The following is a 56,760-nucleotide window of genomic DNA, read 5'->3' on the forward strand; positions in this document are numbered from 1 at the left end:
CGTCAATCTGTGTCCTGTTCTTGGTTTTCCGGCGTGTGGTCTTCCTCTCCCCCCCGGCCCCCCCCGGGGGCGGCGGCCGCGGCCCCCCCGGGGCCCCCCCCCGTCCTGTTGCCCGGACGAACCCCATCGCCAACCACGTACAGGGGCGGCGAGGCCGTCGTGAAGCGCCGGGCGGGCGGGGCGGAGAGGGCCCCGGCCAGGCGCCCGTCCCGGCGGTCATCGCGACCCGGTCAGAAATGGGACGTCGCCCAGGACGCCAGTTCGGACTTCGCCGCGGCGAGGAGGCTCGCCGAGGGGGAGGTCGCGCCGTTGGTCACCAGGGCGTAGTGCGGGACGCCCGAGTCGGAGTCGGTGAGCAGCAGCCGGCGGCTGCCCGTGCCGCCCGGTTCGGGAGCCGCGGCGACCGGTGTCGACGTCGTGTAGGCCGGGGGGCCGTACACCGTGCCGAGGTCGGAGACCACGGTGGTCGTGGCGGTCGGGAAGGAGGCGGGGAGGTGCAGTTCGGTCGGCGCGGTTCCGGAGCCCGAACGCCATACGAGCAGCCCGTACTGGCCGGAGCCGACCAGCTGGGACACGTTCGGCAGTGAGCTCGGCACCGGATTCCAGGTGAGGGTCGTCGAGCCGTCGCGTGAGCGGTCCTCGTAGGTGAACGCGAGGGTGGTGCCGGCCGTGGCGCTCGGATAGACGCGGTCGAGGAGTCGGGCGTCCTGACGGAGCGTCACAGTCCCCGAGTCGTCGAGCCTGGCCACCGAGAGGTCCTCGTCGTTCCAGGCGTCGCCGGAGGTCTGCACCTTGTCCGGGTTGTCGTTCATCAGCTCGTGGTGGCGTCCGTTGTAGATGTCCCACTGCCACTGGTTGCCGGAGAGCACCGATCCGGAGGCGGCCGGGTTGCTCCACCAACTCGAGCCCGGCAGACGGGAGTCGAGGGCCTGGTACATCGCCTTGTCGACGGTCGGAGCCTTCCCGGAGACCGAGCCGGACAGCGGATGCCCGAACTCGCTGACCACGGCGGCCGTTCCGGCGGCCGAGGCACGGTCACGGACGGCGGCGAAGTCCGTCGCGTACTGGCCGTCGGACGCGTTGCCCCACATCAGGATCCCGGAGATGGCCTTCTGGTCGTAGAAGTGGGTGTTGAAGACGTACCGCGAACCGAGCGTGCCCGCGTCGAGAAGTCCGCCCTCCTGCTTCTGGGAGCTGATGTTGGAGTTCCAGAAGAGGTTCGGCTCGACGAAGGCGGGCTTGTCCTGCCAGCCGGCGGCGTCCATCCGGGCCCGGAACTTCTGGTAGAAGGGCCACAGCAGGTTCTGCTCCCAGGTGCGGCTGGTCTGGCCCGAGTCGTAGCTGCCCGCGTACGGCTCGTTGTACGGGTCGAAGCCGACGACTCCCGCGAACTCCGCGTCGTTCACGTGCTGTTGGACGTAGGCCATGGTCTTCTGCGCGGTGTCGAGGAAGGAGTCCTGCAGACCGTAGGCGTTGTGCCAGAAGTCGTACTGGGCCTTGGTCACGGCCTGGTTCTGGGTGATGTTCTGGCCCCAGAACAGGCAGATCCCGCAGGACTCCTGGGGGTAACCGCCCAGCGACACGGCCCACTTGGGGGCACCGTCACCGGTGTACCAGCTGCCGGAGTTGAACAGGTAGCGGGAGTAGAGGTCCTGGTGGAAGTCCGGGTAGACCCGGACGCCCGCGTCCAGGAAGGCCCGCATCTGGTCGGTGACGGCGGCCAGGTAGGTGGTGTCGACCGTGCCCCGGGTGGGCTCCGCATGAGCCCAGGACAGCAGGAAGCGGACCGAGTTGCCGCCGCCCAGCGCCCGCAGCGCCGTGGCCGACTTCTTCGCGTCGGCGACCGAGGCGAAGGGCAGGCCGCTGTTCTCCTCCAGCTTGGTCTCGCCGGAGACGTTGTAGCCGCGCAGGACGACCTCGCGGCCGTTGCCGTCGACGAACCTGCCGTTCTGCACGGTCAGGGTCGATCCGTCGAACCAGAGGGAGTCGGGGACGGTGGTGGCGGCGGAGGCGGACGGCACGCCCGCCATCGTCAGGGATCCGAAGAGGACAACCAGCACAACGAGCAGACGTGTCCGGATATTCGGCATGTCCACTACAGTCCGGGGATTTCCGGACACCGTCAATACTTCTGACTCTTGAGTAAGTTTCAGGATTTTCGGGTACGTCCCCCCTCTGCAGCCTCAACTCCCCACTCGACGCGTCACGTTCAACAAGTACTCCTTGCGGTCGAGGGGGTTGTGGTCGGTGCGCGGGCGTTCGGGAACGGTTCCCTGGGTGATCGGTGCGTAGTGGTCGAACGCGGTCTCCAACTCGCACTCGCCACGCGTGAGTCCGGGCAGCCGTCGCTCCAGCTCGTGCACCCGGCCGGCCGGGACCGCACCCTCCAGGACGCAGCCGGCGCCCCGCGTCACCGTCGTCCGCGGCACGGCCCGCAGCGCGGCCAGCACCGACAGCAGCGCGCCCAGCGCGTCGGCCGGAGCCTCGATCCGGAAGCGGTGCAGGGGCTCATACACCCGCGTCCCCGCCCGGCGCAGCGCCTCGATCAGCACGAGCGGGGTGACCCCGCGGAAGTCGGCGCCGGTGCTCGACATGCTCTTGTCAAAGCCCTGGTGGGCGTGACTCTGCCGGGGCGAGTAACCCGCATGGGTCATGGTCACGGTGCAGTCGGTGACCTGCCAGCCGTGCAGGCCCTGACCGAGGGTCTCGCGCACGGTGTCCTCGACCGCCTTGAAGAAGGCGTACGGCATGGAGCCGAGCTCCACCTCCAGGCGGAAGTCGACGCCCGCTCCGGTCGGCGCGGGATCGACGCGCAGGCCGACGGTGGCCAGGAACGGGTTCGGCTCCTTCTTGTTGAACTCCACCGCCGCGCCCGAGCCGACCGGCCGCTCGACGCAGATGGGAGTGGTCTCACGGAAGCAGACGTCGAGTCCGTACTCGTCGGCGAGGGTCGACTGGATGACCTCCTTCTGCACCTCACCGTAGAGGGACACGGAGATCTCCTGTCGCACCTCGTCGTGGCGCAGGTCGATGAGCGGGTCCTGCTCGGCGAGCTGCGTGAGCGCGACGTGCAGTGCGCGCCGGTCGGTGTCCGGGCCCGGGACGACCACCGTCTCCAGGGTCGGTGGCGCGAAGAAGCGCTCGTACGCCTTTCGGGGTTCGCCGATCGCGTCGCCGATCCGGATGTCCGCGAGACCCCACAGCCGGGCGATGCGTCCGGCGGGGACGGCGTCCGCTCGGGCGTCGGTGCCGTGGCCGAAGACGCTGATCGCGGTGATCCTGCCCTCATGGTGGGCCTCGCCGAAGGGGAGGCGGTCACGGGTGCGCAGGGTGCCGGAGAAGAGGCGGGCGTACGCCACCTTCTCCCCCGCCGGACCCCGCTCGACCTTGAACACGGTGGCGGAGAGCGGGCCGTCGGGGTCGCCGTCGGACGGGGGAAGGAGTTCCTTGATGCCGCTGACGAGGGCGTCGATACCGGCGCCGGTGATGGCGGAGCCGAAGTAGACGGGGTGGACGAGGGATTGGCGGGTCTGGGCGGTGAGGGCGGCGTGGAGGGTGGCATGTGACACAGCACTGAAATGCTCAGTGGCATGTGGCATAGCACGGGGACTTTCAGTGGCATGTGACATACCACTGCCCTCCACATACGCCGCCAGCAGCTCCTCATCATGCTCCGCCAGCACTTCGAGCGCCCCCGCCCCCATCCCCGCCACGACCCGTGCCCCGGCCGTACCGAGCCCCTCGACCGTCCCCATCGGCACGATCGCCGGCGTCAGCCGCTCCGCGATCACGCGCAGCACGCCGTCGTAGCGCGCCCCGCCGCGGTCGATCTTGTTGACGAACAGCAGGGTCGGGATGCGCAGCCGTCGCAGGGTCCGCATCAGGACCCGCGTCCGGGCCTGGACGCCCTCCACCGCGGAGACGACGAGGACGGCGCCGTCGAGCACGCCGAGGACGCGTTCCACCTCGGCGATGAAGTCCGGGTGACCGGGTGTGTCGATGAGGTTGACCGTGACGTCGTCGATCGGGAACGAGACGACGGCGGACCTGATGGTGATACCGCGCTGCCGTTCGAGCGCGAGGGTGTCGGTGCGGGTGCTGCCGGCGTCGACGCTGCCGATCTCGTCGATCACTCCGGCCGAGTGCAGCAGCCGCTCGGTCAGGCTGGTCTTACCGGCGTCGACATGGGCGAGGATTCCGAGGTTGAGCAGGTGCACGAAGCGTCATGTCCTTCGACGAGGGGGTCGTTCCTTCCTGGGCGGACATGAGCGGTGCGCGCATTGCTGCTCCTGGGACGTGCGGTGACAGGTACCCGAGAAGTGCAGCAGACGGCCGCCGCCGACAGCAATGGATTAACGCTCAACGAACCCGGGCGCAGCACTCGCCCACTCCCCCCGACGGCCCTAGAGTGACCTACATCACGCCCCGTCTCCTGGGAGGGCAGATGACCCGTATCTCGGTGAAAGTGGACGGCACGACATACCAGGACGAGGTGGAACCCCGTCTCCTGCTGATCCACTACCTGCGTGACCGCCTGGGCCTGACCGGCACCCCGATCGGCTGCGACACCTCGAATTGCGGGGCCTGCACGGTGGACCTGGACGGCGTGAGCGTGAAGAGCTGCTCGGTCCTCGCGGTGCAGGCGGACGGCGGCGAGGTCACCACCGTCCAGGGGCTGGCCCGCGACGGCGAGTTGACCGCGTTGCAGAAGGCGTTCCACGAGAAGCACGGGCTGCAGTGCGGCTACTGCACCCCGGGCATGCTGATGGCGGCCCGCGACCTGCTGCGGGAGAACCCCCACCCCTCGTCGGACGAGGTGCGGCACGCCCTGGAGGGCAATCTGTGCCGCTGCACCGGCTACCAGAACATCGTGCGGGCCGTGATGGCCGCCTCCGGTCAGGAGGTGACGGCATGACCGATCAGGCCGTCGAATCCGAGGTCGGCCGCGCCCGGCTCCGCAAGGAGGACGCCCGGCTGATCACCGGCCAGACCAACTGGACGGACAACATCAGCGTCAACGGACTGCTCCATCTGGCGATCCTGCGCAGCCCCATGGCCCACGCCCGCATCGAGCGGGTCGACGTCTCCCCCGCCCTCGAACGCCAGGGCGTCGTCGCCGCGTTCAGCGGACGCGACCTGGACGGACTCGGTTCCCTCCCCTGCGCCTGGCCCGTCACCGAGGACATCGTGCTGCCCGACCACCCGCCGATCGCGGTCGACGAGGTGCGCTACGCGGGCGACCCGGTGGCGGTCGTGGTGGCCCGCGACCGGTACGCGGCCGCCGACGCCCTGGAGGCGATCGAGGTCGACTACGAGCCGCTGGCGCCGGTGCTCGACCTGGAGGCCGCGCTCGCCGAGGGCTCCCCGCTGGTCCACTCCGACAAGGGCACCAACCGCTCCTACGTCTGGCCACTGAAGACCGGCGAGGACTTCGAGTCCGTACGGCAGCGCGCCGAGGTGACCGTCAAGCGCCGCTACGTCCACCAGCGGCTGATCCCCAACGCGATGGAGCCGCGCGCGGTCGTCGTCACCCCGCTCGCCGCGTCCGGCGAGTACACGCTGTACTCGTCCACCCAGATCCCGCACATCCTGCGGATCATGCTGGCGGTCGTCACCGGGATCCCCGAGCACAAGCTGCGGGTGATCGCCCCCGACGTGGGCGGCGGCTTCGGCTCGAAACTGCAGGTGTACGGCGAGGAGGCCATCGCGCTCGCCGTGGCGCGGCGCATCGGCCGCCCGGTGAAGTGGACGGAGTCCCGCTCCGAGGGCTACCTCGCCACCCACCACGGCCGCGGCATGATCCAGGACGTCGAGATCGCCGCGATGCGCGACGGCAGGCTCCTCGGCCTCAAGGTCGACCTGCTGACCGACATGGGCGCGTACTTGATGCTCGTCACCCCCGGCATCCCGATCCTGGGCGCGTTCATGTACCCGGCGATCTACAAGATGGACTCCTACGACTTCACCTGCACCGGCGTCTTCACCACCCGCACGCCCACCGACGCCTACCGCGGCGCAGGACGCCCCGAGGCGACGTACGCCATCGAACGGATCATGGACGAGCTGGCGGCCGAAGTCGGCCTGGATCCGGTGGAGTTGCGGCGGCGGAACTGGATCGGGCACGAGGAGTTCCCGTACACCACCGTCGCCGGTCTGACCTACGACAGCGGAAACTACGAGGCGGCCACCGGCAAGGCGCTCGCCCTGTTCGAGTACGACAAGCTGCGCGCCGAGCAGGCCGACCGCACGGCGCGCGGGGACGCGGTCCGGCTCGGGATCGGTGTCTCGACGTACACCGAGATGTGCGGGCTCGCCCCGAGCCGGGTGCTGCGCGATCTGCGGTACGCGGCCGGTGGCTGGGAGGCGGCGACCATCCGGATGCTGCCCACCGGCAAGGTCGAGGTGGTGACCGGCACCAGTCCGCACGGGCAGGGCCATGTCACCTCCTGGAGCCAGATCGCCGCGGACGTGCTCGGGGTGCCCTTCGAGGACGTCGAGGTCGTGCACGGCGACACCAGGGCGGCGCCGCAGGGCATGGACACCTACGGCTCGCGGTCCCTGGTCGTGGGCGGGGCGGCCGTGCACCACGCGGCGCAGAAGGTGGTGGCGAAGGCCCGGAAGATCGCCGCGCACCTGCTGGAGGCGAGCGAGCAGGACCTGGACTTCGCGGACGGTGTCTTCTCCGTGAAGGGCTCCCCGGAGGCACGTAAGACGATCCAGGAGGTCGCGTTCGAGACGTTCACCTCGCACGACCTGCCGGACGGCATGGAGCCCACCATCAACGCCGAACACCTGGTCGACCCGGACAACTTCTCCTACCCGCACGGCACCCATCTGTGCGCGGTCGAGGTCGACACGGAGACCGGGCAGACGAAGATCAGGTCGTACGTCTGCGTGGACGACGTCGGCCGGGTGGTCAACCCGATGATCGTCGAGGGCCAGGTGCACGGCGGGCTCGCGCAGGGCATCGCGCAGGCGCTGTTCGAGGAGGCCGTCTACGACGACGAGGGCAACCTGGTCACCGGCACGATGGCCGACTACCTGGTGCCCTCGGCGGCGGACCTGCCCGAGTTCGTGACCGAGCGGACGGAGACGCCGGCGACCTCGAATCCCCTGGGCGTCAAGGGAGTCGGCGAGGCGGGGACCATCGCGTCCACCCCGGCGGTCGTCAACGCGATCGTGGACGCCCTGCGGCCGCTGGGCGTCCACGACGTGCGGATGCCCTGTACACCCGAGCGGGTGTGGCGAGCGGTGAGGGAGGCCCGGTCATGATTCCTCCGGCGTTCGAGTACGCCCGTCCGGCCTCCGTCGACGAGGCGGTGCGCGCGCTCGCCGAGGCCGGCGAGGAGGCCAAGGTGCTGGCCGGCGGGCAGAGCCTGCTGCCGCTGCTGAGGCTGCGGCTGGCCTTCCCCGAGCTGGTCGTGGACGTGGGCCGCATCCCGGAGCTGCGCGGGGTGCGCGAGGACGGCGACACGCTGGTCATCGGCGCGATGACCACGCACCACGACGTGGTCACCGACCCGCTTGTCCGCCGCCACGCGGGCCTGCTGGCGGCGGCCACGGCGACGGTCGCGGACCCGGCCGTACGGCACCGGGGCACCCTGGGCGGTTCGCTGGCGCACGCCGACCCGGCCGGGGACCTGCCCGCGGTGATCCTGACCCTGGGCGGCGAACTGGTGGCCCAGGGCCCGCGCGGGCGGCGCACCGTCGCGGCCGGCGACTTCTTCGTCGACTATCTGCAGTCCGCCCTCGAACCCGACGAGCTCCTGGTGGAGGTGCGGCTGCCCAAAGCGGACGACTGGGGCTTCCACTACGAGAAGTTCCACCCGGTGGCTCAGTCCTGGGCGACCGTCGGCGTGGCCGCGCTGGTGCGGCGCGACGACGGGCACATCGCCGAGGCCCGCATCGGCCTGACCAACATGGGCGCGACCCCGCTGCGCGCCACGGCGGCCGAGGCGGCCCTGACCGGAGCCGGGGACACCGGGTCGGTGGCGCGGGCCGTGGAGTCGGCGGCGGAGGGCACTCATCCGGCGCAGGACACCGCGGCCTCGCCCGAGTACCGGGAGCATCTGGCCCGGGTGCTCACCCGGCGCGCGGTGCTGGCCGCCGCCGGAATGGGGTGAACGGCGATCGGTGAGATCAGCGGCCCGGACCAGGTGCGGGCCCGTCTGGAGGCGACGGGGTACCTCGTCGACGACGGACTGGCCCTCGCCTGTTTCCTGGCCCTGCGGCTGCACCGGCCGATCTTCTGCGAGGGCGACGCGGGCGTCGGCAAGACCGCGCTCGCCTCCGCCCTCGCCGAGGCGCTGGACGCCCCGCTGATCCGGCTGCAGTGCCACGAGGGCATCGACGCCTCGCAGGCCCTGTACGACTGGGACTTCCCCCGTCAGCTGCTGCATCTGCGGGCCGCCGAGGCGGCGGGGGTGCGGGACGCGGACCGGCTGGAGAGCGAGCTGTACGACCGTCGCTTCCTGGTCGCCCGGCCGCTGCTCAAGGCGCTGGAGACGAATCCGTCGGTGCTGCTGGTGGACGAGATCGACCGGGCGGACGACGAGTTCGAGGCGTTCCTGCTCGAGCTGCTGTCGGAGTTCTCGGTGACCATCCCGGAGCTGGGGACGCTGCGCGCCGAGGTCCCTCCGGTGGTCGTCCTGACCTCCAACCGCACCCGCGAGGTGCACGACGCGCTCAAGCGGCGCTGTCTGTACCACTGGTTCGACCATCCCGGCTTCGCCCGCGAGCTCGCCATCGTGCGGCGGCGGTTGCCGGGGGTCTCGGCCCGGCTGGCGGAACAGGTGACCGCCCTGGTGCAGGCGCTGCGCTCGCAGGACCTGCTCAAGCCCCCGGGCGTCGCGGAGACCATCGACTGGGCGCAGGCCCTGGACGCCCTGGGCGCGACGGAGGTGGACGCGGAGCTGGCGGTGGCGACGCTGGGCTCGGTGCTGAAGTACCGGGAGGACGCGGAGCGGGCGCGGGGCCTGGACCTGGCGGCGGTGCTCGCGGCCCGGGGGGCGTGAGGGTCGTGGACGGCACGGGCTCGGGCGGCGCGGGGCGGGTGACGGGCGGCGGGCTCGGTGGGCCGGCCCGCGCCCCGCGGCCCCGGGACGCCCCCGCGCGTCCCGGGGCCGACGCCGCTCTGCTCGGCTTCGCCCGTGCCCTGCGCGCCGCCGGTGTCGACGCGAGCGCCGAGCGCGTGCACACCTTCCTGCGCGCGGTGGACGAGCTGCGGCCCGGGATGCGGGCGGACGTGTACTGGGCGGGACGGCTGACGCTGTGCGGCGGCCACGACGACCTGGAGCGTTACGAGCGGGTGTTCGCCGCCTACTTCGGTGAGGCTCCGCGCGCCCGGCGGACCGCGCCCGCCACACCCCCACCCCGGCTGCGGCTCGTCGTACGGGAGGGTCCCGTGCCGGGCACCGCCGCGCGCGACGAGCGCGACGACGCCCCGCCCGCCGCGGCCCTCGCCAGCTCCACCGAGGTCCTGCGTCACCGCGACGTCGCCGAGCTGGGCTCCGCCGAGCGTGAGCAGCTGCGCCGGCTGCTCGCCGCGTTCACCCTGCCCGGCGAGGCGCGGCGCAGCGCGCGGCGACGGCCCGCCCGGCGCGGTGAGGTCGATCCCCACCGGACCGTGCGGGAGCTGCTGCGGCGCGGGGGCGAGCCGGCCCGGCTGCGGCGGCACAGCCGGGCGGAGCGGCCCCGGCGGGTGGTGCTGCTCGTGGACGTCAGCGGTTCGATGGCGCCGTACGCGGACGCCCTGCTGCGCTTCGCGCACGCGGCCGCCCGAGGCAGCCGCACGGAGGTCTTCACCATCGGCACGCGGCTGACCCGGGTGACGCGCGAGCTGTCCCACCGTGACCCCGACCTGGCGATGAGCGCGCTCGCCGAGGCGGTGCCCGACTGGCGCGGGGGTACCCGGCTCGGGGAGCTGTTGCGGGAGTTCCTCGACCGCTGGGGGCAGCGGGGCATGGCGCGCGGCGCGGTCGTGGTGCTGCTGTCGGACGGGTGGGAGCGGGGCGACCCGGAGCTGCTGGGCGCCCAGATGCGCCGACTGCACCGGCTGGCGCACCGGGTGGTCTGGGCCAACCCGCGCAAGGCTCGGCCCGGTTACGCGCCGCTCGCGGCGGGGATGGCGGCGGCGCTGCCGAGCGTGGACGCGTTCGTCGAGGGGCACAGCCTGGCGGCCCTGGAACGACTCGCGGCGGTGGTACGAGGGGCCGAGCATGCCCCGAGGAAAGGAGCGGAGCGTGCGTGAGATCCTGCCGACACTCAGCGAGTGGTACGCGGCGCGGGTCCCCTTCGGGCTCGCCACGGTCGTCGGCGTCAGCCGCAGCGCGCCCCGCGATCCCGGCGCCGCCATGGCGGTCGGGCCCGGGGACGAGGTCGTGGGCAGTGTCTCCGGGGGCTGTGTCGAAGGAGCGGTGTTCGAGCTCGCCAAGGAGGTCGTGGAGAGCGGCGAGGCGCGTCTTGAGACGTTCGGCTACAGCGACGAGGACGCGTTCGCCGTCGGACTGACCTGCGGCGGTGAGATCACCCTGCTGGTCCGGCCGGTGACGCGGGAGACCGACCCGGCCTTCGCGGCCGTCGCCGAGTCCGTCGAGGCGGGCCGTCCGGTGACGCTGGCGACGGTGACGGACGGGCCCGCCGCCGTCGGCGCGACGCTCGCCGTCTGGCCGCAGGAGGTCTCCGGCACGCTGGGCTCGACCGGTCTGGACGTGGCCGTCACCGCCGACGCGCGCGGCGAACTCGCCCTCGGCGCCACGGGGTTGCGTCACTACGGCCCGCACGGCGAACGCCGCGAGGACACCGTCAGCGTGTTCCTGCACTCCTTCGCGCCGCCCCCGCGCATGCTGGTCTTCGGCGCGATCGACTACGCGGCCGCGGTCGCCCGCATCGGCAGCTTCCTCGGCTACCGGGTCACCGTCTGCGACGCCCGTCCGGTGTTCGCCACACCCAAGCGCTTCCCGGACGCCGTGGAGGTGGTCGTCGACTGGCCGCACCGCTATCTGCGCGGCACCGACACCGACGAGCGCACGGTGATCTGCGTGCTCACCCACGACCCCAAGTTCGACGTGCCCCTGCTGGAGGAGGCACTGCGCCGGCCGGCCGCGTACATCGGGGCGATGGGCAGCCGCCGTACCCACGACGACCGCATGAAACGCCTGGTCGACGCCGGGCTCACCGAGGCCGAGCTGGCCCGGCTGCGCTCACCGGTCGGCCTCGACCTCGGAGCCCGGACACCCGAGGAGGTCGCGGTGTCCGTCGCCGCGGAGATCGTCGCCCTGCGCTGGGGCGGCACCGGGGCTCCGCTGGCGGCCACCGGAGGGGCCATCCATCCGTCGACGTAACGCCCGTTGGAGGAAGTCATGGAACTGCACCACGAGTTCAGCGTGCCGGTCCCGGTCGACGACGCCTGGCGGACGCTCCTCGACATCGAGCGGGTCGCGCCCTGTATGCCAGGGGCGACCGTCGAGGAGTACGACGGCAAGACCGTCACCGGGGCGGTGAAGGTGAAGGTCGGTCCGATCACGGTGACCTACAAGGGCACCGCCGTCTTCGAGGAACAGGACGAGGCGGCGCATCGCATGGTGCTGATCGCCAGCGGCCGCGAGACCCGCGGTCAGGGCACCGCCCGCGCGACCGTGACCGGCACGCTGAGCGAGCGAGACGGCGGCACGGCCGTGTCGGTGCGCACCGACCTGACGGTGACCGGGCGGCCGGCGCAGTTCGGACGTGGGGTGCTGGCGGAGGTGGGCGACCGGCTCGTCGGCCAGTTCGCCCAGTGCCTGTCGGAGAAGATCACCGGGCCCGCCGCCCCGGCGGCGGTCGAGGAGCCGGCGGGAGCGGAGGCGGAGCCGGCGGAGCCCGAACCCCTCGACCTGCTCCGCACGGCCGGGGTACCGGTGGCCAAGCGGGCAGCGGCCGGGGCGGCGGCGGTAGGGCTGGCCGTCCTGGCGTTCCTGGGGCTGCGGCGGCTACGGCGCCACTGAAGCCCGGCGTCGGCCGGCGTCGCGCCGGTGGTCGGCGATGATCTGCTCCACATGGCGGACGGCCGCCGTGACGCGGGCCGGGTGGTCCCGGAAGTAGGGGTCGTCGGGGACCGGGAGGGATCCCGCGAGGGCCCACCCGCGGCCACGTGCCCAGGTCGCGTCGTCGGCGCCGACTGCCTCGCGGAAGACGTCCCGGGCCCGCGCGGGCAGGAACTTCCACGCGGGCACCAGGTCGACCGCGGGGTCGGCCACCGCCAGCGTGCCGAAGTCGATGACGGCGCTGAGTCTGCCGTCGTTCATCAGGATGTTCCCGGCGTCGAGGTCACCGTGGATCCACACCGGCGGCTTGTGCCAGGCGGGTGCGGCGAGGGCCGCCTCCCACACCTCGGTGACCGCGTCCGCGTCGACCAGGCCCGTGTTCCGCAGCGCCTCGATCTTGGGTCGGACGCGGGCCTCCGCCGCGATGGAGTCACGGCCGTCGCCCAGGGGCACTCCCCGGAAGGCGTTGCTCTGCTCGGGGCCGGGTCCGCCGGTGGCGTCGGCGGCCTGGAGCGCGGTGAGGAATCCGGCGAGGACGTGGGCGGCGCCGATCGGGTCGTCGACGGCTTCGGGTGTCGCGGTCGTGCCGTCCAGCCAGCGGTGGACCGACCAGGGGTAGGGGTAGCCCTCGCCCGGTGCGCCCTTGGCGAGGGGCTCGGAGACGGGCAGCGGCAGGTGCGGTGCCAGGCGTGGCAGCCAGCGGTGCTCGCGGTCGACCTGTCCGGCCCAGTGGGCGTAGCGGGGCAGTCGTACGGAGAGGTCGTCGCCGAGCCGGAAGGTCGCGTTGTCCATGCCGGACTGCGGCACCGGTACGACGGTGAGGTGGGCCCATTGCGGGAACTGGGCGGTGAGCAGACGGCGTACGAGTGTCTCGTCGATCAGCACGCGGACCAGTTCACCGGGGCGACGGATGGGATTCCACCGAATTTCCATGTGTGAGCCGCGCCTGGATGGGTAGGCGCCGCGCAACGGAGGCTTTGTCGCCTCCCATGGCACAGCACCTCTGCGGGAAGGAGGTCCGTGACAGCGCACACTCGCAGCGCCCGGGCCGCTTCCCAACGCCTGAAGCGGCCCGGACCCTTGTCGGGACACGCCTCGCGGATCACCGTTCCCGGCCCGGGACCAGCGCCCCGGGAAGCATGAGCAGCGCCACCAGCGCGGCGGCCGCGTACATACCGGCGGCTCCGAGCGCGACGGTGTGGAATCCCCGTACGAACCGCTGTCCGTCACCTCGGTGGCAGACGGTGCAGTTCCACGTCCGTGAGCCGCCCGTCGGCCGCCTCCGCCGTCAGGTACGTGCAGTGGGGCTGGCGGCGGCGATCGGTCGGGGAGCCCGGGTTGAGCAGGCGCAGGCCGCCGGGGGCGGTGGTGTCCCACGGGATGTGGCTGTGCCCGAAGACCAGCACGTCCAGGTCCGGGAAGCGGGCGGCGCAGCGCGTCTCGCGGCCCTGGGCGGCTCCCGTCTCGTGCACGACGCCGAAACGCAGGCCGCCGATCCCTGCGTACGCCACCTCGGGCAGCCGGGCGCGCAGTTCGGGCCCGTCGTTGTTGCCGTACACGGCCACGAGACGTCGGCTGCGGCTCTCCAGTAGGTCGAGGGTGGCGGTGTCGACCCAGTCCCCGGCGTGGAAGACGACGTCCGCGCGCGGGAGTTCCGCGAGGAGCGGGGCGGGGAGTTCCTTGGCGCGCTTCGGGAGGTGGGTGTCGGACATCAGCAGAAGACGCACGCGACCAGCCTAGTTCTAAGGTGAGGGCATGGATGCACAGCCCACCGGCGCTCCCGAGGGCATCTCCGAGTCCGCCGCGCGTGCCGCGCGGGATCTGCGGGTCGTCTTCAGCCGCCTGCGGCGGCGTCTGAGGGAGGTCGCGGAGGACGACCAGCTCACTCCCCCGCAGGTCTCCGCGCTCACCCTCGTCGCCAAGCACGGTGCGGCCACGGCCAGCGCGCTCGCCGCCGCCGAGGGCGTGCGGCCGCAGTCGATGGCGACCACGCTCGCCGCGCTGGACCGGCAGGACCTGATCCGGCGCAGTCCCGACCCGGATGACGGCCGCCGCCAGCTCGTCACCCTGACCGAGGCCGGGCGTCTGCGGGTGGAGGGCGACCGCCAGGCGCGCGAGGAGTGGCTGGCCCGTGCTCTGCAGGACCGGTACACCGAGGACGAACGGCGCACGGTCCTCGACGGGCTGACCCTGCTGGAACGGCTCGCCAAGCCGTAAACGCCCTCGTCGTGATCGACCTCCAGGCCGGCGCAACCGGGGCGCTCCCCGCCTGGGCGAGACCGGCGCCACGGACGAGGTCCTGGAACGCCTTGCCAAGACTTGCAGTTGAGCCGATCCGGCGAAACGATCAGCGGGCGGGGCGCTGTGGGACGGGGCCCTCGATCGGGTTAGCATCTGGCCACCGCACCACACACGGCGAACGACCCGAGGGGGCTCGGAAGCCCGATGCAGGTCAAGGTCAGTGTCATCGTCCCGGTCCACGATCCCGGGCCCCGCTTCGAGAACTGCGTCGCCTCGCTGCTCGGCCAGTCCCTCCCCCCGGACGAGTACGAAGTGGTCCTCGTCGACGACGGTTCCGCCGACCCGACCCCGGCCCGGCTCGACGCCCTCGCCGCCGCGGAGCCGCGGGTCCGGGTGCTCCATCAGGAGAACTCCGGCTGGTCGGGCAAGCCACGCAACGTCGGCATCGCGGCCGCCCGGGGCGAGTACCTGATGTTCGTCGACACCCACGACTCCCTCGGCGCCGAGGCCCTGGAGCGGATGTACGACTACGGGGTGGCCAACGGCGCCGACGTGGTCGTCGGCAAGATGGCGGGACGGGGCCGCTCGGTGCCGGTGGAGCTGTTCCGCCGCAACCGGCCGCGCGCCTCGGTCGCCGACGCCCCGCTCATCGACAGCCTCAGCGCGCACAAGATGTTCCGGAAGGCGTTCGTCGACGAGACCGGTCTGCGCTTCCCCGAGGGCCGCAGGCGCCTGGAGGACCACGTCTTCGTGGTGGAGGCTTATCTGCGCGCCGCCAACGTCTCGGTGCTCGGCGACTACGTCTGCTACTACGTGCACCGCGATCCGGTGGCCGACGACAGCGCCGGGCGGATCGACCCCGCCGGCTACTTCAAGGACCTGCGGGACGCCCTCGACGTCGTCGAGCGGTACACCGGAGCGGGCCGGGTCCGGGACTCACTGCACCGGCGGTGGCTGCGTGTGGAGATGGTGGAGCGGCTGCGCGGCCGTCGCTTCCTCGCCCAGCCGGACGACCACCGGCGCAGGCTGTTCGAGGAGATCCACGACATCACCACCGAGCGCTTCGGCCCGGGGGTCGCCGCGGGCCTGCCGCCGACCCAGCAGGTGGTCGCCGCGTTGATCGCCGCCGACCGGTACGACGATGTCGTGGCCTTCGCCGAGTGGGAGGCGCGTCTGGCCCTGACGGCAGCGCCCGCCGGCCTCGACTGGCACGCAGGTGTGCTGCGCGTCGAGGTCGCCGCCGAGCTCACCGCGGACGGTGCGCCGCTGGTGTTCCCCGGTGGCGGGGGCCGCGCCCCGCTGGAGGGACCCCCTCCGGACGTGCCCTCGGCGGTGGGCTGGGTGGGTGCCGCCGCCGTCGGACGGTTCGGCAGGGCCTCCTTCGACCTGCTGGTGCGCGAGCGCTCCAGCGGTGCCCAGTACTTCCAGCCGGTCGAGGTCACCCGGGAGATCGTGCCGGTCGAGGACAGCCGGAACGTCCGGCTGGTGCTGCGGGCCACGGCCGCCGTCGACCCGGCCCGCGCGGTGGCCGGCGGCCCGCTGCACGCCGGGCTGTGGGACACCTACGCCCGGGTCAGGCTGGGCGGCTGGACCATGGAGGCCCGGATCGGCCCGGGTCCGCGCAAGGCCCGTGCCGCCACGTCGGCCGCGGTGACCGGCGGGCACGTGGTGCTGCCGTACTGGACGGACCAGCACGGCAACCTGTCCCTGGACGTCGACCGCGCCAGCAGGCGGCTCGGCCTGGACCGGCTCGCCCCCGAGACCGTCACCGTCTCCGGGGGCCGACTGCGCGCCCCGCTGCCGCTGTACGTCCCCGGCGACACCGGGGCGGTGCTGCGGCTCACCTCGGCGCACCGGTCGCTGGACACGCCGGCCCTGCTCTCCCCGGCCACGGACGGTGCCCTGCTGGAGGCCGACCTGCCGACCGGCGAGCTGAGCGGCGCGCTCTGGCGTACCGCCCTGTGCGCGACCCCCGGGGCAGCCGACCCACGCTTCCTGCCGCTGCCGCTCGCGCTGCACGCGGACGCGCACACGGTCAGGGCGGTCCGCACCCCACGCGCCTCGCCCCTGCGCCGACTGGTCCGCAGGGCGAAGCGCGCACTCGCCGCGATCCTGGGGCGCGGCGCGGAGCGGACACCCGACCGGGTCAGCGGCTGACGGCGAACGGCTCGAGGGCCTTGCGCAGCGCCTCCAGGCCGCGCTTGCGGCTCAGGCCGAGGTTGCGGGCCCGCGCCAGCGGGGCCCAGAAGTCCGCCTCCAGCAGCGTCTCCGGCTTGACCGCCTTCACCCGCTCCAGGATCGCCTCGGGCACCTTCTGCGGGTCCGGGACGTTGAACTCGGCCATGATCTCGTCGTACTTGTCCTTGAGCACCGTGTTCTCGTGGTCGGCGCCGAAGACGACCAGCTGACCGGTGGGCTGGGTGTCGACGAGCACCATCGTGAGGTCGGGACGGTAGCGGCCCAGGATCTCGATGACCTTGTAGACGTCGCCGGTCCAGTACTGGGTGTGCCGGTCGCGGGCCGCCTCGTCGACGCTGCGCGGCAGCATGTCGTCGAAGGCGATCACGCTGGCCCAGTCGGAGTGCTTCTCGACGTTCATGAAGTCGCGCAGCGCGTACTCGAACAGGTGCATGCCGTCGATGAACGACAGGTCGAGGGTGGTGCGCCGCCAGTAGCCGAGCGGGCTGCGGCCACGGCGGAGGTTGCGCACGGGGTGGCGGCCGCTGCGGAGGTGGGCGAGCGGGTTCTCACGGGCGAAGAAGTCGTCGCTGGTCGCCCGCACCAGGTGCACGTCGACCTTGAGCTCGGTGACCACCTTGAACGCGGGGTCGATCGCGATGCTGGGGACGCGCGACAGCTTCAGACTGCGGCCGTCGTTGACTCCGATCTCCAGGTAGTTGCGGTTGGCTGTGGCCTTGTGCAGCTCCCGCAGGAACTCATGGCGATTCACGAAGGGACTCCTTGCGGATCCGGGAAAGTGCTTGGTGCAACAGGGGCACCGGCGCCGCTCCAGGCCGGCTGCCCGCGCAGGTCATCGACGACACCCCCGGGGCTCGCGGCGGGGCTCCAGGGCGATCATCGTGCCGACGAACCTACCTCTGTACGCGCTGTGAGCCAAGCCGTTCCGCCCAATCATGCCTTCTTCGTGAAACTCGTCGGCCACCTCGTGTCGAGCCCCCCTTCACCGACGGATCTGCACCTTGCTGTGGTCGCCGAGCACGAGCCGGTGGGCGCTGGGCACGCTCGGCGCCGGTGTCACCTCGACGTGCCTGCCGATGAGGGAACTCTCGATCCGGCCCACTCCGACGATCGACGAATCCCGCAGGACGATGGAGAACTCCAGCTCACTGTGGGTGATCCGGCAGTTCTCCGCGACCGAGGTGAAGGGGCCGACGTAGGAGTCCTCGACGACGCTGCCCGCGCCGATCACCGCGGGCCCGACGATCCGTGAGCGAAGAACCCGCGCGCCCTCCTCCACCACGACCCGGCCGATCGTCTCGGACTCGACGTCCACCTCGCCGTCGATCCTGGGCTCGACGCCCTCCAGGACGGTCCGGTTCACCTCGAGCATGTCGACGACGTTGCCGGTGTCCTTCCAGTAGCCCTCGATGACCGTGCAGCGCACGTCGGCACGGGTGTCGATGAGGTGCTGGATGGCGTGGGTGATCTCCAGTTCGCCGCGCCAGGAGGGCCGGACGGCGCGTACCGCCTCGTGGATGAGCGGGGTGAACAGGTACACGCCGACGAGCGCCAGGTCGCTCTTGGGGTGCTCCGGTTTCTCCTCCAGACCGACCACCTGGCCGGCCGCGTCGAGTTCGGCGACACCGAAGGAGCGGGGATCGGCCACCCGGGTGAGCAGGATCCGGGCGTCGGGCCGGCTGCCGCGGAACTCCTCGACGAGAGCGGTGATGCCGCCGACGACGAAGTTGTCGCCCAGGTACATCACGAAGTCGTCGTCCCCGAGCCAGTCGCGGGCGATCAGCACCGCGTGGGCCAGTCCGAGGGGCCGTTCCTGGGGGATGTAGGTGATCTCCAGGCCGAACTTGGAGCCGTCGCCGACCGCTTCCTCGATCTCCGCGGCCGTGTCGCCCACGACGACACCGACCTCGGTGATCCCGGCGGCGGCGATGGACTCCAGGCCGTAGAAGAGCACGGGCTTGTTGGCCACGGGGACCAGTTGCTTGGCCGAGGTGTGGGTGATCGGCCTGAGGCGGGTACCGGCACCGCCGGACAGCACGAGAGCCTTCATCTGTCCGAGGCTAGTGTCGGCCGCTGTACGGCGATCGTCGGCAAGGTGGCCGGTTTCCCCCGTCGTGCCGCTCGTCGGCGCTGTGCGACGGGCCGCTCAGTCCTCGCCCCGCACGATGTTCCCCTCCGGCCCGCACTGGTCCGTTCGGGTGGTCCCGGCGTCGAGGACGGCCGGGACGCAGGTACGCAGGACGGCCTTACCGCGCAGTCGCCGGGCCTTCGACCAGCCGGTCTCGGGACGGCGGGTTACGGCCTTCTCACTCGTCTGGGTCGTCACGACGGTTCATCTTCCTTCTGACTCGTTCCTGCCGGACCGGGTCCCCGGCGGCAGGGGCCCCAAACGCCACGCTGACGGCCCACAGCAAGGCGTGGCGCGAAGGTGCCGCAGCGCCACGGCGGTAGCGTCGCCGGGGCCGCCGGAGGAGGACAATGACTCACCTGTCGGAACATTCCGCTTCTTGATGGCGGCGCTGATCTCGTTCTTCACGGCGGTGCAGTACCGGCGCGGGGGGCGGCGGCCCCAGGACCGCACCGGTGCCGAAGTCGCCGAGGGCACCTGGCCGTTGGAGTCCGGTCCGCGGGAGTGAGGGGGGCTCGCGGGGCGCCGGGCCGGAAGTCCGTGACCGGGTGGTGGTCGCTCTCGTAGCCGCCGCCCTCGACGCTCTGGCGCACCTCGCCGCTCTCCACGCCGTGCACGAGCCGTTGCTGTTCGGCGTCGGTGAGGACGTGGCACAGCCGCCGGGTCACCAGGAAGGCGGCGACGGGCGCCAGGACGAGGGCGGTAGGGGCCGTAGGCCCACACGGGGGTGATCTGGGCGAGGCCCACGGGGTTGATCTGGGCGAGGCCGCCGAGCAGGGCGAGGACACCGAGGACGATCAGGGACAGCCGCCGGAGGAGGCGCTGAACTGCGGGTACAGGTTTGCCGACGGCGTTGCCGTTGGTGCGGCCCGGGCCACGCCACTGGGTGTGCTTGAGGTGGAACACCAGGATCAGGTGCACGGTGACGAGACCGACCAGCGCGCCCGGCAGCAGCAGGGCCACGTAGGTGCCGACGACGGGGATCGACAGCATGATGCCCGGGGCGATGCGCAGTCCCGTGCCGGACAGCAGATCGCCGGGAAGCGAGCACGAACAGGGTGAGGCCGATGATCCAGTTGGCCTCGCGGGGCCTGCGGAAGGCGCCGGCGAAGAAGATCCACAGCAGGTGCAGCCCGATCGCGGCGACGAAGACGAGGGCCGCCCCGTGGTGTGTCTGCCGCATCAGCAGGCCGCCGCGGATGTCGAAGCTGATGTGCAGGGTGGAGTCGAAGGCCTCCGACACGCGCACGCCCCGCACCGGGACGTACGAGCCGGCGTAGACCACCTCACGCATCCCCGGATGGAAGTTCGGGTGTTGCTCAGTCGTTGGGCTTCGCCACGCTGATGTCCCCGAGGGCCGACTGGGGGTCACGTTCCATGGCCGCGTCGCCGAGGGAGACGATGCCGACGGGGCGGCCGTGGTCGACGACCGGGACCCGGCGTACGGCGTGTTCGCGCATCAGGCGGATGGCGCGGTCGAGGTCGTCGTCGGGGGCGACGGTGACCAGGTCGTCGCTGCAGGCGCCGGCCACGGTGGTCTGCTCGGGGTCGCCGCCCTCGGCGAGCGCGCGCACCACGAGGTCGCGGTCGGTGACCAGGCCGCGCAGCCGGTCGCCGTCGGTGACCAGGACGGCGCCGAGATCCCGGTCGCGCATGAGGCGGGCCACCGCGGTCACGGAGGTCTGCGGCTCCACCGTGACCGGGTCGGCGGTCATGATGTCGCTGACGTGCTGGGGCATGGGGTACCTCTCCTTCGCCCTGGGATCGATGTCCGGACAGCGACGCCGGTCGTCGCCGTCCGGGCCCCGGGTACCCCGGCGCGGCGGTGGTCAGGCGGTGTGGAGGGCCGCGCGCAGGGTGGCGACGGCCTGGTTGATGGCGGCCTCGGCGGCGTGGGTCTCGCGCAGGGCGTTGAGCATCACGAAGTCGTGGATGATGCCCTGGTAGCGCACGGCGGTCACGGCGACTCCTGCCTCGCGGAGCTTGTTGGCGTAGGCCTCGCCCTCGTCCCGCAGGACGTCCGCCTCACCGGTGATGACCAGGGCCGGCGGCAGCCCGGCCAGCTGCTCGGTGGACGCCCTGAGCGGCGACGCGGTGATCTGCGCCCGCTCGGCCTCGTCGGTCGTGTACTGGTCCCAGAACCACTGCATGGCGTCCCGGCGCAGGAAGTAGCCCTCGGCGAACTGGTGGTAGGAGGGGGTGTCGAAGCTGGCGTCGGTCACCGGGTAGAACAGCACCTGCTGGACGAGGGGGACGTCACCGCGCTGCTTGGCCATGAGAGTCAGCGCCGCCGTCATGTTGCCGCCCACGGAGTCGCCGGCCACGGCGATGCGGGAGGCGTCCAGTCCCTTGGTCGAGCCCTGTTCGACGACCCAGCGGGCGACGGAGTAGTTCTGCTCGATGGCGACCGGGTAGCGCACCTCGGGCGAGAGGTCGTACTCGGGGAAGACCACGGCCGCACCCGCGCCGACGGCGAGTTCGCGCACCAGCCGGTCATGGGTGTGGGCGTTGCCGAAGACCCAGCCCGCGCCATGGATGTAGATGATCACCGGCAGGGCGCCGGTGGCCCCGGCGGGCCTCACGATGCGCGTGCGGACCCGACCGGTTGGGCCGCCGGAGACCGTGATCCACTCCTCGTCGACCGGGGGCTTGGCGATCTCGCCGGACTGCACCTCGTCGACGGTCTTACGGCCGTCGACCGGGCCGAGGTCGAAGAGGTATGGCGGGTTGGCGGTGGCCTCGACGAAGGCCTGGGCGGCCGGTTCGAGGACGGGACGGGGTGCGGTGGTGCCGGTCATGGCGGCCTCCTCGGTCGAGTGCCGCGGGCAGGCTCCGGCAGGGTCACCGGGCCGATGCGGCACAGCAAGGAGAGTAGAGGTCAATTAAGTCGTGCGCAACTTATTTGTGCTCGCTTGATATGTGCACTACTTATTAGTGAGCGATACAATCGGACGAACCCGAACGTTAGAGTGGTGATCGCCATCATCAGGACCGCACCCGGGAGCCGTGCCGTGAGCCGAACCGCAGCGGAGCCGAGCGAGGGATCGCTGCTCCTGGACGATCAGCTCTGCTTCGCGCTGTACGCCGCCTCCCGCGCCGTCACCGCGCGCTACCGCCCCCTGCTGGACGAACTGGGTCTGACCTACCCGCAGTACCTGGTGATGCTCGTGCTGTGGGAGCAGGACTCGATCTCCGTGCGCGAGCTGGGCGCCTCGCTCCAGCTGGAGTCCAGCACCCTGTCACCGCTGTTGAAGCGGCTGGAGGCGAACGGTCTGCTGCGCCGGGAGCGGCGCGCCGAGGACGAGCGATCCGTCGCCATCCGGCTCACCCGCGAGGGCGCGGCCCTGCGGGAGCGGGCGCGCTCGGTCCCCGTGGCCATCGGTGACGCCATGGGTCTGACACCCGAGCAGGACGCCCTGGCCAAGCAGCTGCTCCGGCTGATCACGGCCAACGTCACGGACTGCTGACCTGCAGCTCGGCCCAGACCTGCTTGCCGCCGCTGACCGGCACCGCCCCCCATGTCTCCGACATCGCCTCGACCAGCAGGATGCCCCGGCCGCCGGTGGCCTCCCAGCCGATGTTGGTCGGCTTGACCGGCGTACGGGGCGAGGTGTCGGCGACCGACACGCGCAGCCGGTTTTCGAGGAGGGTGAGGTCCAGGCGGACCTGGCCGTCGGTGTGCACGAGGGCGTTGGTGACGAGTTCGGAGACGATGAGCAGGATGGTGTCCATGTCGTCCCGGGGCACGCCCCAGGCACGCATGGTGCGGCGGGTGAAGCGGCGGGCGTGTCCGACGGCCTCGGGGACGCGCCAGATCGTCCAGCTCTCGCGCAGCGGGCGCAGCGTCATGCCGTCGTAGCGCAGCAGGAGCAGGGCGATGTCGTCGTTGCGCTGGGCGTTGTCGAGCAGGGCGTCGGCGACCAGGCCGAGGTGGGCGGGGTCGGACACGGACAGTTCGTGGGCCAGCCGGCCGATGCCGGCGTCGATGTCGGCGTCGGCGGACTCGACGAGGCCGTCCGTGGTCAGGGCGATCACCGTGCCGGGCCGCAGGCGCAGCACGCTGAGCGGGAAGTCGGCCTGGCTGACGACGCCGAGCGGTGGGCCGACGTCCGTGTCGGGCACCTCGGTGGTGCCGTCGGGATGGCGCACCACGGGCGGCAGATGGCCTGCGCGGACGTACCAGGCGGAGCCCTCCTCCATGTCGACGTCGACATAGCAGCAGGTCGCGAAGAGGTCGGTCTCCATGTCGGTGAGCAGCCGGTTGGCGTGGGAGACCACGACGTCCGGCGGGTGTCCCTCGACGGCGTAGGCGCGCAGGGCGGTGCGCATCTGGCCCATGAGGGTCGCGGCGGCGGTGCTGTGGCCCTGTACGTCGCCGATGATCAGGGCGACGTGGTTGTCCGGCAGCGGGATCACGTCGTACCAGTCGCCGCCGACCTCCAGGCCGGCCGTGGCGGGCAGATAGCGGGCGACGGCGACCGCGCCGGGCAGCGTGGGCAGGCGGCGCGGGAGCAGCTGGCGCTGGAGCATGCTGACCAGTTCGTGCTCGGCGTCGAAGGCGTGGGCGCGCATCAGGGCCTGTCCGGCAAGGCCGGCGGAGGCGGTGAGCAGGGCACGTTCGTCGGGGCCGAAGTCGTGCGGGGAGTCCCAGCCGATCAGACAGGCGCCGGCCATGCGGTTGCCGGCGGGCAGCGGGAGCACGGCCAGGCCGCCCGGGCCGACCTCGGCGAGCGCGGGCTCCAGGACCGTGCCCACGGGCCAGATCTGGGCGCGGCCCTCCCGCAGGGCGGAGGCGAGGGTGGGCATGGCCCGCACCGGCGCGTCGGGCCACTCGCTGCGCCACTCCAGGCGCCACAGCTCGGGCCAGGACTCCGGCTCGGGCGGGTCCAGGACGGTCACGATGAGCCGCTCGCCCTCCAGCTCGGCGAGCGCGATCCGGTCGGCCCGCAGCGGCTTGCGCAGCGCGGAGACCACGGCCTGGCTGACGTCACGGACCGTGCCGGCGGTGGCGAGGGCGGCGGCCAGCCGCTGGACGCGGGCCACGTCGGTGACGTCGGAGCGCAGCTTGGAGGCGTCGGCGACGGTCCCGACGAGCCGGGCGGCCCGGCCCTCGCCGCCGGGCAGCAGCCGTCCGCGCAGCCGCAGCCACTTCGGCGGCCCCGAGGGCTGCAGCACCCGGAACTCCAGCTCCCGCTCGCCGATGGACATGTGGTCGGCCTCCACCACCGACATCAGCGAGGGCAGGTCCTCGGGCACCGTCAGGCCCAGCAGGGTCTCGACCTTGCCGTCGAACTCACCGCGGGTGAGGGCGAACAGCTCCAGGATGTCGTCGCCGACCTCGACCCGGCCGGAGTCCATGGCGAGGCTGAAGGAGCCCGTGGGCAGCTCGCCGCTCTCGGCGGCGCGGGGCGGGGCGGGCGGGGCGACGGCGTCGGCGATCAGCTCCAGACACTTGCGGTCCTCGGTGTCGAACCCGTCGGGCCGCTCGCTCACGGCCAGCAGACAGCCGCCGCCGTCGCCCCCGCGCGCGGGCAGCACCGCGAGGGAGAAGTCGCCGGCCGGTGTCCGCCGCGCCTGGGCGCCCTCGGCGAGTTCCTTGGGCCCCAGCCACACCGCACCGCCCGAGCGATGGACGTCCGCGACCGGGGAGTGCCCGGCACGGGGGTAGCTGTCGCGCAGCCCGAACAGTGTCCTGGGCACGCCCGCCGACTCCAGCAGGCACAGGGCGTCGCCGTCCTCGGCGGGCGTGTACAGCGCGGCGAAGGCCGCACCCGCGAAGACGAGCGCCTGTTCCAGGATCCGGTGCAGCCGCTCCTGCGGGCCCGGACCGGAGGCGAGCGCTTTCAGAGCACCTTCGGCACGCAGCGTCCTCGTTCTGCGTCCGTCGCCGCCCTCAGTGACCACGTCCGCAATTACAGCGCGTATGAGAGTGGCGCGCAGCCCCTGTGAGCGTTCCGTGGAGGTCACAAGGCGTGTCGAGTCGAAAGAGGCCGAACATGTCTTGACGCATGCGTACCGCACGGTGACCTCGTGACACGGGTGACTGTCCACGGCCGTGCCCCGGCTGGAAGTCTCGATGCGGGGCCACGGAAGGGGATCCATGGACAAGCGGTACGAGGTGTACGCCCTCGCGGACAGACACTTCTACGACACGCCGGACCGGCTCGCCGCGGCCGGTGAGCAGGGCACCGCCCTGTTCGCGACGGCCCGCCGCGAGGTTCCCGAGGGCTGGGACGCGGCGCGGATCGGGGACTGGCTGACGCTGACGCCGCTTCAGGCGGACGGCAGTCCGGTGGCCGGGCCGGCGCAGGGCTGGAAGATCCACGCCTCGGCCACCCGGGAGAACGCCGAACGGATCGCCGCGACCGTGTGGGACTACTGCGTACCGCGCCGGATCCCCTTCAAGTTCGTCCCCGGACCGCATCTGCTGCATCTGCGCAACACCAAGTACGCGGGCCGCGACACCAGCGGCAAGTTCGTGACCGTCTACCCGGCCGACGAGGAGCGGCTGCACCGGGTGCTGTGCGAGCTCGGCGCCCTGCTCAAGGGCTGCGAGGGGCCGTACATCCTCACCGATCTGCGCTGGGACGACGGCCCGCTCTACGTCCGCTACGGCGCCTTCGCGCGCGCCTTCACCGTCGACGAGCGGGGCTCGCTCGTGCCGGCCGTGCGGGACGGCGAGGGCCGACTGGTGCCGGACCGGCGGGCGCCCTCCTTCCAGGTGCCGGAGTGGGTGACGCTGCCGGACTTCCTCGGACCGCATCTGGCGGCGCGCGATGCCACGACGGTGGGCGATCTGCCGTACCGCATCGAGAAGGCGCTGCACTTCTCCAACGGCGGCGGGGTCTACGCGGGCACCGACACCCGGGACGGGCGCAGGGTCGTGCTGAAGGAGGGGCGGCCGCACGCGGGTCTCGCCTCCGACGGGGCGGACGCGATCGCCCGCCTGGAGCGGGAGAAGGCGGCGCTGGAGCAGGTCGCGGGGACCGGTGTGGTGCCCGAGGTGCGGGACTGGTTCACCCTGGGCGACCACCGGTTCCTGGTCATGGACTTCGTCGAGGGGCGCCCGCTCAACTCCTTCTTCGCCGAGCGTCATCCGCTGCTCACCGCGGATCCCGACCCGCAGGCCGTCGCCCGTTACACCGAGTGGGCGGTGCGCGTCCACGGGGCGGTGGAGCGGGCGGTGGAGGCCGTGCACGCGCGCGGGATCGTCTTCAACGACCTGCACGTCTTCAACATCATGGTCGCGCCGGACGAGGAGTCGGTCTTCCTCATCGACTTCGAGGCGGCGGCCCCGGCGTCGGCGAACGGCCGGCAGGTCGTCGCCCACCCGGGCTTCTTCGCCCCGCCGGACCGCACGGGGGCCGACGTCGACCGGTACGCACTGGCGTGCTTACGGCTCGCGCTGTTCCTGCCGGTGACCACCCTGTTCGTGGTCGACCGGGGCAAGGCCGCCCATCTCGCCGAGGTCGTCGCGGAGCAGTTCCCGGACGTACCGCGCGAGTTCCTCGACGAGGCGGTCGAGGAGATCACGCGCGGCGCGGGCAGCGCGGCACCGGCCTTCGTACGGCCCGGGGACTGGCCGTACAGCCGGGACTCGATGGTCAAGGCGATCCTCGCCTCCGCCACCCCGCAGCGCGACGACCGGCTCTTCCCCGGCGACATCGCCCAGTTCTCCGACGGCGGCGGACTCGGGCTCGCCCACGGTGCGGCCGGGGTGCTGTACACGCTGGCCGAAACCGGCGCCGAGCGCTACGAGGAGGGCGAGCGCTGGCTGCTCGCCCACTGCGACCCGCCACCGGCCGGCACCCCGCTCGGTCTCTACGACGGTCTCGCGGGCGTCGCCCATGTCCTGGACCGGCTCGGTCACCGACAGCGGGCGCTGGACCTGGTCGAGGGCATCCTCGCGGAGAAGTGGCAGAACCTCGCCTCCGACCTGCAGGGCGGACTGGCCGGTCTCGGCCTGGTCCTCGGCGAACTGGCCGACCGCACGGGCGAGTCGGCGCTGGGCGAGCGGGCCGCCGAGGCCGCGGACATCCTTCTGCGGCGGCTCGCCGAACCGCTGCCGGAGCAGCGCCGGCGCCGGGCCGGGCTGCTGCGGGGCGCGACCGGGCCCGCGCTGTTCCTGCTGCGGCAGTACGAACGCACCGGTGACGAACGGCTGTTGGAGGGCGCCGGTGTGGCACTGCGCCGGGACCTGGACTGCTGTGTCGTGCAGAAGAGCGGCGGCGGACTGGAGGTCGACGAGGGCTGGCGGACCCTGCCCTACCTCGGCGACGGCAGCGCCGGGCTCGGCATGGTCCTCGACGACCATCTCGCGCACGCCTTCGACGCCGGGTTCGACAAGGCGCGCGCCGGCATCCTGACCGCCGCCACCTCACGCTTCTACGCGCAGCCCGGCCTCTTCCAGGGCCGCGCCGGAATGATCCTGCACCTCAGCCGCACCACGGCACCGGGCGCGAACGAGCGACGGCTCGCCGAGCAGATCGCCGGGCTGGGCTGGTACGCGATGGCCTACGAGGGCCAACTGGCCTTCCCCGGGCACCAGATGATGCGGCTGTCCATGGACCTCGCCACCGGAACGGCGGGCTGTCTCCTCGCGCTCGACGCCGCGAGCGGAGGCCGTGCCCACCTGCCGTTCCTGCCGCCCCCGAGGCGGCCCTCATGACGCGGCTCCGCAACCGGACGGAGTCGTGACCCAACCCCCGTCCCCACGGGTGGACACCGAAGGAAGGACACGAAATGGCACTGCTCGACCTGCAGACGATGGAGTCCGACGAGCACACCGGCGGCGGTGGCGCCAGCACGGCCAGCCTCCTCTCCTGCATCAGCGCCGCGAGCGTTCTGCTCTGTCTCTGACACACCTCGCGTGTTCACGGCTCCGGGCGGTCACTCCCTCCGAGGGAAGGGCCGCCCGGGGTCCTGCGCACCCCTACGACCCCGGGGCGGTATGACGACGACGTCGACGTGTGCGGACGCTGGACAGCCCATGCCGCTGACCGGCCTCGCGACCCGGCACAGCGCGGCCCGCTGCGTGGCCCTGTGCCTGGTCGGCGTGGCCTCGACCGGCGCCGGCCTGCTGCTGCCGGCCGCGCTCGGCCGCACCCTGGACCTGCTGCTGGCCCACGCCCCCGTGACCCGCTGGGTGCTCACCTGTGCCGGGCTCGTCCTGGCGGCGGCCCTCCTCGACGCCGCCGAGACGGTGCTCAGCGGCACCCTCGACGCCCGTACCACCGCATGGCTGCGGCGCCGGCTGACCGGACACGTCCTGGCCCTCGGTCCGCGCGCCACCGCCCGCTTCGGCCCCGGTGACCTCGTCGCCCGGCTGGTGGGCAACGCGGCGCAGGCCGGGACGGCGCCCGCCGCCCGCGCGGCACTGCTCGCCGCGTTCGCCGGGCCCGCCGGCGGCATGGTGGCCCTCGGCCTGATCGACCCCTGGCTGGTGGCGGTGTTCCTCGTCGGGGCGCCGGTGCTGACCCTGCTGCTGCGCGCGTTCGCCCGGGACACCACTCGCTGTGTGGCGGAGTACCAGCGGGTGCAGGGCAGGATCGCGACGGCCCTCGCGGAGGCGGTGGAGGGGCATCGCACGGTCCGGGCGGCCGGTACGGCGGACAGGGAGGCGGCACGGATCCTGCGCCCGCTGCCCGAGCTGTCCCGCGTGGGGCGGCTGATGTGGCGGGTCCAGGGACGGGCCGCCGGTCGGGCGAGCGCCGTGGCACCGCTGCTGCAACTCGGCGTCGTCGCGGTCGCCGGAGTCCTGCTGGTCCGGCACCGGCTGACCGTCGGCGAAGTGCTCGCGGCCTCCCGGTACGCGGTCCTCGCGGCCGGCGTCGGCGTCCTGGTCGGCCAGTTCGCGAGCCTGGCCCGCGCGCGGGGGGCCGCCGAACGCGTCGACGAGGTCATGGCGCAGCCCGCTCCCGTCCACGGTGAGCGTCGGCTGCCGCCGGGGCCCGGCCGGCTGGAGCTGCGCGGAGTGACGGCCCGGCGCGGTGGACGGACCGTGCTCGACGGCGTCGACCTCGTCGTACCCGGCGGCAGCACGCTGGCCGTGGTCGGCCGCTCCGGCACCGGCAAGTCCCTGCTCGCCGCGCTCGCCGGACGCCTGGCCGACCCCGACGCCGGGGAGATCCTGCTGGACGGCGTCCCGCTGCGCGAGCTGTCCCACGACACGCTGCGCCGAGCCGTCGGCTACGCCTTCGAACGTCCCGCCCTGCTCGGGGCGACCATCGAGGACGCGATCGCCCTCGGCCTGCCCTCCCCCTCCCCCGCCCGCGTGCGCGAGGCGGCCCGGACGGCCCACGCGGACGACTTCGTGCGCCGGCTGCCGCAGGGCTACGCCACCCTCTGCGCGGACGCCCCGCGCTCCGGGGGCGAGTCCCAACGCCTGGGCCTGGCACGGGCGTTCGCCCACGGCGGGCGCCTGCTCGTCCTCGACGACGCCCTCTCCAGCCTCGACACGGTGACCGAGTCCCGTATCACCGAGGCCCTCGTGCCGCCCGGCTCGGGCGGCACCCGGCTGCTCATCGCCCACCGCGCGGCGACCGCGGCACGTGCCGACGCGGTGGCCTGGCTGGCGGACGGCCGGGTGCGCGCGGTGGGGCCGCACGCGCGGCTGTGGCGCGATCCGGAGTACCGGGCGGTGTTCGGGGATGGCTGACGGCGTCGTGCGGAGCGGACTGCGCTTCCTCCGGGGCCGGTGGCGGGTCCTCGTGGGGCTCGCGGCCTGGTCGGTGCTGGAGACGGGGCAGACGTTCCTCACCGGGTACGCGCCCGCGCGGGCGCTGGACGAGGGGTTTCTGGCCGGGCGCACGGACGTGGGGCTGGCCTGGCTCGCGGTCGCCGGGCTGGGCGTGGTCGTGGGCGCGTACGGCACGGCGCGCGTCTACGGGGCCGTCGCCGCGCTGGTCGAGCCTCTGCGGGACCGGCTGGTGGAGCGGGTGGTCGGGCGCGGGGTGCGGGAGGCCGACGGCGGGGCGCTGTCACGGCTGACCCAGCAGGTGGAGATCGCCCGGGACACCTTCGCCGGGCTGGTCATGGTGTCGCGGTCGTTCATGTTCACCGCGGTGGGCGCGCTGGCCGGGCTGTTCTCCCTCGACCCGCTCCTCCTGCTGGTCGTCGGGCCGCCGCTGCTGGCCGGTGTGGCCCTGTTCGCGGCGACGCTACGGCCGCTGGCGCGCCGGCAGGAGGCGTTCCTGACCGCCGACGAGGAGCTGGCGAACCGTCTGGGCGCGGTGTGCCCGGGGCTGCGGGACGTCACGGCGACCGGCGCCGAGCAGACGATCGCCGCCGACACCGCGGAACGGGTGGACGCCGAGTTCCGCGCTGCCCGTTCCCTCGCCCGCTGGGGCGTCCTGCGGGTCGCCGCGCTCGCGCTCGGCGGCCGGCTTCCCGTCGTACTGCTCCTGGCGTCCGCCCCCTGGCTCCTGGCCCACGGCGTCAGCACCGGCGCCCTGGTCGGCGCCCTCGCCTACACCACCCAGTCCCTCCTGCCGGCCCTCCACAGCCTCGTGCACGGCCTCGGCACGAGCGGCTCCCGCCTGACGGTGGTGCTGCGCCGGCTGGTCTCGGCCGGCAAGGGCGAGATGCCCGACACACCCCGCCGTACTCCCGCCGCCGACGACGCGTCCCCCGCCCACGAGTCCCCCGCCCTGTCCCTGGCCTCCGTCACCTTCGCCTACGGCCCCACCTCCGCCCCCGTCATCCAGGACCTCGACCTCACCCTGCCCCCCGGCGCCCACCTGGCCGTCGTGGGGCCGAGCGGGATCGGGAAGTCGACGCTCACCGCGCTGGTCGCCGGGCTGCTGGAGCCGAGGTCCGGCTCCGTCCGGGTCTGCGGGGAGCCGGTGCCCTCGGCCGGGGCCGCCGCGCGCCGGGTGCTGATCCCGCAGGAGGCGTACGTGTTCACCGGGACGCTCGCCGAGAACCTCGGGTACCTGCGGCCCGAGCCCGTGCCCGAGGCGGAGCTGCTCGCCGCCGCCGAGGCGGTGGGGCTCGCCCCGCTGCTCGACCGGCTCGGCGGGCCCGGCGCCCAGGTCGATCCGGCCGCGCTGTCCGCGGGGGAACGGCAGCTGATCGCGCTGACCAGGGCCTACCTGTCGTACGCCCCGCTCGCCCTGCTCGACGAGGCCACCTGTCATCTGGACCCGCGGGCGGAGGAGCGCGCGGAGCGGGCCTTCGCGCAGCGCCCCGGCGGCACGCTGGTCGTCGTGGCCCATCGCATCAGCTCGGCCCGGCGCGCGGGGCGGGTCCTGGTGCTGGACGGGCGGGGCACCGCCTGCGGATCCCACGACGAACTGGTGCGGTCCTCGCCCGTGTACCGGGACCTGGTCGGCAGCTGGGCGCCCGTGCCGGCGTCAGAGCCAGCCCTCCCCCTGCGAGATGCGGATCGCGTCGATGCGGTTGCGGGCGCCGGTCTTGCGGGTGATGGCCGCCATGTAGTTGCGCACCGTCCCGTTGGACAGGTGCAGGCTCCCGGCGATCTCCGCGACGGAGGCCCCCTCGGCGGCCAGGGATAACACACTCAGCTCCCGCCGGGTCAGCGGCATCTCCGCTGCCTTGAGGAAGCCGAACCCCAGCGAGTCGTCGACGAAACGTTCCCCCTCGGCGACCCGGCGGATCGCGCGCACCAGGCGGTCCGGCGAGCCCTCCTTGTCGACATAGCCGAGCGCCCCCGCCTCCGCCGCCTGTTTCAGCAGCCCCGGCCTGCTCGCGCTGGCCAGGACCAGGAGTCTCGGCGGGATCCCGTCCCGGTCCCGACGGCTGAGTTCACCGGGAAACGGGACACCGCATCCGCCCGAACTCTCCAGGTCCACCGCGCAGATGTCGGGCCGCAGGGCGCGCAGCCGGGCGGGCGCCCCCCGCCATGTCGTGTCCTCCACCCTCAGATCCGGTTCCCGGCACAGCCACTCCGCCAGGACCGAACGCATCAGACACTCGTCGTGCACCAGAAGTACGCGGATCACTGCCCGTCCCTCAGATTCGTCCGACTCATCCATGGTGTTGAGCGCGTGCCCATTGTTGGCGGCCCGCATCATCCGTGGGCGCGAAGAACCGGCCATCAGGGTGCGCGGGGGCGCGCACGGGGCGCCCGCACGCCACCGCGCGCAACGACTGGGGTGGCATGGGTCGGGCCCGAGCGGGTACGCGGGTGTTCTTCACCGAGTCGCGGTTTCGCCTGCCCATCTTCGGGCCGATCGGACGCGGCCGCGCCCCGCTCGCCGTGCGCGTCCGGTCCGCAGGGGGCAGATTTGATCCCTGGGACCCGCCGCCGAGCCGTGCGAGGAGGTGGTCGGCGTGTCCGACGGGCAGGGGGCCGCCCAGACGCCGGCGACCGTGCGGACGCGGGTGGGTCGACCGCTGCTGTCGCTGGCGCTCGCCTCGATGATGGACGAGGTGCACGCGCACTCCGGCGCGGTGTATCTGCTGGCGGCCGGCGAGCCGGTGCTGGAGATGGCCGTGATGGCGGGATTGCCGCGCGCGTTCGCGGCGCCGTGGGAACGGGTGGGGCTGAGCGCGCCGATCCCTGTCGCCGACGCGCTGCGCGAGCGGCAGCTGGTGTGGGTGGGCGGCGAGGAGGACATGGCGGCCCGCTACCCCCGGATCGCCATGGTGCTGCCGTACCCCTTCGCGCTGGCCGCCGTGCCGGTGGCGACCGAGTCGACGGCCTACGGCGCCGTCTTCGTGACCTGGCCCGGCTCCCATCCCCCGGAGTTGTCGGACCGGGAGCGGGACCATCTCACGGCGGCCTGCGACCGGCTGGCCCTGCGGCTGGAGCGTGCCCTCCAGGAGAGCCGTCCGCCGCTGCCGGAGCCCGATCTGCTCGCCACGCCGGTGGTGGCCGGGGCAGCGGGCACGCTGGGCACCGTGGAGGCGGCGCGGATGGTGGCCAGGCTGCCGTACGGGCTGTGCTCCCTCGACCTGCACGGCCGGGTGGGCTTCGCCAACGCGGCCGCGGCCGAGCTGATCGGCGTCCCGGTCAGCAGACTGCTGGGCAACCAGCTCTGGGCCGCGGTGCCCTGGCTCAACGACCCGGTCTACGAGGACCGTTACCGCGCGGCGCTGCTCAGCCAGCACACGACGTCGTTCGTGGCGCTGCGGCCGCCCGGGGACTGGCTGTCGTTCCGGATGTATCCGAGTACGTCCGGGCTGAGCGTGCGGGTGACCCGGGCGCGGGCGGTCACGGAGATGAACAGAGCAGGTCCGCAGCCCGGCGACGCCCCGTCCCGGCTGGTCACCATCTCGCAGATGCTGACGCTGGCGGGGGCGCTCACCGAGGCGGTGGGGGTGCAGGACGTGGTGCAGCTGGTCGCGGACGAGATCGCGCCGGCCGTCGGCAGTCAGGCGCTGGTCGTCCTCGGTTCCCGGGCGGGGCGGCTGCACGTGCTGGGGCATCGCGGGTATCCGGACGAGCGGATCGTGGAACGGTTCGACGGGATGCCGCTGGCCCGGCCGACTCCGGGCACGCACGCGCTGGCCACCGGAGTGCCGGCGTTCTTCGCCTCCCGCGAGGAGCTGGAGCGGCTGTACCCCTCCGTACAGCCACCCCCGGGCGGCTTCGAGGCCTGGGCCTATCTTCCGCTGATCGCGTCCGGCAGGCCGGTGGGCACCTGTCTGCTGGCCTATGCCGAGCCGCGCCCGTTCCCCGCGGACGAGCGGGCGGTGCTCACCAGCCTGGGCGGTCTGATCGCACAGGCCCTGGAGCGAGCCCTGCTGTACGACGCCAAACACCAGCTGGCACACGGCCTGCAACAGGCCCTGCTGCCGCACTCGCTGCCCTCGCTGCCCGGCGTCGAGGCGGCCTCGCGCTATCTGCCCGCCACCCAGGGCATGGAGATCGGCGGCGACTTCTACGACCTGGTGCCCACGCAGGGCGTGGCGGCCGCGGTGATCGGGGACGTGCAGGGGCACAACGTGACCGCGGCCGGGCTGATGGGCCAGATCCGCACCGCCGTGCGGGCGTACACGACCGTGGGGCAGGCTCCGGAGGAGGTCATGCGCAGCACCAACCGGCTGCTGATCGATCTGGGCGCCGACCTGTTCGCCAGTTGTCTGTATCTGCGGCTGGATCCGGCGCGCGGGCGGGCCGTGATGGCCCGGGCCGGTCATCCGCCGCCGCTGCTGCGGCGTCCGGACGGGCGGGTACGGGTGCTCGATCTGGCCGGCGGTCCGCTGCTCGGCATCGACGGCGCCGCCGCGTACCCGACGACGGAGGTGGGCCTGGCACCCGGCTCGGTGCTCGTGCTGTACACCGACGGGCTGATCGAGTCGCCGGGCGTCGACATCGAGGACGCGCTGGCGCACCTCGGGGAGCGGCTCGGGGAGGCCGGGGAGCTGCCGCTGGAGGAGCTGGCCGACCATCTGCTGCGGCACGACGACGGAACCCGCGAACGGCTGGACGACGTCGCGCTGTTGCTGCTGAGGGCGTGCTGAGCCCGCGGACGCGGTGCGGGACGACGTCCCGTCGCGTGGGGCGGCCGGTCAAGCGGACCCGACTCCCAGGTCGCGGCCCGAACCGCCCTCGCCGGAGGCTGTGTTGAGGCCTGTCGGGCCGGGACCGGCGGTGATCGCACGACGGTCGGCGACAGCACGTGCCGGACGGCTCCACGGCGGAAGCGAGGGACCGCGATCGGCGGCACCCCGCCCGGGGACACAAGCCGGTGCGGCCCGGCCCTCCCGCCGGAGGGCCGGGCCGTCCACTGTCGACCGGAACCGCTGGTTGGGCCGATCAGCGGGTCTGGGTGAGCGACGAGCCGTCGTTCGCACCGGTCCCGGACTGGTCACCGGTGCCGGACTGGTCGCCCGTGCCGGCTCCCGACTGGTCACCGGTACCCGACTGGTCGCCGATCCCGGACTGGTCGCCCGTGCCGGACTGGTCGCCCGTGCCGGACTGGTCGCCGGTGCCGTCGGTGGCCGTCGCGGACGGGTCGGCCGAGCCGCCCACCGCGTCGCCGCCGCCCGCCTGGTCGCCGGCGCCGGTGCCGTCGGTCGCGGAGGCGGAGGGGTCGGCCGAGCCGCCCTGGTCGCCGGCGCCCGCGCCCGCGCCGCCGTTGCCCAGCGTGGCGCCCGTGGCCTGCAGGGCCGTGGTCACCGGCTGGAAGAAGGTCTCGCCGCCGGCGGTGCAGTCGCCGCTGCCGCCGGAGGTCATGCCGACCGCGCTGCCGTCCTGGGTGAACAGCGAGCCGCCGCTGTCGCCGGCCTCGGCGCAGACGTTGGTCTGGATGAGTCCGGTGACGGTGTCCACGCCGCCCGGGTTGGTCTCGCTCTGGAAGTTGACCGTGGCGTCGAGGCCGGTGACCTGGCCGTCGTGCAGGCCCGTGGTGCTGCCCATGCGGAAGACCTGCTCGCCGACGGTGGCGTCCGCGGCCTGCGTGATCTGGACGGTCTGGCCGTTGCCGACGTTGACCTCGCTGGCGGCCTGGGTGTTGGGGTCGTCGTACTTGACCAGGGAGAAGTCACCGTCGCCGGGGAAGGTGGCCTGGTCCACGGTGGCGATGGGCTGACCCGTCTCGGAGTCGGACCACTGCTTGGCGGCCACTCCGCAGTGACCGGCGGTCAGGAAGGCCGGACTGCCGTCGCTCGCGGTGACGTTGAAGCCGAGGGAGCAGCGGACCGTGCCGCCCTCCGCCTGGGCGAAGATGGCGTCACCGCCCGACACCAGGGTCTTGAAGGTGCCGGAGCTCTTCTTCACCGACGCCATGTCGGCGCCGAGGCTCTTGACCGTCGACGTCAGTCTGTCCCACTTGGCGCCGGTGACCGTGCTGTCGGCCGTGACGGCGAGCTTGTTGGTCTTCGGGTCGATCGCCCACGCCGTGCCCGGGATGGTCGCCTTGGCCTTGAGGGTCTGCGCCCCGGCCTTCAGCGCGGCGAGGCTGTTCTTGACCTCGCGGACCTTCGCGCCGGCCTTCTCCGCCTGCACCACCACGTTGCTGTCGCCGGATATGACGTTCACGACGAGCTGCTGGCTGCCCGAGTCGTAGTACGAACCGGCGAAGGCCTGACCAAGCAGCTGCTGGAGCTGCGCGGCGAGATCCGAGGCGTCCGTCGCCTTCAGGGTCTTGGGTGCGACGGCGGCGCCGTTCGACGATCCGTCCTGTGAGGCCATGGCGTTCGGCAGAAGGATTGCGGCCGCGCCGAGCGCCACGACGCTGCCCGCCGCGATCGCGGCCTTACGCTTCGGAATTCGCTTGTGACTCAAACTTCTCGACCTCCTGGGGGGACCGGAGTCTTTGCCGCCGTTCGGCAGCTGTTCTGTTCTGGCGCCTGGATGGCTGTTGGTACGCAGGGGCCGCGTGGTGCGTTCAATTCCGTTTGCCAACTCTCTTTGCCGGATGCCGAATCGGCCATGACCCGCGTCTGACGCGGCGGCACGGGGAACAATCGCCCATATGACGATGACGACCGCCGAAGCCGACAAGATCCTCTCCGCCAACTTCGCCCCGTGGGTGCTCGAGTTGGGCCTGCGCGTCGAGGCGGTGGGAGACGACCGGGCGATCCTGCGTCTGCCCTGGTCGGACCGCTTGTCACGGGAGGGCGGAGGGCTGTCGGGGCAGGCGCTGATGGCCGCCGCGGACACGGCGACGGTGATCGCGGTGTCCGCGGCGCGCGGGGCGTACGGACCCATGACGACGGTTCAGCAGTCGACGTCGTTCCAGCGCGCGGTGTCCGGTTCGGATGTCCTGATCGAGTCGGTCCTGAGCAAACTTGGCCGGCGCATGGCGTTTGCAGACATCACGATGACCGACGGGGACTCGGGCGAGATCGCCGCCCGCGCGAGCACGGTCTACGCGCTTCTGGGCTGACACGGTCCGCAGTCGGCCGGTGACGAACCGTCGTGAACGGCGCGTCGAATCCCGGCTCCAGAGAATCTGCACATTGAATACTCAACGAAGTCATGGCGAGCGAAGGTTCTGCACAAGCGCGCCCACCCCCCACGCCATTACGACGGGAGTGTCGGATTCACCTGACGATCAGCAAGACCCGGGACGAGCCGATGCGGTGACGCATGTGAAGAACCTGCCACCGAGCCGTGCGCACTCCTGCACGGATCGGGCGTCCGGGGACTCAAGTTGCCTGGTGAGACGGTTGGTTGATTGGAAGCCCTGACCCGCGGCGTGCTTTGATCCATCGCACCGCGGGAGCCGCGAAGGGCTCCGGAGACGGACGCCCGGCACCCGCGGTCCGCGGTCGTCGCTCTGTCCCCAGAGGGGTGCCGCTCCCCCCTTGTGAGATATCCATATGAAGGGAAGTTCCATCATGAACTCCACCCCCCAGGTTGAGACCGTCGAGATCTCCGACGCCGAGCTCGACAACGTCTCCGGCGGCCTGTCCGTGAACGCCCTCGGCACCGTCACCGGCCTGGTGGACGGCATCGCCCCGGTTTCCGGCCTGGTCGACACCGCTGTCGGCACCGTCGAGGGTGTCACCGGCCTGAACACCGCCCCGGTCACCAACCTGGTCGCCGGTCTCTGATCACACCTCTTGTGATCGTGAGTCCCGGAGCCGTTCGCCGGCTCCGGGGCTTGTCGTTGTCGTGAACCAGCCGGCTCGCCGAGCCGGTCCTTCCTCGTTTTCAGGTGAGGGAAAGTCCCGTGCAGTTCCGCCAACAGGCCCTCGCCAAGCTCCAGTCGCCGGAGGAGCTCGACCTCCCCGTGCGCTTCGCCCGGCCGCAGGGCTGGCTCGCGCTGTCCGTGACGGTGGTCGCGGTGGCGGCCGCCTCGGTGTGGGCGGTGACCGGCTCGGTGGCCTCCACGGTCAGCGCGCCCGCCATCCTCACCCACGGTCAGGGCAGTTACATCCTGCAGAGCCCGGTCGCGGGCCAGGTCACCGCCGTGCTGGCCGAGCAGGGCGAGCGACTGCCCGCCGGCTCCCCCGTCCTCAAGGTCAGGACGGCACAGGGCGACACCGTCGTCCGCACGGTCGCCGCGGGCCGGATCACCGGACTCGCCGCCACCATCGGGCAGATCATCCAGACCGGCGCGAACGTGGCCGCCGTGGAGAAGGTCGCCCACGCCTCCGACCCGCTGTACGCCACGGTGTACGTGCCCGCCGAGAACGCCGCCTCCATCCCCGCGGACGCCGAGGTCGACCTGACCGTCTCCTCGGTGCCCACCCAGACGTACGGCGTGCTGCGCGGCCAGGTGAAGTCGGTGGACCGCTCCGCGGAGTCGGCCCAGCAGATCGCCGCGTTCCTCGGGGACAGCCAGTTGGGCGAGCAGTTCACCAAGAAGGGCCGCCCGGTGGCCGTACTCGTGAAGCTGGACAAGTCCGCGGCGACGAAGAGCGGTTACCGGTGGTCGTCCAAGGACGGCCCGCCGTTCGGCCTCACCTCCATGACCATGGCCTCGGGCTCGATCCGGCTGGCCGACCAGCGTCCCGTCGATTGGCTGCTGCCGTGAGCACCGCACAGGAGACCCGGAGCAGGCGCCGCTCCGCTCCGCCCAAGCGCCCGGTCCCCAAGGCAAGGGCGAAGACCGTCCGCACACCGACGGTCCTGCAGATGGAGGCCGTGGAGTGCGGCGCCGCCTCCCTCGCCATGGTGCTCGGCCACTACGGCAGGCACGTCCCGCTGGAGGAGCTGCGCATCGCCTGCGGTGTCTCCCGGGACGGCTCACGGGCCAGCAACCTGCTGAAGGCGGCGCGCAGTTACGGCCTGACGGCCAAGGGCATGCAGATGGACACGGCCGCCCTCGCCGAGGTGAGGACCCCGGCCGTGCTGTTCTGGGAGTTCAACCACTACGTCGTCTACGACGGCATGGGACGTCGCTTCGGCCGGCGCGGTGTCTTCATCAACGACCCCGGCAAGGGCCGCCGTTTCGTGCCGATGGAGGACTTCGACGGCAGCTTCACCGGTGTCGTGCTGGTGATGGAGCCCGGCGAGGGCTTCACCAGGGGCGGCCGCAGGCCCGGCGTCCTCGGCGCGATGCCCGCCCGGCTGCGCGGCACGGCGGGCACCATGCCGGCCGCGGTGCTGGCGAGCCTGCTGCTCGTCCTGGTCGGGGCGGCGGTGCCGGCGCTCAGCCGTACCTATATCGACATGTTCCTGATCGGCGGGCAGACCTCGCTGCTGGGGGTGCTGTTCGCGTCGATGGGCGCGTGCGTGCTGTTCACCGTCCTGCTGACCTGGCTGCAGCAGGCCAACCTGCTGCACGGCCGCATCATCTCCTCCACCCTCTCCAGCGCCCGTTTCCTGCGCCATCTGCTGCGGCTGCCGGTGACGTTCTTCGCCCAGCGCAGCCCGGCCGACCTGGTGCAGCGGCTGCAGTCCAACGACCAGGTGGCCGAGACCCTGGCCCGCGACCTCGCGGCGGCGGGCGTGGACGCGGTGGTCGTCGTCCTCTACGCCGTCCTGCTCTACACCTACGATCCGCAGCTGACCTTCGTCGGCATCGGCGTCGCGCTGCTGAACATCGTCGCGATGCGGGTCGTCATCCGGCTGCGGGCCACCCGTACGGCGAAGCTGCGCGCGGACAGTGCCCGGCTCACCAACACGGCGTACACGGGCCTGCAGTTGATCGAGACGATGAAGGCGACCGGCGGCGAGGACGGCTACTTCCGCAAGTGGGCCGGACAGCATGCCACGACGCTGGAGGAGCAGCAGCGGCTCGGGGTGCCGAGCGCCTGGCTGGGCGTGGTCGCGCCGACGCTGGCCTCTCTCAACAGCGCGGTGATCCTGTGGGTCGGCGGTATGCGCGCGGTCGAGGGCGGCATCTCGGTGGGTCTGCTGGTCGCCTTCCAGTCGCTGGTCACCCGCTTCACCGCCCCCATCACCCGGCTCAACGGAGTCGCGGGCCGCATCCAGGACTTCGCCGCCGACGTGGCCCGCCTGAAGGACGTCGAGAACTTCCAGGCCGATCCCCTCTACGGTCGCCCCGACGCCGGTGACTCCACGCGCCGGCTGCACGGACATGTCGAGCTGCAGAACATCACCTTCGGCTACAACCCGCTCGACAAGCCGCTGCTGACGGGCTTCGACCTCACGGTCGGCCCGGGCCAGCAGGTGGCCCTGGTCGGTGGCTCGGGCAGCGGCAAGTCGACCGTCTCCCGCCTGATCTCGGGTCTGTACTCCCCCTGGGAGGGCGTGATCCGCATCGACGGGCAGCGCCTGGACGACATCCCGCGCGGGGCGCTGGCCGCCTCCGTGTCCTTCGTCGACCAGGAGGTCTTCCTCTTCGAGGGCTCGGTCCGCGACAACGTGGCGCTGTGGGACCCCTCGATCCCGGACGACGCCGTGATCGACGCGCTGCGGGACGCGGCCCTGTACGACGTGGTGACGCGCCGGCCCGGCGGCATCCACAGCAAGGTCGCGCAGGACGGCCGCAACTTCTCCGGCGGTCAGCGTCAACGCCTGGAGATCGCGCGGGCGTTGGTGCGCCGGCCCAGCATCCTGGTCCTGGACGAGGTGACCAGCGCGCTGGACGCGGAGACCGAGCAGGTCGTGATGGACAACCTGCGCCGGCGCGGCTGCGCCTGCGTGGTGATCGCGCACCGGCTCAGCACCGTGCGCGACAGCGACGAGATCGTCGTCCTGCAGCACGGCACGATCGTGGAACGCGGGCGGCACGAGGACCTGGTGGCACGCGGCGGCGCGTACGCGGCGCTGGTCAGGGAGCGATGAGATGACGACCGCACACCAAGGCGACCTGGTACTCGGCGCCCTCGGCTCCCTGGGCAGCCGGATCGACTGTTCGGGCCTCACCCGGCTCGACCTGGAGGGCCCGCAGGTGCTGTGGCTGGTCGCGGCCGGCAGCCTGGACCTGTTCGCGGTGGACGCCGTGCGGCAGGGCCACTGGCACCACCTCGGCCGGCTGGAGGCGGGCTCACTGGTCCTCGGCCCGGTCCTCGGACCCCAACACACCCTGGTCGCCCGTCCGTTGCGCGACTGCGTGGTCCACCGCATCGGCCTGCGCGAGCTGTACCAGACGGCCGACACCCAGACCTGGTCCTACGACGAGTACGGCAACGCGCAGTACGTCCCGCCGACCACCAGCCCCTTGGAGTACGCGCTCGCGCTCGGCGTCGGTCGCGGGCTGACCGTCCTCTTCCAGGCGCCGATGGCGACCGAGCGGGCCACCGAGGTCACCGACGACGACGTCTTCTGGATGCAGGTGCCGCCGGGCAGCGTCCAGTACGGCTCGCTGTACGGCAGCGAGGCCGCGGCCGACCTGCTGATGGACCCGGCGGTGTGGCAGAGCATGGTCGACCAGCAGTACCGGCTGCTGACCACCCTGGACCGCTGGATCGAGCAGCTGGAGCACACCCACGAGACCCGGACGGCCGCCGGGATCAAGGCGGGTGAGGCCGTCCGCGCCCAGGCCGACCGGACGCTGCTGGCCTCGATCGGCAAGTCCTCCGCCCAGCGCACGACGTCCGCCGACGCCGACGCGAGCTACGCGGCGTGCAAGCTGGTCGCCGAGGCGGCCGGCATCCAGCTCGCCGACCGCGCGCAGAGCGGGACGGGAAGCGACCGGCTCGACCCGGTGGAGCAGGTGGCCGTCGCCTCCCGGGTGCGCACGAGGGCCGTACGCCTCGACGGCCGCTGGTGGCGGGACAACATCGGGCCGCTGGTGGGCCACCGCGCCCTGTCGGGTGCGCCGGTCGCGCTGCTGTGGCGGCGCGGCGGCTATGTGGCCGTCCATCCGTCGACCGGACGCGAGACGCCGATCGAGAAGGCCAACGCGGAGGAGTTCGAGCCGCGTGCGGTGATGTTCTACCGTCCGCTGCCCGACCGGACGTTGAGCCCGCTGCGGCTGCTGCGGTTCAGCATGCGCGGCACCGGCGGTGACCTCGTGAACCTGCTGGCCGGCGGTCTGGTGACGGTGGCGATCGGGGCGCTGGTGCCCATCGCCACCGGCAAGGTGCTGGGCGAGTTCGTGCCGAGGGCCCAGACGAACCTGATCGTGCAGGTCTGTCTCGCGGTGATGCTGACCAGCGTGGTGGCGGCGGCCTTCATGCTGCTGGAGAACCTCACCATCCTCCGGCTGGAGGGCCGTATCGAGGCCACCCTCCAACCGGCCGTCTGGGACCGGCTGTTGCGGTTGCCCACGAAGTTCTTCACCGAGCGATCCACGGGTGAGCTGGCGAGCGCGGCCATGGGCATCAGTGCGATCCGCCGCATGATGGCGGGCATCGGACCGGTCGTCGCGCAGTCGCTGACCGTCGGCGCGATGAACCTGGGCCTGCTGTTCTGGTACAGCCCGTCGATGGCCCTGGCGGCGATCGGCATGCTGGTCGTCATCGCGGGCGCCTTCCTCGGGCTGGGTCTGTGGCAGGTGCGCTGGCAGCGCAGACTGGTCGTGCTGAACAACAAGCTGAACAACCAGGCCTTCCAGACCCTGCGCGGTCTGCCGAAACTGCGGGTCGCCGCGGCCGAGAACTACGCGTACGCGGCCTGGGCGGCACAGTTCGCCCGCAGCCGGGAGCTGCAGCAGAGGGTCGGCCGGATCAAGAACCTCACCACGGTGATGGGCGCGGTCTATCTGCCGCTGTGCACCCTGCTGATGTTCATGCTGCTCGCGGGGCCCGCGCGCGGGGTGATGTCGGCTGCCGAGTTCCTCACCTTCAACACCTCGGTGACGATGCTGCTGACCTCGGTCACCCAGCTGACCGGCGCGTTCGTGTCGGTGGTGGCCGCGCTGCCGCTGTTCGAGGAGATCAAGCCCGTGCTGGAGGCGGCGCCGGAGGTGCGCACGGCGAGCACCCGGCCGGGTCCGCTGACGGGGGCGATCGAGGCGCGCCGGCTGTCCTTCCGGTACGCGGACGACGGGCCCCTCGTCCTGGACGACGTGTCCTTCGAGATACGCCCGGGTGAGTTCGTGGCGATCGTCGGGCCGAGCGGCTGCGGCAAGTCGACGCTGCTCCGGCTGCTGATCGGCTTCGACAAGCCGGTCTCGGGCAGTGTCCTGTACGACGGCCAGGACCTGGCCGCTCTCGACCAGTCGGCGGTGCGCCGGCAGTGCGGCGTGGTGCTCCAGCACGCGCAGCCTTTCACCGGCTCGATCCTGGACGTCATCTGCGGCACCGAGCCGTACACGCCGGAGGAGGCGATGGCGGCGGCCGAGATGGCGGGGCTCGCGGAGGACATCAAGCGGATGCCGATGGGGCTGCACACCATCGTCTCGGGCAGCGGCGCGGTCTCCGGTGGCCAGCGTCAGCGCCTCATGATCGCGCAGGCGTTGATCCGCCGGCCGCGGATCCTTTTCTTCGACGAGGCCACCAGCGCCCTGGACAACGAGACGCAGCGCACGGTGATCGAGTCGACGAAGGCCCTGAACGCGACACGGGTCGTCATCGCGCACCGTCTCTCGACGGTTCTGGACGCCGACCGCGTCATCGTGATGGAGGACGGCAAGGTGGCCCAGCAGGGCCCACCCGCGCAGTTGCTGGCGGACACGGGTGGGCGGCTGCACGAGCTGGTGCGGCGGCAGATGACCTGAGGCCGGGTCAGTCGAGGCCGGGAACGGGCGCTCCGGAGGGCACGCCGGCCTCGACGTAGCCGTCGTAGAACTCCTTCCAGGGTGCTCCCGCCCCGGTGTGCGGCCCCTCGGACCGCTCGTCCCGTGCCCTCGCGTCCAGGGCCGCCAGGCACACCTCCCAGCCGGCTCCGTTGCGGGCGGCGGTCTCGGTGGACTGGAGCACGTTGGTCAGGGTGAAGCGGGTGCGGCTGTCGTCCAGGGCCTCCAGGTCGAAGTGGAGTTCGTCGCCGCCCCACTCGAAGGAGAGGTGGCGCGGCTCGTCGAGGGCGAGCACCCGGCCCGTGGACTCGGGCATGTTCGGGTCGCCGGTGAAGGTGATCGTGCCGCCGGGGCGAGGGTCGATCTCGGCGCGGGAGGGGAACCAGTGGGCGAGTTCCCCTGGGTCGGTGACGAACTGCCAGACGCGCTCGATCGGATGGTCGTAGACGCGACTGAAGCGGACGGCCGGGCGGCCGTCGTCCAGGGTCAGATAGGTGCCGGTGAGATCAGCGGCCATGGTGGATCAGTCCTTCGGGGCGGGTTCCTCGGGATCGTCCGGCGCCGTCTGGTCGAGGCGGCGGCCCAGCTTGTCCAGGCTGCGGTTCCACAGCTCACGGTACGGCGTGAGCCAGGCGTCGAGTTCGGCGATGGGGGCCGGGTCCAGGGCGTAGACACGGCGCTGCGCGTCCTGCCGGACCCGGACCAGGCCGGCCTCCCGCAGCACCCTGAGGTGCTTCGACGTGCTCGGCTGGCTCAGCCCGCACGCCTGCACGATCTCGCCGACGGGCCGCGGCCGCTCAAGGAGGAGCGCCACGATGGCCCGCCGATGCGGATCGGCGAGGGCGGTCCAGAGCGGGGCGTCGGACATGGGTCCTAATATGCCCGTGCGGTTATATTCCCGTCAAGGAATAAGAGACGGAGAACACATCTAGCGAAACGTTGCCGTTTCGCTCCTCGAGGGTCTAGGCTGCATGTGTACGAAACCGTTTCGTTCAACGCCTTTTATCGTTTTCGCGGTCCAGCCCGAACGACTTCCCTGGAGTGGTTCTCATGTCCCAGAAGACCCTGGCCGAGGGTGCCGACGCCGGCACGCTCGCCGAACCCGAAGACCACGCGTCGTCGAAGCGATGGTGGATCCTCGCGGTCATCGCCCTCGCCCAGCTGATGGTGGTGCTCGACGCGACGATCGTGAACATCGCACTGCCCTCCGCGCAGAAGGATCTCGGCTTCTCCGACGGCAACCGGCAGTGGATCGTCACCGCCTACGCCCTGTCCTTCGCCTCACTGCTTCTGCTCGGCGGCCGGATAGCCGACCTGTTCGGCCGCAAAACCGCCTTCCTCGCCGGCGTGGCCGGCTTCGCCGCGGTGTCCGCGCTCGGCGGTGCCGCGAACAGCTTCGGCATGCTGGTCACCGCGCGCGCCCTCCAGGGTGTCTTCGGCGCCCTGCTCGCACCTGCCGCGCTGTCGCTGCTCAACACGACCTTCACCGAGGCACGGGAACGGGCCAAGGCGTTCAGCGTCTACGGCGCCATCGCCGGTGCCGGCGGCGCGATGGGCCTGCTGCTCGGCGGACTGCTGACCGACGCGTTCGACTGGCGCTGGACGCTGTACGTCAACGTCGTGATCGCCGTCGTCGCCTTCGCGGGCGGCTGGATCCTGCTGACCAACCACCGTGACGCGACGAACGGCAAGCTGGACATGCCGGGCACCCTGCTCGTCGCCGGCGGTCTGTTCTCGCTGGTCTACGGCTTCTCCAACGCCGAGACGCACGACTGGGGCTCGCCGCTGACCTGGGGCTTCCTGATCGCCGGTGGCGTGCTGCTGGCCGCCTTCGCCTGGTGGCAGACCAAGGCCGCACACCCCCTGCTTCCGCTGCGCATCCTGCTCGACCGCAACCGGGCCGCCTCGTTCGTCTCGGTGCTGATCTCCGCCGGTGGCATGTTCGGCGTGTTCCTCTTCCTCACCTACTACCTCCAGCTCAACCTCGGCTTCAGCCCCACCAAGACCGGCGTCGCGTTCCTGCCGATGGTCGGCGCCCTGATGGTGGCGGCGCAGCTGGGCAGCACGGCTCTGCTGCCGCGGATCGGGCCGAAGGCGCTCATCCCGCTGGGCTTCGCGATCTCCGCGGTGGGCATGGCCTGGCTGACCGGGATCGGCGTCGGCTCCAGCTACGTCAGCGCGGTGCTCCCGCAGCTGATCGTGACGGGCTTCGGTCTCGGCCTGGTGATGCCCTCGGCCATGCAGCTGGCCACCGGTGGAGTGACCGCGGAGGACGCGGGCGTGGCGTCCGCGACGGTCAACGCCATGCAGCAGGTGGGCGGTTCGATCGGTACGGCGCTGCTGAACACCCTCGCCGCCAGCGCCGCCACGAACTACCTCAGCGGCCGGGACGCCACCAGCAAGCTGGTGCAGGCCCAGGCGACGATCGAGAGCTACACCACCGCCTTCTGGTGGTCGGCGGGTCTGTTCGCCGCGGGTGCCGTGATCGCCTTCCTGCTCTTCCGCCGCGGAGTGCCCGAGCAGGACGCGGACGCCGCGCCGGTCATCCACATGTGATCACCGCGACCTGAGCCGCCCGGACCGAGGGGCCACCGTCTGCAGGGAGACGGTGGCCCCTCTTCGCGTGTCCTCGAGGATCGAGACCAGGGTGAGACCACCGGGGAAGCTTTGGCCTGCGCACAATCGGGTACCCACGGGCCCATGCGAATCAGCGTGGTGGATGTGGGGTCGAACACGGTCCGGCTCGTGGTGGCGGACGCGGAGGGCGGAGTGCCGCTGCCCGTGCACACCGCGAAGTGGCGGCTGAGGCTGTCTGAACATGTCAAGCCGGGGAGCGACATCCCGCAGGAGGACGTGGAACGACTGGTCGAGGCGGTCACCGAGGCCGCCCGGACCGCGAGCCGCTGGGGTGCGGCCGGGCCACTGGCCTTCGCCACCGCCGTCGTTCGGGCCGCCCCGAACCGGCAGGAGGTGCTGCGCGCCGTCCGCTCGCGGACCGGGGTCGGGCTGTGCGTCCTGCCCGGCGAGGTCGAGGCCGAACTGACCTTCCTCGGCGCGCGTCGCTGGATGGGCTGGCGGTCGGGACCGCTCGCCCTGCTGGACATCGGCGGAGGCTCCCTCGAAGTGGCTTTCGGGCGGGGCCGGTTGCCGGACTTCGTGGCCTCCCTCCCGCTCGGGGCGGGCCGGCTCACGCACGAGTTCTTCCCGGACCAGGACGCTCCCACCCCCGAACAGGTACGCGCCCTGCGCCGCAAGATCCGCCATCAGCTGCGGGACGTCGCGGCGCGGATCCGCTGGGAGGGTCCGCGCACCGCGGTCTTCACCTCCCGCACCTTCCAGCAGCTGGGCCGGCTGTGCGGGGCCGCGCCCGGGCGCCACGGACCGTTCGTGGAACGGGAGTTGCAGCGCAGAGACCTGGGGCTGGCCGCCGATCGGCTGGCCGCGCTGTCCGTCGCGGAACGGGCCCTGCTGCCCGGCATCTCCGCGCCGCGCGCCGCGCAGAGCCTGGCGGGGGCGGTCGTCGGCCACACCGCGATGAAGCTGACCGGACTCAAGTCCGTCAGCGTCTGTCCCTGGGCGATCCGTGAGGGAGTGCTGCTGCGCCACATCGAGGACGGACCGTCCTGGTGGGCGGAGGTCATCCGGCTCAACGAGGCGCCGACCGCGCCGGAGCCGGTGCCGCTGCGGATCGCTGCCGCGACGAGTTGAGGAGAGTGAGGAGTTTTCGTGTCGCGAGACGACAAGAACAGGGATGAGCAGAAGGACACGGCGCTGGAGGAGGTCCTGCGCGAGATCGAGGACGCGGAGACGGGGGGCTCCGCCCGGCGGGGGCGGCATGAGGGGGAGGCGGGGGATGCGATCACGCCCAATGCGGAGGCTCAGGAGGAGTCGGAGGGGGACTGACGCCGTCGGAAGTGGCACGGTCGGTGGGATGGCGGGTGGCGCGCCATTGTGGCTGGTCGCGCAGTTCCCCGCGCCCCTGAGGGGCGCCACTGTTGCTGGGGTGACACGGTGGCGTACGGGTACCCGGAGGCCATGAAGCACGACGATGAAGGGCCGCTGCTGCCCGCTTCCCGGGGGCCTGTTTCCGCTGGTGTCAAGGAGTATCTGGTCGGGGGCCGGGGGTTGCCCCGGGACGAGGACGTGGCGGGGGCCGGGGTGTACGGGGACGACCTCCAGCTGGCTCTGTATCTCTGTTACGAGCTGCACTATCGCGGATTCGCGGGGGTCGGGCCTGAGCGGGAGTGGGATCCGGATCTGCTGCGGGTGCGGGCACGGCTGGAGCACCGGTTCCTGACGGCGCTGCGCGCCGACACCCTGGTGCACGACTCCGTCGAGGACGCGCTCGGTGAGTTGCTCGTCGAGCCCGTCGACGGCGCCGGTGTCTCCCATTTCCTGCGCGACAAGGGCGAGTTGTGGCAGGTGCGGGAGTATGCCGCCCAGCGATCGCTCTACCACCTCAAGGAAGCCGACCCGCATGCCTGGGTGCTGCCACGGCTCGCGGGGCGGGCCAAGGCGGCGATGGCCGCGGTGGAGTTCGACGAGTTCGGCGGCGGGCGCCCCGACAGAGTGCACGCCCGGCTGTTCGCCGACCTGATGACCGACCTGGGCCTGGACACGACGTATGGCCGCTATCTCGACGCGGCGAGCGCGGAGATGCTGGTCACCGTCAACCTGATGTCCCTCTTCGGCCTGCACCGGGCCCTGCGCGGGGCCCTGGTCGGCCACTTCGCCGCGGTCGAGATCACCTCCTCCCCCGGCTCCCGGCGCCTCGCCGAAGCGATGCGCCGCACCGGAGCGGGTCCCGCCGCCGAGCACTTCTACGACGAGCACGTCGAGGCGGACGCCGTCCACGAACAGGTCGTACGCCAGGACGTCATCGGCGGTCTGCTGGCCGACGAGCCGCACCTGGCGCCTGACGTGGCGTTCGGCATCGACGCGACCGGATACGTCGAGGACCGCTTCGCCTCCCGGCTGCTGGAGGACTGGCGGGCCGGCCGGTCGTCCCTGCGGACGGGCGACCTTTCGGATATCTCCTTTATTTCGTGATGCCCGGGGTACCTGAGCCGGGTGAATCCACTGGTACCCCCGGGTGTGTACGCCCCGCAGGAAGACACCGACCTCCTGGTCGGCGCCCTGTCCGAGGAACCTCTCGCGCCGGGTGCGCACGTCCTGGACGTGGGCACCGGAAGCGGCGCCCTGGCGCTCGCCGCCGCCCGCCGTGGCTCGCGGGTGACGGCCGTCGACGTGTCCTGGCGTGCGGTGTGCACCGCGCGCGTGAACGCGTGGCTCGCCGGACTGCCGCTGCACATCCGCCGCGGAAACCTCTTCGCACCCGTGCGGGGTCAGTCGTTCGACCTCATCCTGTCCAACCCGCCCTATGTGCCCACCCCGAAGGACCACGTGGCGCCGCGCGGTGCGGCCCGGGCCTGGGACGCGGGCGGGGACGGCCGGCTGGTCGTCGACCGGATCTGCCGGGAGGCGCCGGATCTGCTGCGCCCCGGCGGGGTGCTGCTGATGGTCCACTCCGCGCTCAGCGGACCCGACCGCACGCTCGACCGCCTGCGGACCGCGGGCCTCAAGGCGGCCGTGACGGGGCGCCGCAGGATCGCGCTCGGTCCCGTGCTGCGCACGAGAGAGCGCTGGCTGCGGAAGCAGGGGCTGCTGTCGGCCGCCGAGGAGAAGGAAGAGCTGGTGATCGTCCGTGCCGAACTCCCCGTCTGACTCCCCCCGCCGTATCAGGATCCAGCGCAAGGGCCCGCTGCTCGTGGAGGGCCCGGTGGAGGTGGAACTGGAGGACGGCAGCACGGTCGCCTCCGACCGCTTCCGGGTCGCGCTGTGCACCTGCCGCCGCAGTCGTCGCTTCCCGTGGTGCGACACCAGCCATCGAGACCGCGCGTGACTGATCAACCTGACTAATTGTCAAGCATTTTCATCAGCATTCACCTTGTCGAGTGAACTAGATCTTGCGGGTCGCGCCACAGGGATGTTTCTGCGCGAGCCGGGGTAACTACGGGGATCGAATGCGCCCCTTGCCCCGGTGGAGCGGCCATGACCCCGGATGCGGACGACCGTGCCCTCGAACATCCCGCGCCGAATCCCCATGCCCGCACCAGGACCTCGGGCCGGTTCACCGTCATCGAGGTCGCCGGCGAGATCGACCTGGCCACCGCGGGGTTCGTCGCCGAGCACCTGGACGCGGCGACCGCCCGGCCGCTGCCGGACGTGCTGGTCGACCTGCGGTACGTCGCCTTCTTCGACTGCTCCGGACTGCGCGTCCTGTGCCGGGCCGAGACCCGGGCCCGGGAGCGCGAAGGGCGGCTGCGGGTCGTCTGCGACCAGCCGCGCATCCGTCGGCTGTTCGCCGGTACGGGTGTGCTGAAACGCTTTCCGCCCCTCCCCGGGGTTCCCGGGGAGGGGCGGAGGTGATGCCAGGGGTCGGCGGGCGGCCCCACTCCGCCCTGCCGACCCCTGGTGCGAGATCGCTGGGTACCCCACGACGGAGGCCCACACTCCCCATCCGCGGGCCTCTCAGGTGCCCGGGGACCGCGCGATCCCGGTCTCAGAAGGCGAAGACGTCGCTCGTGTAGGCGTCCTTCACGCACTGGTTGGCGAAGGTGCGCTCATAGGAGACGCGCTTGCCCTGCCAGACGCCGTCGGCGGTCACGACGACGGGGTCGTACAGCTTGGTGCACAGCACGTCGTCCCTGGGCGCCAGGGCGTCGAGACCGCCGGCGGCGCGCAGTTCGGCGCAGGCCAGGACGGCGGCCGGATGGGTGCCGGAGGGCGTGGGGGCGCAGCTCAGGGTGACCGCGCGCTGCGGGGTCACGGTGGCGGCGCTGTCGCCGTGCCCGATGGTGAGCACCAGGGCCGAGGGGGCGTAGAGCGAGGCGGGAGCGGCGGCCGGGGTGGCGAGGGCGGCTCCGGTGAGGGGGCCGCAGACGGCGGTGGCCGTGAGGGCGAGGGTCGCCGCCCAGCGCGCGGTGTTCCGCATTGTGTGCATCCTTCCGCTGGATTCCAAGGGGTGCCGGACCTTCTCGGGTTGGTGCCGGACCGGCGAGCGCGAGTCTGCCGAGTCCGCCGCGGAAACTCACCTCGACCCCCTGTGAATCAGTAACCTTGCGTGTTGAATCAGTGGCGCGAAGTCACGGCACCTGACCGGCCGAACCCCGGAACTGAGCGGTTCTTGATCGCCCGAAGCAGCCAAGTGGCTGATTCCGCCCGCTTCGTTAATCGGCCTGAAACATTCCGGTTGAGCTCTCGGCTGACTCCCCCGCACCCCCTTGTGTTCATGAGAATGCCGAGTAATCGTCATTACATGATTACGACAGAGCAGCACGAGAAGCTGCGCGGCTGGTTCACCGGCCGCCTCCCCGACGACCTCTTCGAGGAACTGGCCGAGCTCACCGCCGACCGCGAGGAGATCACCGTCATCGGCCGCATCCCGGAACCCCGGCTCGCCGAGGACGCCCCGGCCGCCGAGCGGGAGGCGGCGATCCAGAGCCGGATCGAGGAATTCCGCGAGCGCACCCGGGAGGCACGGGTGGCGGTGGCGCGCGAGGCCGAGCACCGCTTCCGCCGCAAGGTGTCCTGGGGGGTGGTGTGCGGCAGTGAGCGCGCCCTGTTCACCCATGTCGCCGCGCCCGTGATGACCCGGCTGCGCCAGCCCGAGCGCCAGGTCCTCGACACCCTCATCGCGGGCGGGGTGGCCCGCAGCCGCAGCGACGCCCTCGCCTGGTGCGTACGGCTGGTCCAGCGCCACACCGACGACTGGCTGACCGAACTGAGGGACTCCCTCGAGCATGTACAGCGGGTGCGCGCACAGGGCCCCGACACCGAGCCGGAGGACGCACCGGCCGACGACGCGTGACGGACGGACCGTCCTCCCGGTGCCCCCGACCCGGTGTGAAGGCCGGTGCGCGGCACCGCACATACCGACGAGTATGGTCGCTACGGCGCGTACTCGAGGCGGAGAGGCGGGGCGTACGGTGGCGAAGCACTGGGCGGATTTCCAGTACGAGATCTATCTCAACGGGATGAGCGGGGCGGTGCCCCGGCTGCCCACGGACCTGACCAGACTCGAGGCGCTGGCCGAGACGCGGCTCGGGCCGGGCCCGGTCGGTTACGTGGCCGGCGGCGCGGGCGACGGCAGCACCGTGCGGGCCAACCGCGCGGCCCTGGAGCGACGCCGGATCGTGCCCCGCATGCTGCGGGACGTCGCTGAGCGGGACCTCTCGGTGCGGGTGCTGGGCCGCCCGCTGCCCGCGCCGGTGGCGCTGGCGCCCGTCGGCGTACTGTCGATCATGCATCCGGACGCCGAGTCCGCCGCCGCCCGCGCCGCCGCCGCGCACGGGGTGCCGTACATCCTGTCCTCGGCGTCCAGCACACCGATGGAGCAGGTGGCGGAGGCACTCGGAGACACCGAGCGGTGGTTCCAGCTGTACTGGGGCAAGGACCGCGAGGTGACCAGGAGCTTCCTCGGGCGGGCGAAGGCCGCCGGGTTCTCCGCGCTGCTCGTCACCCTCGACACCCCGCTGCTGTCCTGGCGCCCCCGGGATCTCGACCTCGCCTACCTCCCGTTCCTGCACGGGGTGGGCACCGCCAACTACTTCACCGACCCGGCCTTCCAGGCGGGACTGGCCAAGCCCGTGCACGAGGACCCGAACGCGGCCGTGCTGCACTTCCTCGGGCTGTTCGGGGACGCCGGACACACCTGGCCCGACCTCGCGTTCCTGCGGGAGAACTGGGACGGCCCGATCGTCCTCAAGGGCATCCTGCACCCGGACGACGCCCGGCTCGCCGCCGACACCGGCATGGACGGCGTGGTCGTCTCCAACCACGGCGGCCGTCAGGTCGCCGGATCCGTCGCGGCCGCCGACGCGCTGCCGCGGGTGGCCGAGGCGGTCGGCGACCGGCTGACCGTCCTGTTCGACAGCGGCGTCCGCAGCGGCGACGACATCTTCAAAGCACTCGCGCTCGGCGCGCGGGCCGTCCTGCTCGGGCGGCCGTACGTCTACGGTCTCGGCCTGGACGGACAGGCGGGCGTCGAGCACGTGATCCGCTGTCTGCTCGCCGAGTTCGACCTGACCCTCGCCCTGTCCGGGCACGCCACGCCGGCCACGGTCAGCGCCGCCGACCTCGCCGAAGATCTCATGTGACCGCCCCGAGGAACGTCCTCGCCGTCATCGCCCCGCACGTCGGCGGCCCGGGCCGCCGACGCCGCGCTCGCCGGCTCCTTCCCCGGCACGGCGGGCGGGCGGCCGCAGGACATCGTCGGCCGGCGGTCGCCCTCGAGTCCTCCCGCACTACACCCGCTCCCCGGCCAGTTCGGCGGGCCGCACCGCGGGCTTCTCCGGGCCCGTGATCGACAGTGAACCCGGGCTGGCGGAGGCCGGCGGCTGGGTCAGCCACCGCTGCGCGGGCGAGCCGTCCCGGACCTTGACGACGATGTCGGCTCCCGGATCGTCGGTCGTGGCGGCCAGGGCGAGCTGCTCGTCCCAGCGCGGCAGCAACTCCCCGCGCACGGTGAGGTCGTAGCGAACGTCGTCACCGCCCCGGCATGTGCCGAGGACGACCACACCGGCGTCCACGTGCGAGTCCAGGCACAGGTCGGGGGCCGCCGCGCTGCGCAGCCGTCCGTCGCTGCCGTAGGACCACTGCTGGCTCGCGTCGGTCGAGCAGGCCGCCAGTTCGGTGTCGGCCCCCGCCTTCGGCCTGCCCTTGACGGCGAGACAGAGCTCGGCGGAGGCATTGCGCAGCCTCGAGTCCCGCGGCACGGTGGGCAGTTCGGCGGTGCCGGGCGAGGACCGGGCGCCGGCACCGGGGGTCGAGCCGTCGCTTGCGCTGGTGGAGGCAGCCGGGTCGACGCCGTCGTCGTGGGACCACATGCCGACGACGGCGACCGTGGCGATCAGCCCGGCGGAGGCGACGCCCAGTCCGGTCAGCAGCGCCCGCGAGGTGCGCAGCGCACCCAAGGTGCCGCGGCCGGGCAGCGGGATGCGGGGCAGGATGCGGGGGCGGCCGCCGCCGTGCCGGCCGGAACCATGCGGGCGCGGGCTGCGCGACCGCGTGCCCTGGCCCGCGCGGCCGGGACGGGACTCCAGATAGCGGCGGGCGCCCCAGCCGAGAACGGACTCGGCCAGCAGCACTCCCAGGCCGCCCTCGAAATGGCTCAGTTGTTCGGCGGCGAAACGGCAGTAGCGGCATTCGGTCAGATGTTGCTGGACATCGGGCAGCAGCGCTCCACCACGCCGAATCGGAACGTCGAGGAGACGGTTGTAGAAGCGGCAATCCTTGGTCGGCGCGAGTTCCCGATGGGCATGTACACATCCTTCACGGAATTTTTCCCGCGCCTGTTCGAGTGCGGCCGAGGCGGTCTCGGTGTCCATGCCCAGCAGACCGGCCGGGACGGTTATCGCTTCGGCCTCCACCTCGGTGTGCCAGAGCAGACACCGGGCGAGTCCGGGCAGGGCCTGGAATGACCGCTCGGCCAGCTTCCGATTTTCGGGCGTCATCGACTTCGCCGAACGCATGCCGCGGCCGCCGACGGGTTTCAGCACCTCCGGCAGAACGGCGGATATCCGGTCCTCCGTCGTCCAGACGCGGACCGTCTCCCGCACGGCCACCAGGAATCGCGGGCGCAGCGCGAGCGCCGGCTCGCCGAGTGCCAGTCGGTCGAGCACCTGGTGGAAGGCGGCCGAGGTCACCATGGAGGCGACCTCGTTCCGGGAGGCGAGGCAGATGGCCGCGTAGTCGCGGGCCGGCTGCCAGTGCCGCGTCATGAGCAGCGCGACGGAACGTCCGGTCTCACCGTCGGAGCGGCCGCGGAGCCGGGCGGCGACGTTCTCGTCGGATTCTCCCGGAACCCCGCCGGCCGGCGGGTAAGGCGGACGAGGGGGGTGGGGGGTGGGCACTGAGCGAATTCCTTCCCACGCGCATACGACACACAGGAGTCACAACCGCCGAAAAGGCCCCCTGGTGGTGCACACCTCTTGGACGGCGAGCGCGAGGAGCGTGAATTCGGGTACGCCCGTCCGCCCCTGCTCCCCTCAGCCGGGCGAACGTGTCCCGGCCATTCCCCCCGCACGGGTGGTCAACCCTTGCACAACACACTGATGACCAACAAGGCACTTGAGCAACATCCGCATCTTTGAAAGTAAGTCAGATGCGGTCGCAACTCGCCTTCCCCGCCTCAGCGTTCCTCATTCCATGCGCCCCGTGTGAAACAGGCGCACGCGCCGGAGCACCGCGCACGCTCCCGGCGTGCGCGCCCCCGTAGTGCACTGGTGGCGGACCTTCTCGAAAGGCCCCGCGCAGGACGGCGGCTCTCCTGCGCCGCACGGGCCGCCGGCCTTGTTCCTCCCGCCCTCGGCCGGCGGCCCCGGGGGGTGACAGGGCCGTGCGGCCGGGGTCCTCAGATCTGCCAGGAGCGCAGCCGGTCCGCCGCGCCGTAGACATCGGTCTTGCCGTCGATCAGATCGCGGGCGAGATCGACGAGGGCGCCGTAGGGCGGGTCGATGCCGACGCCGCTGACGAACATGTACGCCACGGCGGTCGAGCAGGCGAAGCGGGCGTTGGCCGAGGGCAGCGGCTTGAGCAGCGCGAGGGTGTGCAGCAGGGCGGCCGCCCGCCAGGCCGGGTCGGAGTCCACGCCGAGGCGGGGCGGGTCCACGCGGTGCCGGGCCACGGCGGCGACCAGCGCGGAGAAGTCGTTGACGGTCGGCTGGTCCGGCAGGACCTCTTCATGGCGCTGGAGCAGCCAGGGCACGTCGATGTGGATGACGGGTGCCATCGGTCAGGCGACCCGCCCCTCGCCCGCGGCGGATGGTTCGTCCTCGGGGAACGCGGCCGCGAACTCGTCGGCGTGGGAGGCGAAGAAGCGGCGGAACGCCTCCGCCCCTTCCTGCAGGGCCCGGTGCCGGGCTATGTCGGCCGCCGCCGCCTCGCGCACGAGCGCCTTCATCGACGTACCGCGTTCCTTGGCGATCTGCCGCAGATCCTCGAGTTCACGATCACTGAACTCCACATTCAGGGCTGGCATGCCATCACGGTACCGCCGAGGTACTCACGCGTAAATACTCCCTGCTCACAGCACCCGCGCAACGGTACCTCGAGGGTTGCTCCGAGAGTGAGGACCACGTCCGATTCCCGCCGGTCGCGACCGGTGCCGCGCAGCAGACTTGAGCCATGAACACGTACACGACCATCGACAGCCCCCTGGGCCAACTGCTGCTGGCGGGGCGGGAGACGACCCTCACCTCGCTGTCCCTGCCGGGGCAGCGGGGCGCGCCGGCCGTCGGCGCGGACTGGCGGCGCGACGACGCGGCCCTCGCCGAGGCGGCCCGGCAGCTCTCCGCCTACTTCGCGGGCCGGCTCACCCGCTTCGATCTCGGCCTCGCCCCCGCCGGCACCGGATTCCAGCAGCGGGTGTGGCGGGCCCTGGACGACATCCCGTACGGCACCACGACCACCTACGGGGAACTCGCCAGGCACCTGGAGGTGCCTCGGCACGAGATCCGGGCCCTGGGGGCGGCGATCGGAGCCAACCCCCTGCTGATCGTCCGCCCGTGCCACCGCGTGATCGGCGCCGACGGCTCGATGCGCGGCTACGCGGGCGGCGTCGAGCGCAAGGTGCGGCTGCTCACCCATGAGGGCGCGCTGCAGCCGATGCTGGTGTGACGGAGGGAGACGACGTGACGCTCACCAGGGCCCAGGCCCGCAAGCGGGCCGGCGACACCGACTGGACGGCCCTCGCCGCCGAGCTCGACGTGCACGGCAGCGCGCCCACCGGACCGCTGCTCACGCCGGCCGAGTGCCGTGACCTCTCCGCGCTGTACGAGAAGCCGGAGCTGTTCCGGACCACCGTCGACATGGAGCGCCACCGGTTCGGCTCCGGCGAGTACCGGTACTTCACCCACGACCTGCCCGCCCCGGTGGCCGCGCTGCGTGCCGCCCTGTATCCCCGGCTACTGCCCGTCGCCCGGGACTGGGCGGCCCGGCTCGGCCGCCCGGCACCCTGGCCGGACTCCCTGGAGGAGTGGCTGGAGCGGTGCCATGCGGCCGGGCAGGACCGGTCGGCGCAGATCCTGCTGCGGTACGGAGCGGGCGACTGGAACGCGCTGCACCGGGACGTCTTCGGCGAGCTGGTCTTCCCCCTCCAGGTGGTCGTCGGCCTCGACGTGTACGGCGCCGACTACACCGGAGGCGAGTTCCTCATGGTCGAGCAGCGGCCACGGGCCCAGTCCCGGGGCACCGCGACCGCACTGGAACAGGGCCACGGGCTCGTCTTCACCACCCGGGACCGTCCCGTGCGCACCCGGCGCGGCTGGTCGGCCGGGGCGATGCGACACGGGGTGAGCACCGTGCGCTCCGGCCGCAGGCACGCACTGGGCCTCGTCTTCCACGACGCGTCCTAGAACAGTCCTAGAACGCGTCCTGGACGCCCACCCACAGCCCCTTGCGACGGTAACTCCCCTCCCAGAACAGCCGGTTGAGGACGCGTACCGGCGCCGGGAGGGAGCCGAAGAAACGCTCCCGGTCCGCCGGCCCGGCGCCGTCGACGATCCACGGCACGAACACCGAGGCACCGCGCAGCCCTTGGGTCTCGCGCATCCGTCCGGTGAAGGCACCCCAGTCCGCGGCGGTGAGGACGTCCTGCATCAGCGGCAGCGCGCTGTCCTCCTCGTGCCCCAGATGGTCGTCCAGAGTGGCCGTCAACGCC

At 72.2% G+C, this 56,760-nt stretch carries 51 protein-coding genes and 2 pseudogenes (1 of these 53 only partly in view); 33 read left to right on the top strand and 20 right to left on the bottom strand.

Annotated features, from left to right (window positions below; all coding sequences use genetic code 11):
• Window positions 1-230: 230 nt before the first annotated feature.
• Both ABZ453_RS23520 and ABZ453_RS23525 read right to left on the bottom strand, forming a co-directional pair.
• Entirely contained in the window at window positions 231-2,090 is a 1,860-nt protein-coding gene (locus tag ABZ453_RS23520) for an endoglycosylceramidase (RefSeq protein ID WP_359017320.1), read from the bottom strand.
• A 93-nt stretch (window positions 2,091-2,183) separates the two neighbouring features.
• Entirely contained in the window at window positions 2,184-4,217 is a 2,034-nt protein-coding gene (locus ABZ453_RS23525; RefSeq protein WP_359017322.1) for a translation factor GTPase family protein, read from the bottom strand.
• Window positions 4,218-4,444: 227 nt separating this feature from the next.
• Here ABZ453_RS23525 and ABZ453_RS23530 point away from each other — a divergent pair, with 227 nt between their 5' ends.
• The 7 genes from ABZ453_RS23530 to ABZ453_RS23560 all read left to right on the top strand — a co-directional run bounded on the left by ABZ453_RS23530 (window position 4,445) and on the right by ABZ453_RS23560 (window position 11,984).
• The gene (locus tag ABZ453_RS23530) at window positions 4,445-4,915 is read left to right on the top strand and encodes a (2Fe-2S)-binding protein (protein WP_359017324.1); all 471 of its coding nucleotides are present in this window, start codon (window positions 4,445-4,447) and stop codon (window positions 4,913-4,915) included.
• Window positions 4,912-7,272 (top strand): molybdopterin cofactor-binding domain-containing protein, encoded by a 2,361-nt coding sequence (locus tag ABZ453_RS23535; protein WP_359017326.1) that lies wholly within the window; start codon window positions 4,912-4,914, stop codon window positions 7,270-7,272. Before ABZ453_RS23530 ends, ABZ453_RS23535 begins: the two co-directional genes overlap by 4 nt.
• The gene (locus ABZ453_RS23540; RefSeq protein ID WP_359017328.1) at window positions 7,269-8,123 is read left to right on the top strand and encodes a xanthine dehydrogenase family protein subunit M; all 855 of its coding nucleotides are present in this window, start codon (window positions 7,269-7,271) and stop codon (window positions 8,121-8,123) included. Before ABZ453_RS23535 ends, ABZ453_RS23540 begins: the two co-directional genes overlap by 4 nt.
• Window positions 8,124-8,129: 6 nt before the next feature.
• Entirely contained in the window at window positions 8,130-9,014 is an 885-nt protein-coding gene (locus ABZ453_RS23545) for a MoxR family ATPase (protein ID WP_359017563.1), read from the top strand.
• Window positions 9,015-9,133: 119 nt separating this feature from the next.
• On the top strand, window positions 9,134-10,249 hold the full coding sequence (locus tag ABZ453_RS23550) for a VWA domain-containing protein (protein WP_359017565.1): 1,116 nt from the start codon (window positions 9,134-9,136) through the stop codon (window positions 10,247-10,249).
• Window positions 10,242-11,342: an XdhC/CoxI family protein gene (locus ABZ453_RS23555; RefSeq protein WP_359017330.1), complete on the top strand. Its 1,101-nt coding sequence runs from the start codon at window positions 10,242-10,244 to the stop codon at window positions 11,340-11,342. The genes ABZ453_RS23550 and ABZ453_RS23555 overlap by 8 nt, the downstream gene beginning before the upstream one ends.
• Window positions 11,343-11,360: 18 nt before the next feature.
• Window positions 11,361-11,984, top strand: a complete 624-nt coding sequence (locus ABZ453_RS23560) for an SRPBCC family protein (protein WP_359017332.1) — start codon at window positions 11,361-11,363, stop codon at window positions 11,982-11,984.
• Here ABZ453_RS23560 and ABZ453_RS23565 read toward each other — a convergent pair.
• Both ABZ453_RS23565 and ABZ453_RS23570 read right to left on the bottom strand, forming a co-directional pair.
• Window positions 11,970-12,956 carry an aminoglycoside phosphotransferase family protein gene (locus ABZ453_RS23565; protein ID WP_359017334.1) on the bottom strand — a complete coding sequence of 329 codons (987 nt, stop codon included), beginning with the start codon at window positions 12,954-12,956 and terminating at the stop codon, window positions 11,970-11,972. The two genes, ABZ453_RS23560 and ABZ453_RS23565, sit on opposite strands and share 15 nt — an antisense overlap.
• Window positions 12,957-13,249: 293 nt before the next feature.
• Complete coding sequence (locus ABZ453_RS23570) at window positions 13,250-13,750, bottom strand: metallophosphoesterase (RefSeq protein ID WP_356949356.1); 501 nt, start codon at window positions 13,748-13,750, stop codon at window positions 13,250-13,252.
• 28 nt (window positions 13,751-13,778) lie between these two features.
• Between ABZ453_RS23570 and ABZ453_RS23575 the strand changes: the two genes are divergently transcribed.
• Both ABZ453_RS23575 and ABZ453_RS23580 read left to right on the top strand, forming a co-directional pair.
• The gene (locus ABZ453_RS23575; RefSeq protein WP_359017337.1) at window positions 13,779-14,240 is read left to right on the top strand and encodes a MarR family transcriptional regulator; all 462 of its coding nucleotides are present in this window, start codon (window positions 13,779-13,781) and stop codon (window positions 14,238-14,240) included.
• A 228-nt stretch (window positions 14,241-14,468) separates the two neighbouring features.
• Window positions 14,469-16,421, top strand: a complete 1,953-nt coding sequence (locus tag ABZ453_RS23580; RefSeq protein ID WP_359017339.1) for a glycosyltransferase family 2 protein — start codon at window positions 14,469-14,471, stop codon at window positions 16,419-16,421.
• On the opposite strand, the gene ABZ453_RS23585 is transcribed toward ABZ453_RS23580, so the two are convergent.
• From ABZ453_RS23585 to ABZ453_RS23595, 3 genes are all read right to left on the bottom strand, one after another.
• Window positions 16,411-17,214 carry a class I SAM-dependent methyltransferase gene (locus tag ABZ453_RS23585; protein WP_359017341.1) on the bottom strand — a complete coding sequence of 268 codons (804 nt, stop codon included), beginning with the start codon at window positions 17,212-17,214 and terminating at the stop codon, window positions 16,411-16,413. The genes ABZ453_RS23580 and ABZ453_RS23585 overlap by 11 nt on opposite strands.
• A gap of 231 nt (window positions 17,215-17,445) precedes the next feature.
• Window positions 17,446-18,513 carry a glucose-1-phosphate thymidylyltransferase gene (locus tag ABZ453_RS23590; RefSeq protein ID WP_359017343.1) on the bottom strand — a complete coding sequence of 356 codons (1,068 nt, stop codon included), beginning with the start codon at window positions 18,511-18,513 and terminating at the stop codon, window positions 17,446-17,448.
• Between the two features lie 96 nt (window positions 18,514-18,609).
• Complete coding sequence (locus tag ABZ453_RS23595; protein WP_359017344.1) at window positions 18,610-18,789, bottom strand: hypothetical protein; 180 nt, start codon at window positions 18,787-18,789, stop codon at window positions 18,610-18,612.
• Between the two features lie 184 nt (window positions 18,790-18,973).
• On the opposite strand from ABZ453_RS23595, the gene ABZ453_RS23600 reads away from it, so the two are divergent.
• Entirely contained in the window at window positions 18,974-19,099 is a 126-nt protein-coding gene (locus tag ABZ453_RS23600; protein WP_359017571.1) for a hypothetical protein, read from the top strand.
• Between the two features lie 40 nt (window positions 19,100-19,139).
• Window positions 19,140-19,322 (top strand): hypothetical protein, encoded by a 183-nt coding sequence (locus ABZ453_RS23605; protein WP_359017573.1) that lies wholly within the window; start codon window positions 19,140-19,142, stop codon window positions 19,320-19,322.
• A gap of 19 nt (window positions 19,323-19,341) precedes the next feature.
• On the opposite strand, the pseudogene ABZ453_RS23610 reads toward ABZ453_RS23605, so the two are convergent.
• The 3 genes and pseudogenes from ABZ453_RS23610 to ABZ453_RS23620 form a co-directional block, all read right to left on the bottom strand.
• Window positions 19,342-19,897: pseudogene (locus tag ABZ453_RS23610) on the bottom strand (cytochrome b N-terminal domain-containing protein); the annotation flags it as partial.
• A gap of 13 nt (window positions 19,898-19,910) precedes the next feature.
• Complete coding sequence (locus ABZ453_RS23615; protein ID WP_359017346.1) at window positions 19,911-20,330, bottom strand: CBS domain-containing protein; 420 nt, start codon at window positions 20,328-20,330, stop codon at window positions 19,911-19,913.
• 90 nt (window positions 20,331-20,420) lie between these two features.
• Window positions 20,421-21,389, bottom strand: coding sequence for an alpha/beta hydrolase (locus ABZ453_RS23620; RefSeq protein ID WP_359017348.1), 969 nt, complete (start codon window positions 21,387-21,389; stop codon window positions 20,421-20,423).
• A gap of 213 nt (window positions 21,390-21,602) precedes the next feature.
• Between ABZ453_RS23620 and ABZ453_RS23625 the strand changes: the two genes are divergently transcribed.
• Window positions 21,603-22,058 carry a MarR family transcriptional regulator gene (locus tag ABZ453_RS23625; protein WP_359017350.1) on the top strand — a complete coding sequence of 152 codons (456 nt, stop codon included), beginning with the start codon at window positions 21,603-21,605 and terminating at the stop codon, window positions 22,056-22,058.
• On the opposite strand, the gene ABZ453_RS23630 is transcribed toward ABZ453_RS23625, so the two are convergent.
• On the bottom strand, window positions 22,045-24,495 hold the full coding sequence (locus ABZ453_RS23630) for a SpoIIE family protein phosphatase (RefSeq protein ID WP_359017352.1): 2,451 nt from the start codon (window positions 24,493-24,495) through the stop codon (window positions 22,045-22,047). The two genes, ABZ453_RS23625 and ABZ453_RS23630, sit on opposite strands and share 14 nt — an antisense overlap.
• Window positions 24,496-24,691: 196 nt before the next feature.
• Here ABZ453_RS23630 and lanKC point away from each other — a divergent pair, with 196 nt between their 5' ends.
• The 4 genes and pseudogenes from lanKC to ABZ453_RS23650 all read left to right on the top strand — a co-directional run.
• Complete coding sequence (gene lanKC / locus ABZ453_RS23635; RefSeq protein WP_359017354.1) at window positions 24,692-27,259, top strand: class III lanthionine synthetase LanKC; 2,568 nt, start codon at window positions 24,692-24,694, stop codon at window positions 27,257-27,259.
• 74 nt (window positions 27,260-27,333) lie between these two features.
• Complete coding sequence (locus ABZ453_RS23640; protein ID WP_030937754.1) at window positions 27,334-27,450, top strand: SapB/AmfS family lanthipeptide; 117 nt, start codon at window positions 27,334-27,336, stop codon at window positions 27,448-27,450.
• A gap of 130 nt (window positions 27,451-27,580) precedes the next feature.
• Window positions 27,581-29,248, top strand: a complete 1,668-nt coding sequence (locus ABZ453_RS23645) for an ABC transporter ATP-binding protein (RefSeq protein ID WP_359017356.1) — start codon at window positions 27,581-27,583, stop codon at window positions 29,246-29,248.
• Between the two features lie 925 nt (window positions 29,249-30,173).
• Window positions 30,174-30,710 (top strand): annotated as a pseudogene (locus ABZ453_RS23650) (ATP-binding cassette domain-containing protein); the annotation flags it as partial.
• A 234-nt stretch (window positions 30,711-30,944) separates the two neighbouring features.
• Here ABZ453_RS23650 and ABZ453_RS23655 read toward each other — a convergent pair.
• Entirely contained in the window at window positions 30,945-31,553 is a 609-nt protein-coding gene (locus ABZ453_RS23655; protein WP_359017358.1) for a response regulator transcription factor, read from the bottom strand.
• A 322-nt stretch (window positions 31,554-31,875) separates the two neighbouring features.
• Between ABZ453_RS23655 and ABZ453_RS23660 the strand changes: the two genes are divergently transcribed.
• Window positions 31,876-34,020: a SpoIIE family protein phosphatase gene (locus ABZ453_RS23660; protein WP_359017360.1), complete on the top strand. Its 2,145-nt coding sequence runs from the start codon at window positions 31,876-31,878 to the stop codon at window positions 34,018-34,020.
• 295 nt (window positions 34,021-34,315) lie between these two features.
• On the opposite strand, the gene ABZ453_RS23665 is transcribed toward ABZ453_RS23660, so the two are convergent.
• Window positions 34,316-35,785, bottom strand: coding sequence for a S1 family peptidase (locus ABZ453_RS23665; RefSeq protein WP_359017362.1), 1,470 nt, complete (start codon window positions 35,783-35,785; stop codon window positions 34,316-34,318).
• Between the two features lie 190 nt (window positions 35,786-35,975).
• On the opposite strand from ABZ453_RS23665, the gene ABZ453_RS23670 reads away from it, so the two are divergent.
• From ABZ453_RS23670 to ABZ453_RS23690, 5 genes are all read left to right on the top strand, one after another.
• Window positions 35,976-36,389, top strand: a complete 414-nt coding sequence (locus tag ABZ453_RS23670; RefSeq protein WP_359017364.1) for a PaaI family thioesterase — start codon at window positions 35,976-35,978, stop codon at window positions 36,387-36,389.
• 454 nt (window positions 36,390-36,843) lie between these two features.
• Window positions 36,844-37,059: a type A2 lantipeptide gene (locus tag ABZ453_RS23675; protein WP_133043658.1), complete on the top strand. Its 216-nt coding sequence runs from the start codon at window positions 36,844-36,846 to the stop codon at window positions 37,057-37,059.
• 119 nt (window positions 37,060-37,178) lie between these two features.
• A complete protein-coding gene (locus ABZ453_RS23680; RefSeq protein WP_359017366.1) occupies window positions 37,179-37,985 on the top strand; it encodes an HlyD family efflux transporter periplasmic adaptor subunit in 807 nt (268 codons plus the stop codon).
• On the top strand, window positions 37,982-40,204 hold the full coding sequence (locus ABZ453_RS23685) for an NHLP family bacteriocin export ABC transporter peptidase/permease/ATPase subunit (protein WP_359017367.1): 2,223 nt from the start codon (window positions 37,982-37,984) through the stop codon (window positions 40,202-40,204). The genes ABZ453_RS23680 and ABZ453_RS23685 overlap by 4 nt, the downstream gene beginning before the upstream one ends.
• A 1-nt stretch (window position 40,205) precedes the next feature.
• Window positions 40,206-43,022, top strand: a complete 2,817-nt coding sequence (locus ABZ453_RS23690; RefSeq protein WP_359017369.1) for an NHLP bacteriocin export ABC transporter permease/ATPase subunit — start codon at window positions 40,206-40,208, stop codon at window positions 43,020-43,022.
• Between the two features lie 7 nt (window positions 43,023-43,029).
• Here ABZ453_RS23690 and ABZ453_RS23695 read toward each other — a convergent pair whose 3' ends face one another.
• Window positions 43,030-43,557: an SRPBCC family protein gene (locus ABZ453_RS23695; protein WP_359017371.1), complete on the bottom strand. Its 528-nt coding sequence runs from the start codon at window positions 43,555-43,557 to the stop codon at window positions 43,030-43,032.
• Between the two features lie 6 nt (window positions 43,558-43,563).
• On the bottom strand, window positions 43,564-43,908 hold the full coding sequence (locus tag ABZ453_RS23700) for a metalloregulator ArsR/SmtB family transcription factor (RefSeq protein WP_359017373.1): 345 nt from the start codon (window positions 43,906-43,908) through the stop codon (window positions 43,564-43,566).
• A gap of 182 nt (window positions 43,909-44,090) precedes the next feature.
• Here ABZ453_RS23700 and ABZ453_RS23705 point away from each other — a divergent pair, with 182 nt between their 5' ends.
• The 7 genes from ABZ453_RS23705 (at window position 44,091) to ABZ453_RS23735 (ending at window position 49,469) form a co-directional block, all read left to right on the top strand.
• Window positions 44,091-45,596, top strand: coding sequence for an MFS transporter (locus tag ABZ453_RS23705; protein WP_359017375.1), 1,506 nt, complete (start codon window positions 44,091-44,093; stop codon window positions 45,594-45,596).
• A gap of 144 nt (window positions 45,597-45,740) precedes the next feature.
• Window positions 45,741-46,748, top strand: coding sequence for a Ppx/GppA family phosphatase (locus ABZ453_RS23710; protein ID WP_359017377.1), 1,008 nt, complete (start codon window positions 45,741-45,743; stop codon window positions 46,746-46,748).
• Window positions 46,749-46,766: 18 nt separating this feature from the next.
• Window positions 46,767-46,943, top strand: coding sequence for a hypothetical protein (locus tag ABZ453_RS23715; protein WP_359017381.1), 177 nt, complete (start codon window positions 46,767-46,769; stop codon window positions 46,941-46,943).
• Between the two features lie 132 nt (window positions 46,944-47,075).
• Entirely contained in the window at window positions 47,076-48,089 is a 1,014-nt protein-coding gene (locus ABZ453_RS23720; RefSeq protein WP_359017382.1) for an iron-containing redox enzyme family protein, read from the top strand.
• Between the two features lie 21 nt (window positions 48,090-48,110).
• Entirely contained in the window at window positions 48,111-48,764 is a 654-nt protein-coding gene (locus ABZ453_RS23725; protein ID WP_359017383.1) for a HemK2/MTQ2 family protein methyltransferase, read from the top strand.
• On the top strand, window positions 48,745-48,942 hold the full coding sequence (locus ABZ453_RS23730; RefSeq protein WP_133043647.1) for a CDGSH iron-sulfur domain-containing protein: 198 nt from the start codon (window positions 48,745-48,747) through the stop codon (window positions 48,940-48,942). Before ABZ453_RS23725 ends, ABZ453_RS23730 begins: the two co-directional genes overlap by 20 nt.
• Before the next feature lie 149 nt (window positions 48,943-49,091).
• Window positions 49,092-49,469 (top strand): STAS domain-containing protein, encoded by a 378-nt coding sequence (locus tag ABZ453_RS23735; RefSeq protein WP_359017385.1) that lies wholly within the window; start codon window positions 49,092-49,094, stop codon window positions 49,467-49,469.
• 133 nt (window positions 49,470-49,602) lie between these two features.
• Here ABZ453_RS23735 and ABZ453_RS23740 read toward each other — a convergent pair whose 3' ends face one another.
• Window positions 49,603-50,034 carry a protease inhibitor gene (locus ABZ453_RS23740; RefSeq protein ID WP_359017387.1) on the bottom strand — a complete coding sequence of 144 codons (432 nt, stop codon included), beginning with the start codon at window positions 50,032-50,034 and terminating at the stop codon, window positions 49,603-49,605.
• 324 nt (window positions 50,035-50,358) lie between these two features.
• Here ABZ453_RS23740 and ABZ453_RS23745 point away from each other — a divergent pair, with 324 nt between their 5' ends.
• Entirely contained in the window at window positions 50,359-50,910 is a 552-nt protein-coding gene (locus ABZ453_RS23745) for a hypothetical protein (RefSeq protein WP_359017389.1), read from the top strand.
• 118 nt (window positions 50,911-51,028) lie between these two features.
• A complete protein-coding gene (locus ABZ453_RS23750) occupies window positions 51,029-52,198 on the top strand; it encodes a lactate 2-monooxygenase (RefSeq protein WP_359017391.1) in 1,170 nt (389 codons plus the stop codon).
• A 147-nt stretch (window positions 52,199-52,345) separates the two neighbouring features.
• Here the strand turns inward: ABZ453_RS23750 and ABZ453_RS23755 are convergent, their stop codons facing one another.
• The 3 genes from ABZ453_RS23755 to ABZ453_RS23765 form a co-directional block, all read right to left on the bottom strand.
• The gene (locus ABZ453_RS23755; protein WP_359017393.1) at window positions 52,346-53,953 is read right to left on the bottom strand and encodes an RICIN domain-containing protein; all 1,608 of its coding nucleotides are present in this window, start codon (window positions 53,951-53,953) and stop codon (window positions 52,346-52,348) included.
• Window positions 53,954-54,453: 500 nt separating this feature from the next.
• On the bottom strand, window positions 54,454-54,831 hold the full coding sequence (locus ABZ453_RS23760) for a toxin Doc (RefSeq protein ID WP_208781384.1): 378 nt from the start codon (window positions 54,829-54,831) through the stop codon (window positions 54,454-54,456).
• A 3-nt stretch (window positions 54,832-54,834) separates the two neighbouring features.
• The gene (locus ABZ453_RS23765; protein ID WP_359017396.1) at window positions 54,835-55,080 is read right to left on the bottom strand and encodes a hypothetical protein; all 246 of its coding nucleotides are present in this window, start codon (window positions 55,078-55,080) and stop codon (window positions 54,835-54,837) included.
• A 146-nt stretch (window positions 55,081-55,226) separates the two neighbouring features.
• On the opposite strand from ABZ453_RS23765, the gene ABZ453_RS23770 reads away from it, so the two are divergent.
• Complete coding sequence (locus ABZ453_RS23770; protein WP_359017398.1) at window positions 55,227-55,718, top strand: methylated-DNA--[protein]-cysteine S-methyltransferase; 492 nt, start codon at window positions 55,227-55,229, stop codon at window positions 55,716-55,718.
• Between the two features lie 14 nt (window positions 55,719-55,732).
• On the top strand, window positions 55,733-56,455 hold the full coding sequence (locus tag ABZ453_RS23775; protein ID WP_359017400.1) for a 2OG-Fe(II) oxygenase: 723 nt from the start codon (window positions 55,733-55,735) through the stop codon (window positions 56,453-56,455).
• 7 nt (window positions 56,456-56,462) lie between these two features.
• On the opposite strand, the gene ABZ453_RS23780 is transcribed toward ABZ453_RS23775, so the two are convergent.
• Window positions 56,463-56,760, bottom strand: partial view of a hemerythrin domain-containing protein gene (locus ABZ453_RS23780; protein ID WP_359017402.1) — the end only. The gene runs 326 nt beyond the window's last position; 298 of the gene's 624 nt are visible here — the last part of the coding sequence; the start codon falls outside the window, past its right edge — the gene reads right to left on this strand; its stop codon occupies window positions 56,463-56,465.

The sequence above is a fragment of the Streptomyces sp. NPDC005799 genome (assembly GCF_040630525.1).
In the GTDB taxonomy this organism is placed as follows: domain Bacteria; phylum Actinomycetota; class Actinomycetes; order Streptomycetales; family Streptomycetaceae; genus Streptomyces; species Streptomyces griseorubiginosus_B.

Excerpts from the sequence above, each read along its gene's own strand:
- ABZ453_RS23675 (WP_133043658.1), top strand. The coding sequence starts at position 36,844 with ATGAACTCCACCCCCCAGGTTGAGACCGTCGAGATCTCCGACGCCGAG.
- ABZ453_RS23520 (WP_359017320.1), bottom strand. The coding sequence starts at position 2,090 with ATGCCGAATATCCGGACACGTCTGCTCGTTGTGCTGGTTGTCCTCTTC.
- ABZ453_RS23640 (WP_030937754.1), top strand. The coding sequence starts at position 27,334 with ATGGCACTGCTCGACCTGCAGACGATGGAGTCCGACGAGCACACCGGC.
- ABZ453_RS23720 (WP_359017382.1), top strand. The coding sequence starts at position 47,076 with ATGAAGCACGACGATGAAGGGCCGCTGCTGCCCGCTTCCCGGGGGCCT.
- ABZ453_RS23575 (WP_359017337.1), top strand. The coding sequence starts at position 13,779 with ATGGATGCACAGCCCACCGGCGCTCCCGAGGGCATCTCCGAGTCCGCC.
- ABZ453_RS23740 (WP_359017387.1), bottom strand. The coding sequence starts at position 50,034 with ATGCGGAACACCGCGCGCTGGGCGGCGACCCTCGCCCTCACGGCCACC.
- lanKC (WP_359017354.1), top strand. The coding sequence starts at position 24,692 with ATGGACAAGCGGTACGAGGTGTACGCCCTCGCGGACAGACACTTCTAC.
- ABZ453_RS23600 (WP_359017571.1), top strand. The coding sequence starts at position 18,974 with ATGGCGGCGCTGATCTCGTTCTTCACGGCGGTGCAGTACCGGCGCGGG.
- ABZ453_RS23695 (WP_359017371.1), bottom strand. The coding sequence starts at position 43,557 with ATGGCCGCTGATCTCACCGGCACCTATCTGACCCTGGACGACGGCCGC.
- ABZ453_RS23765 (WP_359017396.1), bottom strand. The coding sequence starts at position 55,080 with ATGCCAGCCCTGAATGTGGAGTTCAGTGATCGTGAACTCGAGGATCTG.
- ABZ453_RS23770 (WP_359017398.1), top strand. The coding sequence starts at position 55,227 with ATGAACACGTACACGACCATCGACAGCCCCCTGGGCCAACTGCTGCTG.
- ABZ453_RS23615 (WP_359017346.1), bottom strand. The coding sequence starts at position 20,330 with ATGCCCCAGCACGTCAGCGACATCATGACCGCCGACCCGGTCACGGTG.
- ABZ453_RS23620 (WP_359017348.1), bottom strand. The coding sequence starts at position 21,389 with ATGACCGGCACCACCGCACCCCGTCCCGTCCTCGAACCGGCCGCCCAG.
- ABZ453_RS23670 (WP_359017364.1), top strand. The coding sequence starts at position 35,976 with ATGACGATGACGACCGCCGAAGCCGACAAGATCCTCTCCGCCAACTTC.
- ABZ453_RS23705 (WP_359017375.1), top strand. The coding sequence starts at position 44,091 with ATGTCCCAGAAGACCCTGGCCGAGGGTGCCGACGCCGGCACGCTCGCC.
- ABZ453_RS23710 (WP_359017377.1), top strand. The coding sequence starts at position 45,741 with ATGCGAATCAGCGTGGTGGATGTGGGGTCGAACACGGTCCGGCTCGTG.
- ABZ453_RS23700 (WP_359017373.1), bottom strand. The coding sequence starts at position 43,908 with ATGTCCGACGCCCCGCTCTGGACCGCCCTCGCCGATCCGCATCGGCGG.
- ABZ453_RS23745 (WP_359017389.1), top strand. The coding sequence starts at position 50,359 with ATGATTACGACAGAGCAGCACGAGAAGCTGCGCGGCTGGTTCACCGGC.
- ABZ453_RS23560 (WP_359017332.1), top strand. The coding sequence starts at position 11,361 with ATGGAACTGCACCACGAGTTCAGCGTGCCGGTCCCGGTCGACGACGCC.
- ABZ453_RS23530 (WP_359017324.1), top strand. The coding sequence starts at position 4,445 with ATGACCCGTATCTCGGTGAAAGTGGACGGCACGACATACCAGGACGAG.
- ABZ453_RS23565 (WP_359017334.1), bottom strand. The coding sequence starts at position 12,956 with ATGGAAATTCGGTGGAATCCCATCCGTCGCCCCGGTGAACTGGTCCGC.
- ABZ453_RS23645 (WP_359017356.1), top strand. The coding sequence starts at position 27,581 with ATGCCGCTGACCGGCCTCGCGACCCGGCACAGCGCGGCCCGCTGCGTG.
- ABZ453_RS23540 (WP_359017328.1), top strand. The coding sequence starts at position 7,269 with ATGATTCCTCCGGCGTTCGAGTACGCCCGTCCGGCCTCCGTCGACGAG.
- ABZ453_RS23690 (WP_359017369.1), top strand. The coding sequence starts at position 40,206 with ATGACGACCGCACACCAAGGCGACCTGGTACTCGGCGCCCTCGGCTCC.
- ABZ453_RS23535 (WP_359017326.1), top strand. The coding sequence starts at position 4,912 with ATGACCGATCAGGCCGTCGAATCCGAGGTCGGCCGCGCCCGGCTCCGC.
- ABZ453_RS23580 (WP_359017339.1), top strand. The coding sequence starts at position 14,469 with ATGCAGGTCAAGGTCAGTGTCATCGTCCCGGTCCACGATCCCGGGCCC.
- ABZ453_RS23735 (WP_359017385.1), top strand. The coding sequence starts at position 49,092 with ATGACCCCGGATGCGGACGACCGTGCCCTCGAACATCCCGCGCCGAAT.
- ABZ453_RS23590 (WP_359017343.1), bottom strand. The coding sequence starts at position 18,513 with ATGAAGGCTCTCGTGCTGTCCGGCGGTGCCGGTACCCGCCTCAGGCCG.
- ABZ453_RS23760 (WP_208781384.1), bottom strand. The coding sequence starts at position 54,831 with ATGGCACCCGTCATCCACATCGACGTGCCCTGGCTGCTCCAGCGCCAT.